This window comes from Arthrobacter sp. 3Tela_A, from assembly GCF_049311025.1.
GTDB lineage: Bacteria > Actinomycetota > Actinomycetes > Actinomycetales > Micrococcaceae > Arthrobacter_B.
The window spans coordinates 1-56,510 of record NZ_JAXIOM010000004.1; the positions used below are offsets into that span (position 1 = coordinate 1).

The following is a 56,510-nucleotide window of genomic DNA, read 5'->3' on the forward strand; positions in this document are numbered from 1 at the left end:
GCCGCCAACATGGCGGCCGGGTCCATTCAGCTTGATGCGCTAGGACGCGGGAGTCTCAGCCGGCTTGTCCTGCTTCTTCTCCGGCTTGAAGTCCACGCCGGCTTCCTTGCGCTGCTGGGCGCTGATCGGAGCCGGAGCGGAGGTCAGCGGGTCGTAGCCGCCGCCGGACTTCGGGAAGGCGATGACGTCGCGGATCGAGTCGGCGCCGGCCAGCAGGGCCACCACGCGGTCCCAGCCGAAGGCAATGCCGCCGTGCGGCGGGGCGCCGTACTTGAAACCTTCAAGCAGGAAGCCGAACTGCTCCTGGGCGGTCTCCTCGGAGATGCCCATGACCTTGAAGACGCGCTCCTGCACGTCACGGCGGTGGATACGGATGGAACCGCCGCCGATTTCGTTGCCGTTGCAGACGATGTCGTACGCGTAGGCCAGGGCGGAGCCGGGATCGGTGTCGAAGGTGTCCAGGAACTCCGGCTTCGGGGAGGTGAACGCGTGGTGCACTGCGGTCCACTCGCCTTCACCGGCGGCGACGTCGCCTGCTGCCACTGCCGCGGCTGCGGGTTCGAACATCGGGGCGTCGACGATCCAGACGAACGCCCAGTCCTTCGGATCGATCAGGCCGGTGCGGTGGCCGATTTCAACGCGGGCTGCGCCGAGCAGGGCACGGGCCTCGTTGGTCTGGCCCGCGGCGAAGAAGATGCAGTCGCCGGGCTTGGCGCCGACCTTCTCGGCCAGGTTTTCGCGCTCGAAGTCGGTGAGGTTCTTGGCGACCGGACCCGTGAGGGAACCGTCTTCCTGAACCAGCACGTAGGCAAGGCCCTTGGCACCGCGCTGCTTGGCCCATTCCTGCCAGGCATCGAGGGTGCGGCGGGCCTGCGAGGCGCCGCCGGGCATGACGACTGCGCCGACGTACGGTGCCTGGAAGACGCGGAACGTGGTGTCCTTGAAGAACTCCGTGAGCTCGGTCAGTTCCAGTCCGAAGCGCAGGTCCGGCTTGTCCGAACCGTAGCGGGCCATGGCATCGGCGTAGGTCATCCGGGCGATCGGAGTCTGGATCTCGACGCCGATCAGCTTCCAGAGTGCCTTTACGATCTGCTCGCCGAGGGCAATGATGTCGTCTTCTTCAACGAAGCTCGCTTCGATGTCCAGCTGGGTGAACTCCGGCTGGCGGTCGGCGCGGAAGTCTTCGTCGCGGTAGCAGCGGGCAATCTGGTAGTACTTCTCGAAGCCGCCCACCTGAAGCAGCTGCTTGAACAGCTGCGGGGACTGCGGCAGCGCGTACCAGGAACCGGGTGCCAGGCGTGCCGGGACCACAAAGTCGCGGGCGCCTTCGGGTGTGGAACGCGTCAGGGTCGGGGTTTCGATTTCAACGAAGCCCTCGTCGTGGAGCAGTTCGCGTGCCACACGGTTGGCTTCGGAGCGCAGGCGCATGGCGGCGGCGGGGGCCGGACGGCGAAGGTCCAGGTAGCGGTGCTTCAGGCGGGCTTCCTCGCCGACCTCAACGTGCTCGTCGATCTGGAACGGCAGCGGATCGGAGGTGTTGAGGATGACGACGTCGTCGGCAATGACCTCAACTTCGCCGGTGGCCAGGGCGGGGTTCTCGTTGCCTTCGGGGCGGCGCTCGACCTTGCCGGTGATCTGCAGGACGTACTCATTGCGCAGGCCGTGGAAGACGTCCTCTTCGCGGACAACAACCTGGGCAACGCCGGAGGCATCACGCAGGTCGAGGAAGGCAACGCCTCCGTGGTCCCGGCGGCGGGCAACCCAGCCGGCCAGGGTGACAGTCTGTCCAATATGCTCGGCCCTCAGGGAACCAAGGGCATGTGTGCGCAGCACAGCAGTCCTTTCAACTTCGATTGGTTGCGGAAACCACCTGTTTCCGCCCATTGTGAGTAGAGATCTTCTTTGAGTTTACCGGTGTTCCCCGCGCTTCCCGGCCAAGGGCTGACCGATTGGAGGCCCGTTTGTCCGGCAATGCCGCCACTGCACGCCCGCTGGGCGGGTTCGACGCGACCACTGCCGGCATCGGTTCAATCGTCGGCGCGGGCGTGTTTATTGTCTTCCCCGCTGCGGTAAGCGCCGACGGCGGCCCGCTCGCCATCCCGCTGCTGATTGCCGCCGTCGTTGCCTACGCCTGCTCGGTGGCGATTTACCAGATCAGTTCCGCGCTGAACGAAGGCCAGGCCAACTACGACGACGGCGGCACCCGGGCTGCGCGGGTGATCCTGGGTCCCACGGCGGCGTTCGTTACCGGCTGGATCTTCCTGTGTTCCCGGCTGGCGGCGTCGGCGGTGGCGGCATTGATGCTGGGCACCTATCTGGCACCGGACTACGCGGTGGCGGTGGCCGTTGCGGCTGTCGCACTGACCGCGGTGCTCAACCTGTTCGGAGCAACCCGCAGTGACTGGGTGTCCCGCTTCATCGTTGCCTTCGTTATTGCGGTGCTTGCGTTTGTTGCTGTGGTGGCGTTCAACTCCGACCTTCCCGTGGACAACCCCAAGCTAGCGACCCTGCCCGAGCCCGGTTTCGCCGGGATCCTTGAATCCTCGGCACTGCTCTACTTTGCCTTCATCGGCTACGGGTACCTGGCCTCGCTCGGACCGCACGTCCGCTCCCCCGCACGCAACATTCCACTGGCACTGCCGGCGGCCATCGCCGTCGTGCTGGGCCTGTACCTGGTGCTGGGCCAGTCGCTGCTGAGCTTCTTTGGCCCGGCAAGCCTCGCTGCCGAAACCGCTCCCATGGTGGTGCCGGTGGCAGACCTCAGCGGAGGGGTGGGTACCGGCGTTGTCCTGATTGCTGCAGCCGCGGCGGGCCTGGGGGCGCTCTCTGCACTGAACGCCGGCTGCGCCCGGATCGGTGCTGCCATGGCTGCAGAAGGTGAACTGCCGTCGGTCTTTGCCAGGAGGCGTGCACTGCTGCGCGGCCGGCCTGAAACCCCATGGGTCGGCGTGTCGGCCGGCGCCGTTCTCGTCATCACCCTGATGCTGGCGTTCCCGCTGACCACACTGCTGGGCGTTGCTGCCTTCACCGGGCTGCTGTACGCCGGCGGCACCGCGGTCATCGCGTTTACACTGCGAAAACGGCGCTGGTATACGCCGCGGGTGCTCAATGTGCTGGGTATCGCCGGCGCCCTGCTGCTGGCGCTGTCTCTTCCGCTGCTGGATATTTCGCTGGGGCTGATGGCGGTTGTGGCCGGTGCCGTGGTGCGGCTGACGTTCCGCCGGGGGCGGGGCGATACCGGCCGCGCGGGCCGGCCGGGAAATCCGGGTACTTAGTCGATTCCCTCCACCAGGAGCCAGGCCTCGATCTCCGCGAGCAGCTCAGCCTTGCGCTCAGCAGAAGCGAACGACGCCGTAATTGAGTTCTCGGCGAGCCGAGCAAGCTGGGCGGGATTGAGATCGAAGGTCTTGCGGAGGACGGCGAAATTGTCATCCACGTAGCCGCCGAAGTACGCCGGGTCGTCGGAGTTCACCGAAACGTTCAGGCCCTGTTCCAGCAGCAGCGGCAGCGGGTGGCTCTCCAGGGAGTCAACGGCCTGCAGCCGGACGTTGGACAGCGGGCAGATGGTCAGCGGAACCTGCTCGCGTTCCAGCCGCGCCACCAGCTCCGGGTCATCCATGCAGCGGATACCGTGGTCGATCCGGTCCACCAGCAGCAGGTCCAGGGCCTGCTCGATGTAGTGAGAGGGGCCTTCTTCCCCTGCGTGGGCCACCAGCTTCAGGCCGGCCGCGCGGGCCTGCTCGTAGAGCGGCACAAAGTCCTCCGGCGGATTCCCGAGCTCTGCGGAGTCCAGGCCGATGCCGATGATGGGCGCGTCCATGGCCAGCAGGTCGGCGAGGACCCGGGACGCTTCTTCCTGCGGACGGTCGCGTAGGAACGCCGCGATCAGCCCGGTGGAGATGCCGAACTCCGCCTCAGAGGTCTCCAGCACGGACGCCACTCCCCCGATGCAGGTTTCAAGTGCGACGCCGCGGGCCAGGTGGGCCTGGGGATCCACCATCATTTCAACGTGACGCACACCGGCGGCCGCCGCCCGGGTCAGGTAGGCCCGGGTCATGTCAGCGAAGTCGGCTTCGGCACGCAGCACGTCCATGTTGGCGTAGTAGAGGTCGAGGAAGGACTGCAGATCCGTGAACTCGTAGCGGGCACGAAGCTCGTCCAGGTCTGCGTAGGGCAGCTCGATGCCGTTGCGGGCAGCCAGTTCAAAGATCAGCTCCGGCTCCAGGGTTCCTTCAATGTGCAGGTGGAGTTCGGCGCAGGGCAGCTTGCTCAAGACGGTCCTCTCAAAAGTTTCGGGCGGCCGCGGCGTGCCGCGTCCTTGCTTCCAGCCTAGGATGCCCGAAGAGCTTCGAGCGTTCCGGAACGGCTCTGCTGCCGCGTGAGATTGGCTACTGAACGGCGTTTTCCGTCCCCGACAGCCACTCGATGATCTCTGCTGCCGGAAGCCTGGGTGCGTTACGCCAGCCAGTTCCGGCCCACAGATGGAGGGTATCGGCGTCGCCCGCTTTTCCGGCGGCCTGGCGCAGCTCCCGGGTGAGGTGATGGACGGCGGGATAGGCGGCAGGTGCATGGGCACCGTGCCGGACGGCGAATCCATTGCGCAGCGCCCGCGCCGGCCGCCCGGTGAACGCACGGGTCAGCACAGTCTCGGAGAACTTACCGCCGGTCAGTGCAGCCCGGTGGGTTGGCGAGGTTCCGGCTTCGTCGGCGAGCAGCAGCAGGGTCCCCACAGCGACGGCCTCGGCACCGGCTGCCAGGAGGGCCTGCACTGCTGCCGGGCTATCGACCCCGCCGGCGGCAATGATCGGGAGGCCGGCTGCTGCCCGCACGGCTTTGACCAGGTCCGCAGTCGACACGGGATCAATCCGGCGGTTCGGGTCGAAAGTGGCACTGTGTCCCCCGGCCTGCGACCCCTGGACCACCAGACCGTCGACGCCGGCAGCCTGCGCCTGGCGTGCTTCCGCGGGAGTGGTTACCGAGGCGAGGACTTTGGTTCCGGAAGCGTGCAGCGCGACGATGTCCGACGGCTCCGGCAGTCCAAAGGTCAGCGAAACGACGTCGACCGGATCCTGGATTAGCAGCGCAAGCTTTTGCCCCCAGGAGTCGTCATCGTTCATGGGCTGTTCGCTGAGTGTCAGCCCGTAGCGCTCCGCTTCCGGCTGCAGCTGCCGGGCATAGGCGCGGAAGGCGGCTGCGTCGACGGTTTCAGGGGCGGGAACAAAAAGGTTCACACCGAAGGGCAGCCCGGCGGCGCGCATCACGCTGATTTCTGCGGAGAGGGCTTCCGGCGTTTTGTAGCCGCCGGCCAGGAACGGAAATCCGCCGGCTTCGGCGACGGCGGCGGCCAGCGCCGTCGTCGTTGGCCCCCCGGCCATGGGCGCTGCGGCTATCGGCAGGCGGGAGGGCAGCATCGGCGCAGTCATCGGAGTACCTTTCGGGAGATACGGCAGGTCAGTCGCCGGAGGCCTGCTCAGGGGTGAACAGGTCTTCGATGCGGCAGTGGAAAACGGCGGCCAGCCGGAAAGCCAGCGGCAGTGATGGATCGTAGCGGCCTTTTTCAATGGAGATGATGGTCTGCCGGGAGACTCCCAGTTCGTCGGCCAGGTGCTGCTGGGACCAGCCGCGCTCTGAACGGCGGAGGGTCAGCGAGTTTTCCATCAGGCCGCGGTTTTCTTTTGCCACAGGTAGCGCACGCCGAAGTCCAGCATCGCGAAGGCCACGACGCCTCCGAGGACCAGACCTGCAGTCCCCTCGGTTCCCAGGAACGTGAGGGCCGTGCACCCCAGTCCCCCCACCAGGAGAATGTCCGTGAATGCTCCGCTGGCCGCTTTTTCGTACCAGACCGACTCAACGGAGTCTTCGGGCTTCTCGAGAGCACCGGTGATGGTCGAGCGGTCAACCAGCACCGCCCAGGCGAGGGCGGCGGTTACGGGCAGAGTGAAGGCTGCCATGATGCCGAAGGCGAGCAGCGGCCGGTCCCCGTTCCGCAGCACCATAAACAGCCAGCCGAGTGCGGCCGACACCAGCACTGCGATGGCGAGTGAGGCGGCCAGCAGCTCAGCGCTGCTTCCGCCAAACCGCGCACGGCCCCATTTGTTTTGAGCATTCTTCACGGTCACGAGTTCGCCTTTCTCCGGGTCATGTCAAGGTAACTGTACTGTCAAGCAACCTATACGTAAAGGGTCTTTGACTACTGTGTTGCATTCGACCGCCAACCAAGGAGCGGACGCTACAGTGCGGGTACACGGAGACTATGGGGGTCCACTTTGAAGACAGCCAGAACGACGGCGGTGCTCTCCGCAGCGGCCGCTGCCGCATTGCTTGCCGGGTGTGGGTCGGCCGTTCCGACGGATGAACCGGCGACCGGCGCGTCGGAATTCGAATCCATGGATGCTCTGTATGAGGCCGTCAACGAGTCCGCCGGCTGTGATCCGGATGCACCTGCCGGCCCCGACATGCTTGTTCCTCCCGGGGACGTCCTCGGCGAATCGAAGATGTGCACATCCACCGTTATGGTCGCCTGGTTCGGGGATGAGGAAACGGCGGAGACCGCCTTGAGAATGTTCTCCCCCGAATCGCACGGAGGCATCCAGCTCGATGTGGCGGCCGGCAGCAACTGGACGGTGGCTGACATTACCGACGTCGCCGTCGGTGCTTCACCTTCGGCAATCCAGGTCAACGTGGAGAAAGTGGCGGATGATCTCGGCGGTTATATGGTGGACGATAATTGGCCTGCAGGTCGTCTCGGCGGAGGCTAACCCAATCCCGTTTGGCCCACCAGCCCCGGCAGGGATTTTTACTATTCTCTTCGAGCTTGGTGCAAGCACTTGAATCGAGCCAAACGCCATTTGATAGCGTCGAATAGATGAAATGCATAATTTCACCACGCAAGGCAGCGGCCGTACTTATAGCGGGTTTCGTACTGACGGGGTGCGCAGGGCAAGGTGAGCCGGAAGGCGCGTCCGCCCCATCGGCTTCAACCGATCAAAGTCCAGGAACAACCCGGCCTCCCGTCGAGGGAACATACACAGGTACGCAGTCCATTGCTCTGGACACGAAGTCCGGGGAAGTCACACGGGTCTGGGTAAGCCTCACGTGCATCAGCCCCGGAACACTTTCCCTGCCGGACGGCGCGCAAACGGTCTGCAACGATGGCAGTGCGGAGACAACAAGCACTACGCCTCATGATCTGTCACCCGGGCAAGACACAATTGAGGTCACAACAAATGACCCCTCTGTCGAGTACAAGGTAAAAATTGCTTACGAGGGCAGGTAAATCTCGGAGCCGTTGTCGGGAATAGTCCCGGTGCCGGTTGTCCGGACCATGCGAATTTCCCGCAGATCATCCTCGATTTTCACCGACCCGTCCGGAACGAAGCCGTTCTTTCGGTAAAAGGCCTGTGCGCGGGGATTAGGGTCGGCGACCCAGAGCGCAGCAGGTGTGGTGGGTTCAATAACTGATGCCAGGAGCGCCGTCCCCACTCCCGAACCATGGAATGCCGCATAGACGTAGAGAACATACAACTGCGTTGGCTCGTGGGCTCCGTTAGGGGCAGGTCCTGACATTGCAATGCCAATTATTGTGTCTTCATGCGACGCGACGGCAACGGTGTTCTGCTCGTATCTTGGGTGCTTGAGGGCCGTATCCCAGAATCCTTCGCGCCAGTCCAGGAGCGCAGGATCGTCCAGCACGGCGTCGCTCATCAGCCCACGGTAGGTCTCGCGCCAGGTCTCCACATGGACTCTCGCCATGTCCCGCGCATCCGCAGATTCTGCGCGTCGGACCTCAAAGTTGATCGGCATGCCTACAAAGTACGCGCCAATGACGGGGCTCACCCACCCGCATCCCAGGGGGAGCTGTGTCCAGAGATCCGTTTAGCCCGCGGCCATGGCATGCTGGCAGTCCAAGTTGAACTTCCAGGTACTCGGGGGCCGTAAAGTGCAGGGCGATGAACCGAAAGTGAGCCGAAACGGCAATTTGATGTGCAAGGTGACCGGTTCCTTCTTTCGGGCCGTCGATCCCGCCTACCGCAGCGCCGCTCTGGAGGGTTCCAGATCTCCGGGCCGGTATTCACCGCCGGATACACCCACGCTTTACCTCAGCTCCTCGCGCGAAGGGGTCGCTGTGGCCATGATCGCCCATACGGACCATAGGGCTCCCCAGCTCGAAGTGCTGCAGTACGAAGTTGAAGCTGAGCGGATCGTCGACCTTCGTGATCATCAGGCCTTAGCAAGAATGGGCGTTGATCCCGCAGACGCTGCAGCGGACTGGCAGGGACTTGTTGCCGCCGGAGGTTCCCCCTCCTCGTGGAAGGTCCGCGAGGTGCTGGAGAGCTTTGGTGCCCGGGGACTGATTGATCCTTCACGCAAGCAGCCGCATCTCTGGCATCTGACGCTCTTCAGCTGGAACACGGATGACGCTCCCACCGTCAGGGAAGCCTCAGTCCTGCGATGACAAGCCGAGGGAAAACGCGTCTCAGTGCTCGCTATATCCTCGCCGACGTCGCCGGGTGACCGGGACCGCGTCCCGAGTGATCCTTGCTAGGAAGCAGGCAACTCGCTGGCAGCAAGTTCTCCGGTCAGTTCCATGCACCGCAGACGCGCCGGGGAGTAGTTGTAGGGCATCATTCCGACGGCGTCGATGAGGCTTATCCGCTCTCCCCCGCTGCCGGCGTCGTCCTCATTTTCTGCGCCAGCGGGATGCACAGCATCCCAGGAGTCAAAAAGCTCGTTGTCGCTCTGCGCCAGACCGGAATCGTTGATGGCGGCGTCGAGTTTCAGTTCGAAGGCATGCCGTTCAGCAGCGGCTTGCGCCACGCGGGGATCGTCGACGGCGACTGTGTCATCGAGTGCGTCCTCGGCGGCCTCGACGCGGTCGGATTCCTCCCGCAGACCCGGATGAGTGGCCAGGGCGATATAGCGGCCGGCATTAACGGCCGCACCGAGCGGACCAAAGAACCGCTCGATGACCAGCAGGTTTTCCAGGTCTGTCTGGCGAAGGGAGCCCGCCGGCAGGCCTTTTAGTCGGCCGGTGACGAACTCGGAGAGCAGAGCCATCCGGCCCTCCACTGTGCGCATGCGCTGCACGACGGCGGCGTGGCGGCCGTTATCGACGGCAGCAGGAGCAGCGTCAGCGAAGATGTCACGGATGTCGTCGACGGCGATGCCCGCGCCAACCATTTTGTGGATCCACAGCAACCGGATCATGTCCGCATTGCCGTATCGGCGATGGCCGTCGCCGCCCCGTTCGGGCTCAGGAAGCAGACCCAGCTCGCAGTAGCGATGGATGACATCCGGAGTGGTGCCGGCCAGCTGTGCCGCGTCACCGATCTCGACCTGACGCGGCGGAAGCGGGATAGAGGACGAATGCATGTGCGGAGGCCTTCCAGTGCAGGGCGGGACGTCGCGCCATCCATCAGCGGGACATTTGGGGCCTAAACTCTTTTCCATTTACAGGCACCCTCGTTTGATTCATAGTCTAGGCATGGAATGGGTTGGCATTCTCCCGGAAGACGTCCCCGACCCCCGTGCTGAATGCGTCGAGAACCTAAAGCTCATGCCTATTCCCGTGCTGGGGCTGATTCCCCAGCCGTCGCTGGAGGACACGGATTCCGTCAGCCTGAACTACGGCCTGGATGATCGTGGGTACAGCGAAATGACAGCGAGCATTACCTACACTCTCTGGCGAAACCCGGATGATCGCTCAGACCCGGTTAACCTCGCGGACCTTGACGAGGAGACCCGCAGAGGGATCGAGGAAATTCCGCCCTGGCCCCGGCCCCCTTGGCTGATCGAGCAGGTGGAGCGAATGCGCTATCCGCAGCTGTGGGAGGCCGTGCGGACCACTTGGCACCGCGAGCCGCGCTCATCGCTTGAAAGCCTCCTGGCTGACCACATCAACCACATCCTGATGAACCAGTACCGGCAGCAGCTTTGGCCCGGCGATAAACCCTGGGACCAGCACGCACCCGTGATAACCGGCCGCATGGTCAACGGCCAGGCGAGAACCGTCATCAACGGAGTCGACATGCCCGCTGCAGAGGTCGACACTGACCCGTTCGTGTACGGCATCGGAGCCCGCCTCGCCGGTGGCGGCGTCGTGACCGCAGTACTTCCACGCGCTGAACTCCATCGGATCCAGGTCCGGTTTACTACCCGTAGGTGACGGCCACACTCCTGCGTCAAGCTAGGGAGCATTCAACGGACAGTGGCCATGTTGTTTTCTTCAAGTTATCAACCTGCTGAAAAGCAAGCCTGCGGTTGCCCTGTTCATCAATGAACGAGCCAATCCACATTGTCAGGCATGCCCTGCCCCTTGGGCTGCCGGTCCGTCCTCGAGCGTCCACGGGCGAAGTTGGACAACCTTTCTCATTGCTGAATCGCGCACGCTGAGGGATCCTCATCCGGTCGTTGGAGTGGGAGGATGCCGGTGTGGAGCGGAACATGGTCTGGCAGAGTATCGACGTCGAGCGGGAAGCTCTCGCGGACCAGCTTGGGCAGGTAGACGAGGCGCAGTGGTCAACTCCTTTCGCTCTGCGCTGGCTTGACAGTACGCGAGGTGCTCGCGCATCTGACTGTCAGCGGAGCGGTGTCGGGGCCCCGTTGGTTCGCGGGCGTCGTGCGTGCCCGGTTCGTGGCCTGCGGTTGGAGGCTGTGGACACGGGCATCAGCCTCGGGGAAGGCAGCGTCGTCCGTGGTAGTACCGTCGCGCTCATCATGGCGATGACAGGCCGGAGCGCCTACTGTGCCGAGCTCGCTGGCCCCGGTGTCTCCGAACTTGAGGCCCGCTCAAGCTGACAACTACGGCTCCGTCAGGCACTGCGGCAGGGACGTTCAACCTGGGGCCCCGTACCGGGAACCGTGCCGTTTGGAGAGTTGGACCGAGGCGAATCGTTTCAAATGTTCACCTCCAAACCTGGGGAATGGATAGGGTGAGCCATGACTTCTGTGCAGCGTCGTCCGTCCCCGTTGCCCGCAGTGTTAGGCGCGATGACAGCCATGGCGCTATTTCTCATTCCAGGATGGCTGCCGGCAGAGTTCCGATCGCGTTGGGAATGGGTCATCGCTATCTGTCAGGGCATCGCCGCCATAGCCGCGGTGGTCTATGTCGCATGGTTCGTACGACGGCAGCGAGACGACTATTGGCGCGAACGTGAAAAGGACCCCGGACATCCCGAGCTGTGAGTGATAGCTTCCGTGACGGAGAGTCCGTGTCACGGATGCATATCGGTCCTGTGACTGTCCCGGACCGCACGGACTCGGTCAGGACCAGTAATGAATGTTAGCGGCGTCGAGGAGGACGCAGGATGGCACAAAATAGAACCGTTAGCGGCAAGTCACTCCTTTACTTCCTCGGCTTCTCGATCGTTATCGGAGTCGGGGTGGGTTTAACCCAGGGCTGGCAATACTCCTTACTCGGCCTTAGCGCCGGCCTGGGTCCAATAATTGGTGTCTACTTCGGCAATAAGAAGGCAGCAGAGGTGGACGCGTACCGCGCCGAGTGGCTGGCGAAGCGAAAGGCGCGCCGCGTGGGACGTTCGATCGAGGGCTCCACTGAGTAGGCGTCCCGTTCAGGGATCCTTCTGCGGGACAGTGCGTGGAGGAGACTGCACTGCAGTTTTGCCCACACCATGTCGATGAACACCTATAGCAGTAGGGCATCATGAGCTAATGGATCCAATCAAGATTGCGCGTTCTTACGTCGAGGAGATGCATGGCGGAGCGGAAGCATCAATCTTGGGTGGCAGCGTGGCCTCGGGATGTGTGACTTCCACATCGGATCTTGACGTCGCCATCCTCTATCGAGGTGGAGCGAACTACGCGGAGACCGTCCGGCATCAAGGATGGATCGTAGAAGCTTTCATTCACACCCCCAAGAGCTTGGCCTTCTGGTATGAGAAGGAACGGTCAATTCGTTGCGCTGTCCTAGGAGACATATGTGCTCGGGGACTATTGCTGACCGACCGCGGACCCGGCATTCAATGGCAGGAGGATGCGCGCCATTACATGCGGCAGGGCCCCCTGCCGTTGACTGACGCCGAACGGGACCTCCGTAGGTACGATCTCAGCTGTTCTTTGGACGACCTTCTGGGTTCCAACTCGCGCTCTGAAACGTTCGCCATTGCGTCAAATGTGTTCCGCCAATCCGCCGAACTACTGTTGCTCGGGCACCAGAAATGGCTGGGCAATGGCAAATGGATCGTTCGGCGCCTAGAACAGCTACCCACCGACGAGGCCGCGTTGGGTCTTTTGTCCTGGGCGGATTCACCGGACTATGACACTCAGAGGCTGGCCGGGATTGCTGAAGCAGTGCTGGAGCAAAATGGCGGCTACATCATGGAGGGCTTCTTGCGAGGTGCCCGTTAGGGGATCCCTGAGCGCGACAGCCCCGAATAGCAGTGCGGCTTCGGTGCGTCAGCTACCGATATTCACAGTTGGCGGGTTCCTGCCCAGCTAATCGTTGGTCTCCTCCATGAAGCCCAGGCGCTGACCAGCCCTGCCAGTGAACAGAATATGTAAAAGACCTCCGGTGAAATACCGATTCGACCCACGGTTGAGTCTCCCCCGAGGCTAATGAACATCCCGGAAAGAGGGAAGGCTGTCAGCGGCACAAGGATAAGGCATGCCCAAGGACGGATTTTCGTGCCGACCACGGCCAGTAGGACGGCCACGATCAATAATTCCGAGAACCAAAATGCCAGCCGAAAGTCATTGATGATGTAGGGACCGCCCCAAAATGTTCTCTGCGCCCCTCCACCTTGAAGGTAGCAAGTGATCGTCAACAAGACGCCGAGAAGCGGGGAACCAACCAAAACGAGACGACGCAACCCGAGTGTGCGGATGGGGTTTCCCAAAAGGGCAAGCAGGTTAGCGACGCCAAAAAAACAAAACACCATCGGATGAACAGGAACCAGGGGTTCCAGCAAAGTCACGGCAAGAAAGCCGATAAGACTGGCGCCGGCGGCTGCGGCATGGAGGACCTTGGCAGAAGTTTGACGACCACCGGCCAAAGCGAGGAACGCTAAGAGCGTGCACCCAAGCGCTGGGGCGGCAAAGGTGGTGAACAGCCCGAAGGGCTGATCGGTGAGGCCGTAACTATTCCAGCGGAACCATCTTCCAAGTTCTCCCAAGACCATCATGACCAACGCGAGCGTGGTGCCACTAATGACGCCCACGGCTGCGGTGTGGTTTCTCCGATGACGTGGCATGAGCGAAAGAACCTGATTCACGCGCGTCCCTACTCCGTGCCAGGCTAGGTCCGCGACTTCAGAAAACCTAGGCTTTGTTCTCCCGCCTGAGGCCGCGACGTCTAACATGACATCGAGCAGTTCATCGCCATGCGCTGCCCTCCATCGCGCTGGATAAGCGCGAATCGCGCGCCGGTACTGCCTTTCCAATGCAGTCATCTCATTCATGCCAAAGCCCCCGTGATCCGCGTCTGCAGGCTTTTACGGGCCAAGTCTGCCGCCGCTTCCATTCGATCTACTTCTCGTTTGAGGGCTGTTACCCCGTCGTCCGTCAGTGAGTAGTAGCGCCGCAACCGTCCTGTGACGATTTCCTCTCCGGCGTCTTGCACTAAGCCTTCTTCTTGAAGCCGGTCCAAGGTTGCATAAAGACTCCCCGGCTTTAGCGTCACTCGCCCCCCGGAGAGCTTCTTGGTTTCTGCCAGCAGGGAATACCCATGGTGACGGCTTCTGGCTAGCGCGGTCAGGATGAGGAACGTAGGTTGACGCATCTCAGTTTTGGTCATGTGAGCAATATATTCATGTGACATGAGTATTCGGCGCACCGGGGCCAGCGTGTCGCAGAGAAACCTGCGCCTGCAAGGTGCCTATCCCTGAGTGCGTAAGCCGGTCCCTCACCGCAGCACCACTCCCCCGAACCGCCCCGCGCCAGTCGCAGGACTCCGGAGTCGCATATACCCCGCCCGCATTGATTCGCGATGAGGGTAGCCCAAACGCTACAGCTTTTGACCGGTGAATATCCCGGCTGGCCCAGCCGCACTGCACCACAAAAACGCCCGGCCGGCACACCGCCGTCGCCCAGTAAAGCCAAACAGCGATGCGCCGGCCAGGCCGGCACGGGTTCAAACCGGCTCAGTTGCCTCCGGGCTGAAGCTCAACCTCAATGGGCGCAAAGTCCGCACCCTTGGTGTCTACGCCTTCTTCCTCCAGCTCGGCCAGCGCCTTCTCCACGTACTCGTTGGTCCAGGCCGTGGCCGGCGGCTCCTCACTGATGATCGTTGCACCGGTCTCGTTCTTGGTGCCCAGCGCGATCTCAACCGTCTGTTCCCACGCAGCCTCATCGATCAGGCCGACGCCGTTCGTGGACGGCCAGATCAGCTTGGACGTTTCATTGGTCATCCACAGCTGGTGGCTCTTGCCCAGCGTGGACCCGGCCCCGGTCACGATCTCCGCCGCTTCCTCAGGGTTGTCCTTCGCATACGCCCAGCCCTTGATGGCGGCCTTGATGAAGGCAACCGTGGTTTCCTGGTACTCCTCGTCATCCTCGAGGCGCTGCGTGTCCGCCCAAATGGCGTCCTGAAGCATTGCGGTTCCCTCTTCGTTCCAGTCGATGACGGTGAGGTCCTCCGGCTGGTACAGCTCACCCGTGTTCGGGTTCTCCGTCTCCAGCACCTGGGCGTATTCGTTGTAGGTCATGGCCTGCGCGGCGTCGATGTCCCCGGCCAGGAAGCCGTTCATGTCAAAGGCCTGCTGAATCAGTTCAATGTCATTGATCTCCACGCCGGCCTGCTGCATACCGGCAAACAGCTCCCATTCGTTGCCGTAGCCCCAGGAGCCAACCTTTTTGCCGGCGAGATCCTCGGGACCGTCAATGCCCGAATCCGCCATCGCGACCTGCAGGGTCGCGCTGCGTTCAAAGATCTGCGCCACGTTCGTGATGGCAGCGCCCTGCTCGATCGAACCGAGGACCTTGGGCACCCACGAAATCGCGTAGTCGGCGTCCCCTGAAGCCAGGACATCCTGCGGCACGATATCCGCTCCGCCTTCCAGGATTTCGACGTCGAGGCCCTCCTCCTCAAAGAAACCCTGGTCCAGCGCGGCGTAGTAACCGGCGAACTGGGCCTGCGCGAACCACTGAAGCTGCAGCTTCACCGGGGTGAGCTCGTCATCCCCTGCGGATCCGTCCCCGGAGTCGCCGCCGCAGCCGGCCAGCGCGAGGGCGGTGACTGCCAGCCCGGAGGCCAGGATGGTGAGTGGTTTTCTTCGTATGTTCATGTGCTTCCCCTCATACGGGCGTTCAGTGCGGACGGAGTGGTGCGGTGGAACATCTATGGAACGGTGCCGGACCTTCAGGAGCCGCCGGTGTGCCGGGAGAAGTACTTCTCCAGCGCAGCGGTCACCGCGTAAAACAGCAGCCCCAGCAGGACGGCGCCAAGCACGTAGGCCCAGGCCAGCGTGTAGTTGCTGCTCGACGCCGCTGAGGTCACCGATTTACCCAGCCCGCCGACCGGCCCGCCAAAGTACTCGGCAATCAGCGCCGAGACGACGGCCAGCGACGACGCGATCCGCAGGCCGGTGAACATATACGGCACAGCGCTGGGCAGGGTGACGCTGCGGGTAATCTGCCACTTCCCGGCGGCGTAGGAGCGCATCAGGTCCCGGTGCACCGGCTTCACCTGCCGGAAGCCGCGCAGCGAGTTGACGTAGACGGGGATGAAGACGGCGATGCCCGCCACGATCTGCCGGGTAGCCTGCTGATCGGCGCCGAACATTGTGTAGAGCACCGGAGCCAGCGCCACGATCGGTATGACCGAAAGCGCCACCACCAGCGGTGCCGCCAGCCGGTCCAGGGCGGGGGCGGCGGCTGACGCCACAGCGGCCGCGACACCCAGCAGGGCTCCCACTACCAGTCCGACGGCGGCGTTCACCCCGGTGACGACGGCGGCACCCAGCACATTCGCGAAGTTGCCGGCGAAAGCTTCCGCGATCGCCAGCGGCCCCGGGACAATGAACGGCTCAATCTGCAGCACCCAAACCGCACCCTGCCACAGCAGGAGTGCCGCTGCCCCCAGCAGCAGCGGCGCTCCGATGTGCCGGCCCAGTCCGGACAGACGGCCCGGATCAATTCCGGCTGCTCCCCTGGTTTCCGGCGGCACCCGCGCTGCCGGTGCCGCGGGTGGATCCTGGACGATCCCGCTCATCGGGTTTCTGCTCCCCGGACCGCTGCGGGCTCGGTCCCGTGCAGGGCCTCGCGTACTGACCGGATGGCTTCGTAGAAGGAGGCTTCCTCACGCAGTCCTGCACCGCGGGCGTGGGCTGAGCCCAGCGTGATGTCCACGGTCTCCCGGATTTCACCCGGCCGCGGCGACATCACCACCACCCTGTCCGAGAGGAACACTGCCTCCGGGATTGAATGCGTGACAAACACGACGGCGCAGCCGGTCTCGGCGCAGATGCGGACCAGTTCGTTCTGCATTCGCTCCCGTGTCATCTCATCCAGCGCCCCGAACGGCTCATCCATCAGCAGCAGCTTTGGGGACTCGGCAAGGGACCGGGCAATGGCGACCCGCTGCTGCATGCCGCCGGAGAGCTGGTCCGGGTAGTGCCCGCCGAACTCGGTGAGTCCCACCATTTCCAGCAGCTCATCGGTTCGTGTCCGACGGGCCGCCGGAGCAGCGCCGTGGGTCTGCAGGGGCAGTTCGATGTTCCCGCGCACAGTCCGCCAGGGCAGCAGGCCTGCCTGCTGGAACGCAATGCCGTAGTCCTGGTCCAGCCGTGCCCGCCGCGCGCTTTTTCCAAACACGCTGATGGTTCCGGAACTGGGCGCATCCAGGTCCGCGATCAGTCTCATCAGCGTGCTTTTGCCGCAGCCGGAGGGCCCGATCAGGGAAACGAACTCTCCTTCGGCGACGCTCAGGCTGACATCCCGAAGGGCCTGGACGGGGTTGCGCCCGGTACCGAAGACGCGGTGAACGCCGGCCACGTGAACCGCCGCAGCCTGCGCCGCTCCCCCACCCTCCGGCGTCGTACTCCTTGAATCCGTGCTGCCGTTCATGCTGCCTGCTCTCCTCTGCGGTAACGGCGCAGTACGACGCCGATCAAAGCAACGAATCCCACCGCGGCCAGGCCCAGTACCACGGCGCCGAAGATCGGTGCCCAGGGTTTGCCGGGGTCTCCCCCGGCCGCCGCCGCGAATTCAACGATCATGCGGCCAATGCCGCCGCGCAGTCCGATCGACACCTCCGCCACCACGGCACCCACCACCGCGTTGGCGGCAGCGAGCCGCAGCGCCGGCAGCAGGTAGGGCACGCTGGCCGGAAGCCGGAGGCGAAGGAAGGTCTGCCACCAGCCCAGGGCGTAGGTGTGCATAAGGTCCACGTGCGCTTTCTCCGGAGCGCTGAAGCCGCGGAGGGCGCCGATCGCCACCGGAAAGAACGCCAGATAGGCGGAAATCACGGCCACGGACATCCAGTTCTCCCAGGTGAACGGACCGAACTCCAGCTGCGACCCCCACCGCCGGACCAGCGGAGCGATCGCGATCAGGGGCACCGTCTGGCTCAGGATGATCCACGGCAGCATCGCGGAGTTCGCGCTGCGGAACCGCTGCATCACCATGGCAAGCCCCAGTCCTACCGCGACCCCGAGGAGCCAGCCCGCCCCGGCAATGCCCAGGGTGAAGCCGGCTGCCTGCAGCACTGATACCCACATGGGACCGGCACCGGCGGCTGAGGATTCGGGAGCAAACAGCCGGCCCAGCATGGTCCAGGAATGCGGCATGGCCAGGTCCGTGGTCCGGGGCAGCAGCGGCAGGCCGCCAACCCGGACTCCTTCCGCCGGGCCCACGGCCTTGTAGGCCTCCCAGGCCAGGACGGGCAGCAGCACCCCGCCGATCCCCCACGCGATCGCGGAGGGGCGCCGCCGCCGTCGTACGTCCGTTTTCATGCCTTCGCAGCCACGTGATCCCGCAGCGCAGGAATCACCGTCTCCCCGTAGACACGGAGGGTTTCCTCCTTGTTGTCATGCTGGAGGTAACCGGCGAACTGGGTCACCCCCAGGGCCTTGAGCTTTTCGAGCTTCTCCATGTGCTCTTCGGCGGTGCCCAGGATGCAGAACCGGTCCACGATTTCATCCGGCACAAAGTCGGCATGGGTGTTCCCCGCCCGCCCGTGCTCGTTGTAGTCGTAGCCCTGGCGTCCGGCAATGTAATCGGTCAGCGCCTGCGGAACGGAGGAATCGGACCCGTATTTGGACACGATGTCCGCCACGTGGTTGCCCACCATGCCGCCGAACCAGCGGCACTGGTTGCGCATGTGCTCCCGGTCCGTGCCGATGTACATGGGTGCTGCCACACAGAAGGAAATGCTGTCCGGGTCCCGGCCGGCGTCGGCGGCTGCCTGCCGGACGGTGCGGATCATCCATTCGGCGATGTCCACGTCCGCCAGCTGCAGGATAAAACCGTCCCCGACCTCACCGGCCAGTTTCAGCGCCAGAGGACCGTAGGCCGCCACCCAGACTTCCAGTTCGGAGCCTTTGCTCCACGGGAACTGCAGGGTGGCGCCGTTGTATTCAACCGGACGGGAATTGGCCAGTTCCCGGATCACGTGGACCGCCTGGCGAAGGGTTTTCAGCGTGGTGGGTGCACCGTTGGTCACCCGCACCGCTGAATCCCCGCGGCCGATCCCGCACACCGTCCGGTTCCCGTACATCTGGTTCAGCGTGGCGTAGGTCGACGCCGTCACTGTCCAGTCCCGGGTGGCCGGATTGGTGACCATGGGCCCCACCTTGATGGACCGGGTTTCGGCCAGGATCTGGCTGTAGATCACGTAGGGTTCCTGCCAGAGCAGGTGCGAGTCGAAGGTCCACACGTAGTCGAACCCGTGCTCCTCGGCTTTCTTTGCCAGTGCCACCGTCCGCTGGGCGGGAGGATCACACTGCAGAACAGCTCCAAATTCCATGTTTCCCCCTAGACCAGGTACTGGCTGGTTGCGCGGCGGACGTACTGCCCGTGGCCCTTGCTGCCCAGGTACTCGTTGTTGTTGACGACCACCCGGCCGCGGGACATCACCGTGTCCACATGCCCTTCAATCTCGTAGCCCTCCCAGGCCGAGTAGTCCATGTTCATGTGGTGGGTTTTCTCCACACCGATGGAGGTGTGTCCGTTCGGGTCGTAAATAACGACGTCGGCGTCAGCTCCCGGGGCGATCACACCCTTGGTGCCGTACATGCCGAACATCCGCGCCGGCGTCGTACTGGTGATTTCCACCCAGCGTTCGAGGCTGATCTTCCCGTCCACGACGCCCTGGTACATCAGGTCCATGCGGTGTTCCACAGAGCCGATGCCGTTGGGAATCTTCGAGAAATCCCCCACCCCCATGTCCTTCTGCCCCTTCATGCAGAACGGGCAGTGGTCGGTGGCCACCATCTGGATGTCATTGGTGCGCAGTGACTGCCACATGTGGTCCTGGTGATGTTCGTGCTTGGACCGCAGCGGCGTGGAGCAGACCCATTTGGCGCCTTCAAACCCGTCGGCGCCGAGCTGGTCCTCGAGGGAAAGGTAGAGATACTGGGGGCAGGTTTCGCCGAAGACGTTCTGCCCGTTGTCCCGCGCCGCGGCCAGCTGCTCCACCGCCTGTTTGGCTGACACATGGACCACGTAGAGCGGAGCTCCGGTGAGGTTGGCGAGCATGATGGCCCGGTGGGTGGCTTCCTCCTCCATCTGCCAGGCGCGTGCAACGCCGTGGTAGTACGGATCGGTTTTGCCCTGGGCCAGCAGTTCGGTCACCATGGCATCAATTGCCGGGCCGTTTTCGGCGTGCATCATGGTCATCAGCCCGGTCTCGGCACCGACGCGCATGGCTTTGTAGATCTGCGCGTCATCGCTGTAGAAGACGCCCGGGTAGGCCATAAAGAGCTTGTAGCTGGAGACCCCTTCGTCCGGGAGGGTTTCCATCGCCTTGAGCGAGTCGTCATTGACGTCGCCGATGATCTGGTGGAACCCGTAGTCGATGGCGCACTGCCCGGCGGCCTTCTCATGCCAGGCGGCGAGGCCGTCCATGACCCGTTCGCCGTAACGCTGGATAGCGAAGTCCACAATGGTGGTGGTTCCGCCCCAGGCAGCGGCCCGGGTGCCGGTCTCGAAGGTGTCGGAGGCTTCGGTGCCGCCGAAGGGCATTTGCATGTGGGTGTGTGCGTCGATGCCGCCGGGAATCACGTACTTGCCGGTGGCGTCCAGGACGGTGTCCACCGAGCCGGCCAGATCGTGTCCCAGCAGTGTGGAGCCGGGTGCCAGGACCGCGGCGATTTTCTCTCCGTCCACCAGGACATCCGCCGCGCGGCGGCCGGTGGCGGTGACGACGGTGCCACCGGAGATGAGTGTTGTTGCCATAAAGCGTTTCCCTGCCTTCCTCTTTGCTGTCCGGGCTTACGGTGCCGTGATGGGGTTGTAGGCGTCCGGACGGCGGTCCCGGTAGAACTGCCAGTTGTTCCGGGCGGTGCGGACCAGCTCCAGGTCGAGGTCGCGGATCATCAGTTCCTCACCGTCGCGTGCCCCTACCTCACCCACGTAGTTGCCCTGCGGGTCTGCGACGTACGAGGTGCCGTAGAAGTCCACGGCCTCCTCACCGAACTCGTTGGTTTCCTCCCCCACCCGGTTGGGGACCACCACGAAGTAACCGTTGGCAGCTGCAGCTGTGGGCTGCTCCAGCTCCCACAGCCGGTTCGAAAGCCCGGGCTTGGAAGCGTTCGGATTGAAAACCAGCTGGGCGCCGTTTAATCCCAGGACCCGCCAGCCTTCGGGGAAATGCCGGTCGTAGCAGATGGTGACCCCGACTTTGCCCACCGCGGTGTCGAATACCGGCCAGCCGAGGTTTCCCGGGCGGAAATAGAACTTCTCCCAGAACTTCTCCACGTGGGGAATGTGGTTCTTCCGGTATTTGCCCAGATACGTTCCGTCAGCGTCGATTACTGCAGCCGTGTTGTAGTAGACGCCGGGCTGCTCTTCCTCGTAGACCGGAAGGATAATCACCATATTGTGCTCCGCTGCCAGTTTGGAGAACCGTTCCGTCAGCGGTCCCGGCACAGCCTGGGCGTACTCGTAGTACTTGCTGTCCTGGACAATCCCGAAATACGGCCCGTGGAAGAGTTCCTGGAAACAGATAACCTGTGCACCTTCCGCCGCTGCCCGGCGGACAAAGTCCTCATGCTTGGCAACCATGGATTCTTCATCCCCGGTCCACGTGGTCTGGGTCAGTGCGGTTCGAACGATCGTCAAAACATCCTCCACATTCCGGCGGCTGGGCCGCTTGTTTCGCAAAAGACCGCATGGGCTTTTGATCATCTTTTGGGCTAAACATTTCTCCTGCGTTTCGGAGGCATTAAAGCTGCGGTGCAGCTCCGTTCTCCGTGCCCGCCATCCTTGGCTACGAAGACGAGTTCTGCAAGAGTGTAGAAATCGCCGCCGGTGCGCTTTCATCCCGGCCGGCGGCAACAGATCTCCGGCCGGATTGGCCGTGGATCAGCAGGCCTTGATTTGGGCCCAGGCTGCACCCGTCCCGGGGACGAGAATCTGCTCCGGGAATCTTGCCCGAATCACTTCCACCTGCGAGGTTCAATGACTCTCCGTTCTCCTGTTTCAGGCCGGTTCCTGCGCTCCGGAGCGGCAGCCGCCTGTGCCGCGCTTTTGCTGTCCGGCTGCGCAGAATCCGGTGCAGGACCCGCTAACGACGGTCCGCGGGCCTCCGCTTCAGCGTCCACTTCCGGCTTTCCGCTGGAGCTGGATAACTGCGGAACCGTTCTCTCCCTGGAAGCTCCGCCGGAGCGGGTGGTCACCATCAAGTCCACTTCCACCGAGCTGCTGCTGGCCTTGGGCCTGGGCGAGAAGATCGTCGGTACCGCGTTCTCTGACGGTCCGGTGCCCGAAGCCTGGACGGGCTCACAGGTTCCCCCGGTCCTGGCCGAGAAAGTCCCGTCACGCGAGGCAGTCCTGGCAGCGGCTCCGGATCTGGTGTTCGCCGGCTGGGAATCCAATTTCTCCGCCGACGGCGCGGGGGAACGGGCCCAGCTCGCAGAGCTGGGAGTCGCGAGTTACGTTTCGCCCGCCGCCTGCCAGGAAGACGGGTACCGGCCCGGTCCGCTGACATTCGACAATGTCTTCACCTCGATTGAGGAGGCGGGGAGGGTGTTCGGGGCGCCGGACGCAGCGGCGGAACTGGTCGCCGCGCAGCGCGCCGAGCTGGCCGACCTCACCCCTTCCGGCAAGGGCTACACCGCCCTCTGGTACAGCTCCGGCTCAGACACTCCCTATGTGGGGGCCGGCAGCGGAGCACCCGCACTGCTGATGGAAAATGCCGGTCTGGTGAATATCGCCGCCGACATCGACGCCGGCTGGAGCCCGTACTCATGGGAGGCCGTTGCCGACGCCGCCCCGGACGTCATAGTGCTGGTCGACTCTGCCTGGGGCAGCGTGGAGAAGAAAAAGGCTGTCCTGGAATCCCACCCCGTTATTTCTCAGCTCTCTGCCGTGAAGGAAGGCCGCTACCTGGTGGTGCCGTTCGCCGCGTCCGAAGCCGGAGTGCGGAACGTGGAGACCGTCCGGTCCCTGATTGAACAGCTGGCTGCCCTTGACTGAGACCAGGGCCATTCCGCGGACCGCGGCCCCGGAGACCGGACTTCCTGTCCGCCGCCCCGTCTCCCGCCGGCCCTGGCTTGTGGCCGCTGTCCTGGCCGCGGCGCGGGGCGCCGCAGGTCTCTGGGCACTGACCGTAGGACCCGCAGGGCTGGGGTTCCGGGAGGCGTGGCTGGCGCTGACGGCCCCGGGCAGCGGGTCACTGACACCGCTGCAGGAAGCGATCGTACGGGAGCTTCGGCTGCCGCGGATCCTGACAGCTGCGGCTGTCGGTGCGGGTCTGGCGGTCAGCGGCGCAGTGATCCAGGCGCTGACCCGCAACCCGCTGGCAGACCCGTACCTGCTGGGCCTCAGCTCCGGTGCCAGCCTGGGTGCCGTGACCGTGCTCCTGCTGGGTGCCGCCGTCGTTCTTCCCGTTGCGGCGTTCGCCGGCGCCATGCTGGCGATGGCCGCCACCCTCACCCTTGCCGGGGCGCTGGGGAACATCACACCCACCCGCACTGTCCTGGCCGGACTGGCTGTCTCCTCGCTGGCCGCAGCAGCCGCGTCTTTTGTGGTGTTCTGGACCGCGCAGGGTGATTCCTACCGTGAAGTGCTCGGCTGGCTGATGGGCTCCCTCGCCGGAGCCACCTGGTCCAGTACGGCGATCGCTCTTCCGGCCCTCGCCGTCGTCGGGATTCCGCTGCTGTTCTGCGGCCGGCTCCTGGACGCCTTTGCCTTCGGGGACACCGCAGCCTCAGCCCTGGGCGTGCCCGTTCCCGCCGTGCGGTGGACGCTGCTGGGTGCCACCGCGCTGCTGACCGGTGCCATGGTGTCGGTGAGCGGATCCATCGGTTTTGTAGGTCTGGTTTTGCCGCATGCCGTCCGGATGCTGGCAGGCCCGTCGAACCGGACGCTGCTTCCACTGTCCGCCCTTGCCGGTGCACTGTTCCTGGTGCTGGCCGATACTGCCGCCCGGACCGTGTTTGATCCACGCGAGATACCGGTGGGGATTGTGACCGCGCTGATCGGGGCGCCGTTCTTCATCCTGCTGCTCCTGCGACGCCGGAGCGGTGCATGAGCGCGCTGCCGGACACTCTCGTGGGTGCTGGCCTTTCTGCAGACCGGGTACGGGTGGTCCGCGGCGGCCGGGTACTGGTGGACGGGGTGGACTGCACCCTGGAACCAGGGACGTTTACCGGCCTGCTGGGCCCGAACGGTGCAGGCAAATCCACCCTGCTGCACCTGCTGGCCGGTGTGCTGGGACCCGACGGCGGAACGGTACGGTTCCGGGACCGGCCGCTTTCGCAAACCCGGGCGCGGGAACGGGCGCGGAGCATCGCCCTGGTGGAGCAGTCCCTGCCGGCTGACACGGCCCAGTCCGTCCGTGAGGTCGCGGCGCTCGGCCGTACTCCGCACCGCAGTCTGCTGGCCGGGGACAGCCGGCGTGACCTGGAGGTGGTGGAGCGCTCCCTGGCGGCTGCCGGCGTCGTTCATCTGGCAGAACGCTCTTATTCATCGCTGTCCGGTGGGGAGCAGCAGAAGGTGCAGCTGGCCCGGGCGCTGGCCCAGGAGCCCTCGGTGCTGCTGCTGGATGAACCCACGAATCACCTGGATATCTCCGCCCAGCTGGAAACGCTGCAGCTGCTGGAGAACCTGGCCGCGGACGGTACCGCTGTGGCCGCAGCCCTGCATGACATCAACCATGCGGCGGCGTCGTGTTCTCACCTGATCGTGCTGAAGGATGGGCAGGTGGCGGCGTCCGGGCCGGCGGAGTCCGTGCTGACACCGGAGCTGATCCGCGCTGTCTATGGTGTGCACGCCGTTATGCTCAAGCACCCCCTCACGGGCCGCCCGCTGGTTGCGCTGGGCCGGTAGGCCTCAGCGTCGATCCCCTGGTTCCCCTCCACTTTGGGACATCCCTGCCAGTTTGGGACTCTCCTCCGCGGCGCCGCGGCAGGAAAGTCCCAAACCCAACGGATTCTCCCAAACCGGAGCGAAATGGTGCCGCACCGAACCGGCCACCCGACCGGGCGGGGTCAGCGGGTGCTGCCCGTGCTGCGTGCCCTGCGGCGGGCCTCGGCGGCAGCGGCTGCATATCCCGCGGCGTAGCCGTCTTCATACCCCGCCGCATGGCCGTCGTCGTAGCCGGCGTTGTAACCGGTCTGTATGCCCGCACGCCGGCCGTCCTCATAGGCCTCCGCACTGCCCTGCCGGAACATGTCCTCAGCTGCCGGACGCAGCAGCGCCTTCGCACCGCCGTCGTCCTTCACTGCTCCCGTGACCAGCATGTCCAGGCCCCTCACCAGGGCTACGGGGAACCCGGTCGTCTTGCCCTTGACCAGGTCTGCAGCCGCAGCGATCTCATCAGCCACGGCCGAGACGGTGGCAGACATCGGCCGGCCGGAAGCATCGGGCGTACCGCGCAGGTCCAGCAGGACCTTCAGCCCGGCAGCACCGATCGCGGCGTCCGTCTGCCCCTGGCGCCACGGGCGGCCAAGAGTGTCAGTGATGACGACGCCGATGTCCACACCAAAGTCCCGCTTCATCCCCTGGCACAGGCTCCTGGCGGAGGCGTCCGGGTCGGCGGGCAGCAGCAGGATGGTCCCGTCCGCAGTATTGCTGGCGTCGACCCCGGCGGCGGCCGCGACGATCCCCAGCCGGTTTTCGACGATCCGGGTGATGCCGCCGGGATGTTCCCGGGTGGCCACCGCACGGACCGTTTCCTGTTCCACGGCCTCCTCACGGAGCGCAGCCTCCATAATCCGGTCCTCGGCCTTGGAAACGATCTTGGACGTTACTGCCAGAATGTCCCCGTCCCGCAGGTCCTGCCCGCAGGCAGCGCCGATGATCTTCACCAGATCGTCGCCGGACCGGATCTCGCCAATGCCCTGCACCGCGGTCACCAGCAGCGCCCCGGAGCCGGTCGGTTCTCTGTCCGTACTGGACCGAATATCCTCCAGGGTCACCGGTGCAGCTCCGGCAGGACCGAGGCACCAAAAACTTCGATCCACTCACGCTGATTCCGGCCGACGTTGTGCAGGTAGACACGGTCGAACCCGAGGTCGAGGAACCGCTGGATGTATGCCCGGTGCACGTCCGGGTCCTCAGAGATAAGCAGACGTCCTTCAAAGTCCTCGGGGCGCACCAGGCGGGCCATCTGTTCAAGTTCGAAGGGCGAGCGGATATCCGCCTTCGGGAACTTCATGCCGCCGTTGGGCCACTCGGTCATGGCGCTGGCCAGGGCCTCTTCATACGTCGGCGCCCAGCTCATATGCAGCTGCAGGACCTTGGGCATCGTGTCCGGATCCTTCCCGGCCTCGCGGGCACCGGCGTCGAACCGGGCAAAAAGACCCTCAATCTTCTCCAGCGGCGCACCCACGGTGATCAGGCCGTCGGCATGCTTTCCGGCGCGCTTGGCCGTCACCGGCCCGGCCGTTGCCACAAGGATCTCCGGAGCAACCTCCGGCATGGTCCACAGGCGGGTGGATTCCATCTTGTAGAACGTACCGCTATGCCGCACGTCCTTGCCTGCCAGCGACGCGGCGAAGAGCTTCGAAATGATCTCGATGGCCTCGAACATCCGGTTGATGCGCTCGGGAGCCTCCGGCCAGTACTGGGCCATCACGTGTTCGTTCAGTGCCTCGCCGGATCCCAGGCCCAGCCAGTGCCGGCCTGGGTACATGGCTGCCAGCGTCGCAGAGGCCTGCGCGACCATGGCCGGGTGCCAGCGGAAGGTCGGAGCAGTAACGCCGGGTCCAATGTCGCCCTTGGTCCGCTCCCCCAGGGCGGACAGGACGTTCCACACGAACGCCGACTGTCCCTGCGCCGGCACCCACGGCTGGAAATGGTCCGCCGCCATCACGCCGGAGAAGCCGTGCTCCTCGGCGTAGGCGGACAGCGCCACGGCCTCAGTGGGGTGGAACTGCTCCAGCATGGCCGCATAGCCGATCCGCAACGGGGTTTTCATGCAGCCACTATAGGGCAGCGAACATACCCAGCCGGGGAACGGCGTGTTTCAGGCGTGCTAATTCAGCCGCGCGCGGTGACCTGCGGAAGAAGGTCCTCAGCAGGCGGGGTCCACACGGCAGGATCAGCCTGGACCTGGTCGCCGGACCGGATGTCCTTGACCTCGTGGGTGCCGTCTTCGGCGGTGAACCAGACAAACGGAATGCCGCGGCGGTCCGCGTACTTGATCTGCTTGCCGAACTTCTCCGCTTTGGCTGCCACCTCGACGGCAATGCCGCGCCCGCGCAGCGCCGCGGCGACGTCCTGTGCAGCCGACCATGAGTCGTCGTCGGCCAGGGTCACCAGGACGGCGGTGGGCACCGAGCGGCTGGCCTCGGCGAATTCCTGGCTGAGGATGCGCATGACCAGGCGGGTCACGCCAATGGAGAGCCCGACGCCGGGGAAGGACCGGTTGCCCTTGGACGCCAGGGAGTCATAGCGGCCGCCGGAGCAGATGGAGCCGAGCTGTTCGTGGCCCACCAGCACTGTCTCGTAGACGGTGCCGGTGTAGTAATCCAGTCCGCGGGCGATGGACAGGTCGGCAATGACCTTGCCCGGGGCGCGGCGTGCCGCTTCGGCGATCACCTGTTCCAGTTCGTCGAGGCCGGTGTCCAGCAGTTCATTGGATACCCCGAGGGCACGGACCTGCTCCACGAAGGACACGTCTTCGGTGCGGATCGAGGCAAGCTGCAGGGCCAGGGAGGCCTGCTCCGGCGTGGCACCGAGCTCTTCCTGCAGGAGTTCGGCGACCCGTTCCGCGCCGACCTTTTCAAGCTTGTCGATGCTGCGCAGCACACCGGCGGTGTCTTCCAGACCGATGCCGCGGTAGAAACCTTCGGCCAGCTTGCGGTTGTTGACGCGGATCCGGAAATCCGGAATCGGAAGGGCTCCGAGCGCCTCGGCGATCACCAGCGCCAGCTCGACGTCGTAACGGAACGGCAGGTCGCCGTCGCCCACCACGTCAATGTCCGCCTGCGTGAACTCGCGGGCACGGCCTTCCTGGGGGCGTTCTCCGCGCCACACCTTCTGGATCTGGTAGCGGCGGAAGGGGAAGGCCAGGTGCCCGGCATTCTCCACCACGTAGCGGGCGAAGGGGACCGTGAGATCAAAGTGCAGGGCAAGCTGGTTCGGGTCCTGCTTGGCAGGGGCGTCCCCTTCCTCCGCCTGCAGCCGGCTCAGCGCATAGACTTCCTTGTCGATCTCGCCCTTGCGGAGCAGCTGGCCCACGGTTTCCACCGCACGCGTTTCGATGTTCGCGAATCCGTGAAGTTCAAAGGTGCGGCGCAGCACGTCCAGCACATGGAGTTCAACGAGGCGCTCCTGCGGTAGCCATTCAGGGAAACCGGACAGTGAGGCCTTGCGTGCCATGCGGCAGACTCCTTTGGGATCAGGCGGCCAGCTGCGCGGCGCGGGGCAGCGCTTGGCGGGCCAAAGACTGGGAAAACACACAGCGGGCGTGCCTAAACTGTGTGCCGCAACCATTTTAGCTGTTCCCGGGCTCCGGACCGCCATTACGGGTTTCGGTGCCCGCAGTTCCCGTTCCGCATTCCCTACCCCAGGAGGACGGCAGTGAGAGCCGCCAACCAAAACAACAGGACCGCCCGGCAGCTGCGGGTCCGGATGGAAGCCAGAGCGGCCTTCGAGTGGGAACTCCGCCGCCGCCGGCTCCGCGACAATGCCTTCGCCGGCGCGGCAGGAATACTGGTCCTGGCGCTGGCGGTGGCGCTGCAGGTCTTCTGGTTCTCCTCCAATCCCACGGCGGATGACCTGGAACGGCTCAGGGACCAGGCGCAGATCGAACAGAGCGCTCCAGCGCCGTCGCCGGAGCAGACTGCCCCGGCACCCGGTCCCTGATTTCTCTGACTGCCTGCGGGGATTCCGTAATAACGCTGGTAACCGGCGGGTACCCGATAATGGGTAAGGTAACGTCAGGGCTTGAAGTTCCGGGATCATTTGCCGCCGACGGCGCGGCAGACGGCACCCGGGACAGACAGCCTTCAACCCCGGTGACGAGAGATTCGTTTACCCTGAAGTAATGGCTCTGCGGGATTCGCTCAGCGGCCATCCATCGAGTGAAAGACTTTTAGCGGTGACAGACAGTCAGAAATCCGACGAAACCACCGGGAACGTTCCGGAAACCCAGCGGCCCTCAGCCCCCAGCCCTGCAGCATTTGCGGCCCGGCACCCGGTGCCCGCACCGGCAGCCCCGCGTCCGGGCGCTGCTGCTCCGGCACCCGTAGTGGCCGCTCCGGCCGCCCATACGACTCCGCTGGAGGAAGCTGCGCAGTTCGCCCGCGTCGAGGAGGACGGCCACGTCTTCCTGATCGTTGATGGCGAAGAGTTCCCCGTTGGGCAGTACCCCGATGCCACCCGCGAGGAAGCACTGGCTTACTTCGTGCGAAAGTACGACGACGCCGTCAGCCAGGTCATCCTGCTGGAACAGCGCCTCGCCGCCAAGGCACCGGCGTCGGACATGCACAAGACGCTGAAGCACCTCGCTGCCCAGGTGGCGGAGCGCAAGATGGTCGGCGATGTCAAGGCGCTGGACGCCCGCATCACGGAACTGCAGGCCGGGATCAAGGCCGCCGAAGCCGCTGAGCGCGCAGAAGCGGAAGCCGTCCGTGCCCGCGAGCTCGCTGCCCGTGAAGCGATCGTGGCAGAAGCCGAAGAGATCGCCGCCAAGGATCCGGCCACGATTCAGTGGAAGACCAGCAGCAACCGGATGAACGAGCTGTTCGAAGCGTGGAAGTCAGCGCAGAAGAACGGCCCCCGTCTGGGACGCAGCAACGAAGATGCGCTCTGGAAGCGTTTCCGCTCCGCACGTACCGTCTTCGACCGGCACCGCCGCGCGTACTTCTCCCAGCTGGACAATGAGAACGCCGAAGCCAAGCGTGCCAAGGAAGCCCTCATTGCCCGCGCCGAGGCGCTCTCCGATTCCACGGACTGGGGCAACACCGCCGCCGAATACCGCCACCTGATGGATGAGTGGAAGGCTTCCAAGCGCGCCAGCCGCAAGGACGACGACGCCCTGTGGGCCCGTTTCCGCGCTGCCCAGGACAAGTTCTTCGCCGCCCGCCAGGCTGCGAATGAAGTCATCGACGAAGAGTTCGCTGCCAACCTGGTGGTCAAGGAGGCCCTGCTGAAGGAAGCGCAGGAAATCCTTCCGGTCACGGATCTGAACGCTGCCCGCAAGGCCCTGCAGTCCATTCGGGACCGCTGGGAAGAAGCCGGCAAGGTTCCCCGCGCTGACATGGGCCGCATGGAAGCCGGCATCCGCAAGGTTGAAGAAGCCGTCAAGGCAGCCGAGGAAGAGCACTGGCAGCGCAGCAACCCGGAGACGAAGGCACGCACCAACAGCGCGCTGACGCAGCTCGAGGCCGCGATCGCCACCCTCCGCGAGGAACTCGCCGCAGCGGAGAAGGACGGCAATGCCAAGAAGATCGCCAACGCCCGTGAAGCCCTTGAGGCCCGCGAGCAGTGGCTCGAGACGCTGCGCCGTTCCGCACAGGACTTCTCCTAGGCTCTAAGCGCACAGGCCCGGGTCCCGCTTTTCCACAGGCGGGATCCGGGCCTTTCGCATTCCCGGCCCGGCAGGAAGTCTTGGGGAATGGTCCTCCCCTGTCCGGATCCCGGCGGCATCCCCGAGGTGACGTCCACCGGCGGCGCCATCTTCCATGCCGGGGGTGTGTTCACCTTCCCGGAGCTGCAGGGCATGTGCCGCGACGGCCTCCTGCGCCATGTGTACGGCTCAACGTTCCTGCGCTGGGATGTGGGGGTCTCCCCGCTGGCACGTGCCCTGGCGGCGCAGCACAGCCTGCCGCCACAGGTGCGCGGCCGCTATGCCTTCGGCTGGCTCAGCGCCGCCTGGATCTACGGCTGCGCTCCGGCACCTGGACGGCTGGCACTGCTGGCCGACTCCCGCCGGCGCAGCACGGCCCTGCCTCCGTTCAGCGGCGCAGTGCTGCATGAAGTAGCCTTGGGCCCGGCGGACCGGACCCTGCTGGGCACTGTGCCGGTGACGCATCCGCTGCGGACCGCGTACGACGTCGCACTGCACTTCCAGGCGGAGGAGTCAGTTCCGGTGCTGCTGGCCATGGCCGCCGACCCCACGCTGAACTGCCGCCCTGCCTATCTGCGCACACTGCTGCAGAGCGGCTACCGCGTCCCGGGCACCCGGCGCGCGCTGGACGCGCTGGATCAGATGGACACAGAACTGGCGGAGAGGGAGACGCCGGGAAGCTAGGGAAGCGCCTATACCCTGCGCTGATCCCCGGTGGTCCGGTAGACGTCGTAGACGCCGTCGATACGCCGCACGGCGCTGAGGATGTGGCTGAGGTACTTCGGATCGCCCATCTCAAAGACGAACTTGGACATCGCCACCCGGTCGCTGGAGGTGTTCACACTGGCCGAGAGGATGTTCACGTGGTTCTCCGACAGGACCCGGGTGACGTCGGAGAGCAGTGACTTGCGGTCCAGTGCCTCCACCTGGATTTCCACGAGGAACACCGATGACTGGGTCGGCGCCCAGTCCACCGCGACAATCCGGTCCGGCTGGTCGCGCAGTTCCTGGACGTTGCGGCAGTCAGTGCGGTGCACCGAGACGCCCGAGCCGCGGGTCACGAATCCGATGATCGGATCCGGCGGCACCGGGGTGCAGCAGCGGGCCAGTTTCACCCAGACGTCGCCGACACCGCGTACCGTAACGCCGGAGTCGGAGAACTTGGGCCGCTTGGCATTGGCTGAGGAAACCGGGGTCTCCGCCAGGTCCTCCTCGGCCCCCTGGTGTCCGCCCATAAGCGAAACCAGGTGCTCGATGACGTTTTGCGCCGAGGTGTGCCCGTCACCGACAGCGGCGTAAAGCGCCGAGATGTCCTGATGGTGCAGTTCCTGGGCCACGGCGATCAGCGCGTCGTGGGTCATCAGGCGCTGCAGCGGCAGGTTCTGCTTCCGCATGCCGCGGGTGAGCAGGTCCTTGCCCTTTTCGATCGCCTCTTCGCGGCGTTCCTTGGTGAACCACTGGCGGATCTTGTTCCGTGCCCGGGGGCTCTTGACGAACCCCTGCCAGTCCTGGCTGGGGCCTGCGCCCTCAGCCTTGGAGGTGAAGATCTCCACCCAGTCGCCGTGCTGGAGCTCGCTGTTCAGCGGAACGAGTTTGCCGTTGACCCGGGCGCCGATGGTCCGGTGGCCCACCTCAGTGTGGACGGCGTAGGCAAAGTCCACCGGCGTTGATCCGGCCGGCAGCGCCATAACCTCGCCCTTGGGCGTGAACACAAAGACTTCACGGGCGTTGATCTCGAAGCGCAGTGAATCGAGGAACTCATCCGGATCCGACGTCTCCTGCTGCCAGTCCACCAGGGAGCGCAGCCAGCCCATGTCCGAATTGTCGGGGGCGGCAGACCCGTTCTTGGCGCCGTCCTTATACTTCCAGTGCGCGGCCACACCGTATTCGGCGCGGCGGTGCATGTCATGGGTGCGGATCTGGATTTCAACCGGCTTGCCGCCGGGACCGATCACTGTGGTGTGCAGTGACTGGTACATGTTGAACTTCGGCATGGCGATGTAGTCCTTGAACCGCCCCGGCAGGGGGTTCCAGCGCGCATGCAGGGCACCAAGGGTGGCATAGCAGTCCCGGACCGAGTCCACGAGCACGCGCACACCCATCAGGTCATGAATGTCATCGAAGTCTTTGCCCCGCACGATCATCTTCTGGTAGATCGAGTAGTAGTGCTTGGGGCGGCCGGTGATGGTGGCCTTGATCTTGACGCTGTGCAGATCATCCGCGATCTGGCTGCGCACGGTGGACAGGTACTTCTCCCGCTCTGGGGTCCGGTCCCCCACCATGCGGACAATCTCGTCGTAGACCTTCGGGTGCAGTGCCGCGAAGGAGAGGTCCTCAAGTTCCCACTTGATGGTGTTCATGCCCAGCCGGTGCGCCAGCGGGGCAAAGATCTCCAGCGTCTCGCGGGCCTTCCGGGCGGAAGACTCCGGAGAAACAAAGCGCCAGGTCCTGGCATTGTGCAGGCGGTCCGCCAGCTTGATCACCAGCACCCGGATGTCCTTGGCCATGGCCACGACCATCTTGCGGACGGTTTCGGACTGGGCTGCGTCGCCGAAGGTCACCTTGTCCAGCTTGGTGACGCCGTCAACCAGCATGGCCACTTCAGGCCCGAATTCGCTGCGCAGCTCATCCAGCGAGTAGGCGGTGTCCTCCACCGTGTCGTGCAGCAGCGCAGCGGCAAGGGTGGTGCCGGTCATGCCCAGCTCGGCCAGGATGGTTGCGACGGCGACCGGATGCGTGATGTACGGGTCGCCGCTCTTGCGCTTCTGTCCGTCGTGGCAGCGTTCGGCAACCAGGTAGGCGCGCTGGATCAGGTCCAGGTCTTCGCGCGGGTTGTTGGCACGGACGGTGCGCAGCAGCGGTTCGAGCATCGGCGAGTAGGCGGTGCCGCGGCCGGCCAGCCGTGCCAGGCGGGCACGCGTTCCATGCCGGCGCACCGGGGCAGGTTTGGGCGCAGGCTTCGGGGCAGGGGTGATTTCCTGCCCGGGCCCAGGTTTAACCTGGACTGCCGCAGGCGTCTTGCTTCCCGAACCCTTCTCCGGGGAGTTCACCGTTCCCGGGGCAGAGCTGCTCTCCCGGTCTTTTCCTGCGCTTTCGGCAGGCGTCGCGCTCTCGGCCAACTGCTGCCCTTTCTTTCCAGATATCTGCCAGTCTATGCCCCCGGACAGCTGCTCTTACACCACCGGTTCCGTTCTTCCCGGGAAGGGAGTAACGGAACCGGTGATAACGGAGCGCTCTGCGGGCTACGTGGCGGCTGCAGGTGCCGCTGCCGACGGCGCCTCGTGCTCACGCCGTTCGGTGACCCGCTTGGTGTGCTTGAGGATCTCCGGTTCGCGGCGGCGCAGCCAGGCGTACAGGGGGGCCGCGACAAACAGGGTGCCCAGGGTGCCCAGGATGATGCCGATGAACAGCGCCAGGGACAGGTCCTTCAGCGTTCCGGCACCGAGCAGGTAGGCACCGATGAACAGCACCGAGGCCACGGGGAGGACGGCCACAACGGAGGTGTTGATCGAGCGCACCAGCGTCTGGTTGACGGCAAGGTTCACCTGTTCGGCGAACGTCCTCTTGGTCTGTTTCTCCAGGTTGGCCGTGTTCTCCCGGATCTTGTCGAAGACCACCACCGTGTCATAGAGAGAATAGCTCAGGACGGTCAGGAATCCGATGATGGCCGATGGCGTCACCTCGAATCCGCTGAGCGCGTACAGCCCCGCAGTAACGATCATGACCACCAGCAGCCCGGTGACCGCGGCCAGGGACATCTTCCAGGTCCGGAAGTACAGCGCCATGAGCAAGGCGGCAAGGGCCACGAAGACAATCAGGCCGATCAGGGCCTGCCGGCTGACGTCGTTGCCCCAGGTGGGACCGATGAACGTGGACGTCACCTGGTCCTCGTTGACGCCGTAGCCCTCGGCCAGCGCAGTCTTTACTTCCAGGGTCTGGTCGTCGCTGAGCTCCTCGGTCTGGATCCGCATGGTGCCCGGGGAAATGTTGGTTACGCGCGGGTCGGAGCCGGAGACAACTTCGCTCACGGCTTCCTCGCCGACGGAAACCTGGGTGTCCTCAACGCCGGAGACGGTGAATTCGGAACCGCCGCGGAAATCGATGCCCAGGTTGAATCCGCCCTTGACGACCGGAATCAGGATGGAGAGGAGGACGGCGGCAGCGGCAACCATAAACCACAGCCGGTAGCGGCCCACAAAGTTGTAGGACCGCTTTCCGGTGTAGAGCTCATTGCCGAACCTGGCGAACGCGGGAAGCTTACCCATCAGTTGCCCTCCTTCTCCGCGTCGCGGCCGGAGCCTGCCATTGAATCCTGTTTGTCCGCAGCCTCGTCCGACTTGGCGGATTTGTCCTTGCCGCCGCGTTCAGCAGCGGCCCGGCGCTCGGCGATGGTCATGCGGCGTTCAGCCTCACGGGCCGCGCCCTTGTTCTTTGCCTTCGCGGCGTTCACTGACTTTGCGGCACCGGCGGCCTTGCCGGCAGGAACCGGCGTGCCGGCGTCGTCGTCATCAGCGTCAGCCGCTGCCGGCTCACGCAGGCGCCCGGCACCGCGGTACACGGGGACGGCGCCGAGGCGGGTTGCGTCCAGGCCGGACCATTTATGGCCCTTGCCGAAGAACTTGGTCTTCGCGAGAAGCACCATCACCGGGTGGGTGAACATAAAGACCACAATCAGGTCGGCAATAGCGGTCAGGCCCAGGGTAAAGGCGAAGCCTCGGACGTTGCCCACAGCCACGAAGTACAGCACGACGGCGGCAAGCAGGTTCACTGCCTTGGAGGCCAGGACGGTGCGCTTGGCACGCTTCCAGCCGTTGTCCACCGCGGAGACCAGTCCCCTGCCGTCGCGCAGCTCGTCACGTATTCGTTCGAAGTAGACGATGAAGGAGTCGGCGGTGAGACCGATGGCCACAATCAGGCCCGCAACACCTGCCAGCGAGAGCCGGTAGTTGTGGGACCAGCCGAGGATCGCGATGGCCAGGTACGTCAGGACACCGGCGACGATCAGCGAGGTGATCGTCACGAAGCCAAGGGCCCGGTACTGGAACAGCGAGTACACCGCCACCAGGATCAGGCCGATGACGCCGGCGATCAGGCCCATGCGGAGCTGGTCAGCGCCGAGGGTTGCGGAAACCTGCTGCTCGCTCTGGATGTCGAAGCTGATCGGCAGGGCGCCGTACTTCAGCTGCTCGGAGAGCGCCTTGGCGGTCTCCTGCGTGAACTGTCCGGTGATCTGGGCATTGCCGTCAGTGATCAGGACGTTCATGGACGGAGCGGAGATGACCTGTCCGTCCAGCACAATGGCGAACTGGTTCTGCGGGGAGCCGTCACCGAAGCCGAGCAGCCGCTCGGAAACAGCGCGGAACTTTTCCGTGCCCTCCTTGTTGAAGTCCAGATTCACGGCCCATTCGTTCAGGGACTGGCCCTGGCCGCCCTGTGCCATGCCAAAGCTGGCATCTTCGAGCATTGAACCGGGAACTTCCACCGGTCCGAGGATGTACTTGCCGGCAGTTCCCGGTTCACAGGCCACCATCGGTTCATCTGCCGGAGCAGGTTCGACCGAAGCTTCCAGCGCCGCGGGATCCAGGCAGTTCGTGGATTCGAACTCCTTGTACAGCTCCGGGGTCACCCAGTTCATGTCCGAACCGTTTTCCGGTTCAGCGCTCGGCTGAGGCAATGCCTCGTCCGGCGTCGGCGTTTCCGCCGCGGGCGCCTGGCCCGGTCCGCCCATGATGACGGAACGGAACTCCATGGCCGCAGAAGCCTGGATCAGCGCCCGGGTCTCGGCCGTAGGCGTGCCCGGAAGCGACACGACGACGTTGCGGCCGGACTGCGTGGTGATCTCCGCTTCGGAGACACCGCTGCCGTCCACGCGCTGGCGGATGATCTCCACAGCCTGGTCCAGCTGCTCCTGGCTGATCTGCGAATCACCGCCCTGCACCTTGGGCGCAAGGATCATCTGGGTGCCGCCCTCAAGGTCAAGGGCAAGCTTGGGAGTCCAGCTGGCGTTGCTCCACATGGAGCCGCCGCCGAGCAAAAGGGCCAGGGCAGCAAAAAGGACGCCCAGCCAAATGAGCGTCTTTTTTGCTGCCGGGCCGGAGCCGGTTCGAGGCATAGAGGTTTTCCTTAGGGCGTGATCGCCGGAGACAGGTGGATCCGGCGGGCCTGCGTCAGTGGTACTGCCTGCAGGTCCTCGGAGAGTCTAGTTGTCTTTCTTGTTCTCGCGGTCGAGGCGCTTGAGCGTTTCGTCCGGGGTCTCATCCTGCGGTGCGTCGGCAGCATCGTCGCGCGGACGTTCCTGCGCGATTTCACCGGTGAGCGAAGAAGCATCATCCGGAACGACGGCGTCCTCGGTTTCAGTTTCCTCAGGCTGGACGGTGACAACCTTCGTCAGGGCCTGCAGGTGGATGGTGGCCGTGTTGCCGGGGGAAAGTTCCAGGACAGCCTTGTTCTCTTCCTGGTCCACGGAGACGATCGTGCCGAAGAGACCGAACTGGGTCATGACCTCGGTGCCGGGAACCATCTGGGACCGCTGCTCCTGGACAGTCTTCTGGGTCTTCTTCTGCTTGCGGAACATCATAAAGATGAACAGGCCAAGCAGGATCGGCAGCAGGAGGTTCGACAGGGCGAAACCGCCCTGAGAGCCTGTATCGGTGGTCGTCTGGGCCAAGACATTCAAGAACACGAAGGGTTCCGTTTCTGTTGCGGTATGTATCGGTATGCCGGAATCAGCGCACCGGCGGAGCGGACGTCAAATCAGTCTAAGGGGAAAACGGTCCACCGGCCGCTTAAGTTTCCCGCCTGCTTTTTCATTGTGCAGGCATCGAGCTGCGATTGCATCCCGGGCCGGAGCGGCTCAGGAGAGTTCCGGCTCCCCGGGCCCGGGCGCCGCCTCACCGGTAAACAGCGACTCGGGGATGAGCTGGGCAGCGGCGTCGGGCATCCGCAGGCCCAGGTGTTCCCAGGCTGCGCGGGTGGCTATGCGGCCGCGGGGCGTGCGGCCCAGCAGGCCTTCACGGACCAGATAGGGTTCGGCCACGGTCTCAACGGTTTCAGGTTCTTCGCCGACGGCGATGGCAAGGGTGGACAGGCCCACCGGTCCCCCGCCGAATTTGGTGACCAGGGCGTGCAGCACGGACCGGTCCAGCCGGTCCAGGCCTCGCTCGTCCACTTCGTACATATCCAGTGCGGCTCCTGCGGAGCGGGCATCGATCTGGTCGATGCCGTGGACCAGCGCCCAGTCCCGGACCCGGCGCAGCAGGCGGTTGGCGATACGGGGGGTCCCGCGGGAGCGGCCCGCGACCTCGGCGAATCCGGCGGAGTTGACCTTCATATCCATCAGCATGGCCGAGCGGCGCAGCACCAGTTCGAGCTCAGCAGTGGAGTAGAACTCAAGGTGCCCGGTGAAGCCGAACCGGTCGCGGAGCGGTCCCGGGAGCAGCCCGGCGCGGGTGGTGGCGCCCACGAGGGTGAAGGGCGGCAGGTCCAGCGGAATGGCCGTGGCGCCGGCGCCCTTGCCCACCACAATGTCCACGCGGAAGTCCTCCATGGCCATGTAGAGCATTTCCTCCGCGGGCCGGGACATCCGGTGGATCTCGTCGAGGAACAGCACCTCTCCTTCGGTCAGGGAGGAGAGGATGGCAGCCAGGTCTCCGGCGTGCTGAATCGCCGGACCGGAGCTGATGCGCAGCGGGGCGTTCATCTCCGCGGCGATGATCATGGACAGCGTGGTCTTGCCCAGGCCGGGAGGGCCGGAGAGCAGCACGTGATCGGCGCTGCGGCCGCGCAGGCGGGAAGCTTCAAGGACGAGGGACAGCTGTTCGCGGACCCTTTTCTGCCCCACAAAATCATCAAGGTTCTTCGGCCGCAGCGCAGCTTCGATCGCTTTGTCGTCCGGATCAGGGGCCGCTGTTGTCAGCGCTTCGGAGGCTGCCACGCTAGCCTGCCCGCTGCGGGGACCGGGCACGGGCGCCGTCCTGGCCCAGGCGGCGCAGGGTCAGGCGCAGGATTTCGGCCACGTTGCCGGCGGCCGCCGCTTCGGGATGTTCGGCCGCCGTCGCTTCAACCGCAGCCGTGGCGTCCTTTTCCGACCAGCCCAGCCCAGTCATGGCGGACATGACCTGGTCGTTCCAGGCGGGCACACCCGCCGGTGCTTCCTCGGTGCCGAGCGGAACCAGTTTGTCCGCCAGTTCCAGCACAATCCGCCGGGCGCCCTTCGGGCCGATCCCGGGAACCTTACTGAACGCCTTGTCGTCTCCTGTGGAGGCAGCGATCCGTACGGCTTCGGGTGTGTGGACAGCCAGCACCGCAAGAGCGATGCGCGGACCAACACCGCTGACGCCCAGCAGCGTCTCGAAGACTTCCCGCTCCCCCGGCTCGGCGAATCCGAACAGGGTCATGGAGTCCTCGCGCACGATGAGCGCCGTGTGAAGCAGCGCTTCGGCTCCGGTCCGCAGGGACATCAGGGTCTGCGGAGTTGCCTGGACGGCCATGCCGATGCCGTTGACGTCAATGACGGCGGAGGCAGTGCCGACGTAGGTTACGACGCCGCGTAGGGAGGCGATCATGGGGAAACTCCGTGCGTTGATCCGGGAACGAAATAGAACATATCTACGAACAGCCTACTGTCCCGGCCCCGGTTTGCCGGAACTTTAGTAGCGGGCGCGTTTCGCTTTGGCTTCTGCTTCAGCCCACAGCCGTTGTGCCGGAGTGAGTCCCGAAGCGGCCGGTCCCCCGCCGGAGGACGCCGATCCCTGAGTCGCAGCCTGTCCGGGTCCCACGGCCCCGCGCCGCCAGGCGTGGGCGATGGCCAGCGCGAGGGCGTCGGCGGCGTCGGCCGGGCGCGGCATCTCGGTGAGCCGCAGGATCTTGGTGACCATCCGGCCCACTGCTTCCTTGTTGGCTGATCCTGAACCCGTAACGGCGGCCTTGACCTCCGTGGGGGTGTGCAGCGCAACCGGAATCCCCCGGCGGGCGGCGGCGGCAATAACGACGCCGGAGGCCTGGGCTGTGCCCATGACGGTGCTGACATTGAGCTGGCTGAAGACCCGCTCCACGGCAAGGACGTCCGGCGTATGCGTATCCAGCCAGAGCTCTATCGCCTCGGAAATGGCCAGCAGCCGGGCGTCGAGGGCAGTGCCGGCTTCCGTGCCGGCAACCCCCACAGCCCCCATGGTGGCGCGGCGGTTGCCCTCGACGTCGACTACGCCCAGCCCGCAGCGGGTCAGTCCCGGGTCAACACCCAGGACCCGGAGAGGCACGCGGTGCTCAGTCTTCTTCGAGCTGCGCGAAAACGTCCGCGGAGATGTCGGCGTTGGAGTACACGTTCTGGACGTCGTCCAGTTCTTCCAGCGCGTCCACGAGCTTCATGAACTTCCGGGCGGCGTCGGCTTCCAGGTCCACCAGCATGGAGGAAATGAACTCGACTTCGTCGGTCTCGTACTCGATGCCGGCTTCCTCAAGGGCTGCCACCACGGCACGCAGGTCCGAGGGGTCGCAGTGAATCTCGAAGTTGTCGCCTGATTCCTTGACCTCGTCAGCACCGGCGTCCAGCACGACCATCAGCAGGTCGTCTTCGGTCAGATCCTTCTTGGGCAGGGAGACAACGCCCTTGCGGTTGAACATGTAGGAAACGGAGCCGGGGTCCGCAACCGAGCCGCCGTTGCGGGTGATGGCCAGGCGGACTTCGGAGGCGGCACGGTTCTTGTTGTCCGTGAGGCACTCGATCAGCACAGCGGATCCCTGGGGTCCGCGGGCCTCGTACATGATTTCGGTGTAGTCAACGACTTCGCCGGTCAGGCCGGCGCCGCGCTTGATGGCGCGGTTGATGTTGTCGATGGGAACAGAAGTCTTTTTTGCCTTCTGTACAGCGAGTTCAAGACCGGGGTTACCGGCCATGTCCGCACCGCCGGCACGCGCTGCAACTTCAATGTTCTTGATCAGCTTGGCAAAGGACTTGGCACGCTTGGCATCAATTACGGCCTTTTTGTGCTTGGTAGTTGCCCATTTCGAGTGGCCCGACATGCTTACGCGTCTCCTCTGATCATCTGGATAAATAGTTCGTGGATGCGGCGCTCCCCCGTTACCTCCGGATGGAACGAGGTGGCCAGCAGTTTTCCCGAACGCACTGCCACAATTCTAGCGACTGAATCTTCTGCACCATTTCCAGCACCTGATCCGCCGTCTCCGGCCGGGACCTGCGCCAGGACCTGCACGGTGGAGCCTACCTTCTCCACCCACGGTGCGCGGATAAAAACGGCGTGCACATTTTCGGCTTCCGCCGCCGGGTCCTGGCTTGGCAGGGATTGAAGTCCGTCAAACGGAAGACTGATTTCAAAAGACTCACGCTGCCGGCCAAATGCGTTGCGGCGCACCACAATGTCCAGCCCGCCCAGGGTCTGCTGCGGAACACCCGCAGCATCCAGTGCCGGGTCGGTGATCCGGTCCGCCAACAGGATCATGCCGGCGCAGGAGCCGTAGACCGGGAACCCGGCGGCAATCTTTGTGCGCAGCGGTTCGGCGATTCCGTAAAGGCGCATCAGCTTGTCGATCGTGGTGGATTCCCCGCCGGGCAGCACCAGACCGTCCAGTGCATCGAGTTCGGATGCACGGCGGACCAGCGTTGTGCGGGCACCTGCCGCTTCGAGCGCCTGTACGTGTTCGCGGACTCCGCCCTGAAGAGCCAGCACTCCCACCAGCGGTGATGCGGCGTCCCGCGGCGTGATTTCGGTCATTGGATTATTCTAGGTTGCCCGCAGCTTCCCGGACCGGTTCGTGACGGTGGGATATATTCGGTATCCATGAGTTCTTTCTCCATTCTGGTCGGCAAACTGGTCCGCAGCGCCTCCCGGCTGCGCGGCGGAGGGTCCGCCCTTCCCGGCCTGGTGGTGGAGAAGATCGACCCGGATTTCATCCGCCGCACGCTCTCCACCCTGCCCCTCGGCGTCGCCGTCGTCTCCGGCACCAACGGCAAGACCACCACCACCAAGATGGTTGTTGAACTGCTGGAGGGCCAGGGCCTGAAGGTTTTCACCAACCGGACCGGCAGCAATTTCACCCGAGGTGTGGCCGCTGCCCTGCTTGGCGAAGTGAACCTGCGCGGCCGCCTGGATGCGGACATCGCCGTCCTGGAGCTGGACGAAGCCCACGCTGTGCACTTCGTGAAGCTCATCCAGCCGCGCTATGCCCTGCTGCTTAACGTCCTGCGCGACCAGCTGGACCGCTTTGGCGAAATCGACAAGACCACCCGGCTGTTGGAACAGATCGCGAAGGCGACCACTGAAACCGTGGTGCTGAACCGCGAGGATCCGCGGGTGGCTTCCATCGCTGAATCGCTCTCAGGCCCGAAGGTTTCGTACTTCGGCCTGGACGCGTCGCTGCGCAGCACGTTCCCCAACGACGACGAGATGCGCGGCTCGCGCTCCGAGGCGATCGCGGCTGCCCAGCCCGCCGACGTCGTTCTTACCCGGGTTGCCGAAACTGAGGCTGACTTCCTCGTTGACGGCACATCCACCACCACCGGGCTGAAACTGCGGGGTGTGTACAACGTCTTTAACGCTGCGGCCGCCCTGACCTTCGCCCGCCAGATCCTGGGCTCCAAGGCGGACCGGACCGCACTGTTCGAATCGCTGTCCAACGTGGAGCCTGCCTTTGGCCGCGGTGAGTCCCTGACCGTCAACGGTGCGCCGCTGGAACTGGTGCTGGTGAAGAACCCTTCCGGGTTCCGCCTGGGCCTGAAGTCCTTCGCCGCGCACGGCTACGCGACCATGATCGCGATCAATGACAACTACGCCGACGGCCGGGACATGTCCTGGCTCTGGGACGTGGACTTTGAAACGCTGTCCGGCGGAGTGGACATGGTCACCGGTGTCCGCGCCTATGACATGGCCCTGCGGCTGAAGTACGACGACGTTCCGGTACGTGAGGTCATTCCGGACATCCCCGACGCTTTGGCGAAGTTCATTGCCGGTGCCGGCACCCAGCCCATGCGCATCTTCTGCACCTACACCGCCATGCTTGCCGTGCGGCGCGAACTCTCCAAGATCACGAAGGTTGAGGTGGTCTCATGAGCCGGGACATCCACATTGTTCAGCTCTATCCGCGGGACATGAACATCTACGGCGACTGGGGCAACGTCCTGGTCCTGAAGCAGCGCCTGAAGTGGCAGGGGTACAACCCGGTTGTTACCGAGTACAACCCGGGCGATGTGTTCCCCTCCGACGCGGACCTGATCGTGGGCGGCGGCGGCCAGGACAGCGGGCAGGTGGTGATCCAGCAGGATCTGCAGGCTCTGGCCCCGGCGCTGCGTGCCCTGGCCGACGAGGGATTGCCGATGCTCGTGATCTGCGGGCTGTACCAGCTCTTTGGCCGGTTCTTCAAGACGCACGACGGGGTCCTCATTCCGGGCATCGGCGTCCTGGACATTGAAACCCATGGCGGCCCGGACCGCCTGATCGGCAACGTGCTCTCCGTGAGCGAAGAGTTCGGGGAGATCCACGGCTACGAGAACCACAGCGGCCAGACCTTCCTGGGTCCGGACGCGAAGCCGCTGGCTGTCGTCCGCAAGGGCGAGGGCAATAACACCAAGGACGACACCGAAGGCGCCCGGTACAAGAACGTTGTGGCCAGCTACCTGCACGGTTCACTGCTTCCCAAGAACCCGGCCATTGCCGACTTCCTGATCGAACAGGCCGTCACCCGCCGCTATGGTTCCTTCGATCCCGTTCCCGACGCGGATGCGGACCTTGCCGAACTTGCCCGTCTCTCCGAGCTGGCCCGTTCCCACGCTGCCAACCGTCCCCGGTAGTTTTTCTGCGCTGCGTTTTCGGCGCCGCTTCTCCGAGGCTTCCGGGCCTGTTGGCCCGGTTCCGGCCCAGCATTCCCAGCTTCCGTTACCCCTGTGGCCGATGTGACCCCACCAGCCGCCACCGGTCACAAACCGTGGGAAGCGCGGGCCCCGATTCCCAGCCCGGCAGACAGCGGGACCGCAGGACGGGCCGGGTTAGGCGGCTTTAATACTCCAAGCGAGCTCTGCGAGCGAAGGAGTTTCGTTGCCGCCGTTCCGGCCCGCCCGGCGGGCCCGGCGACTGGCCCCAGCGGGAGGGAAGGGCAAGCAGAAACTACCGAAGAACCCGATACCGCAGATGCACTCCGTCACCGAACGACGCGTCCTCAACCAGTTCCAGATTCACCCGCTGATCCAGCCCGGTGAACAGTGAAATACCCGCACCAAGCAGTATCGGCACAACGTGCAGCTGGATTTCGTCCACCAGCCCCCGCTGCAGGCACTGCCGGGAGATCCGCCCGCCGAGCAGGCTCACTGCCTTCTCCCCGGCGTCGGCTTTGGCTCTCTCGACGGCTCCGGCAATATCATCCACGACGAACGTATAGGTCACCCCATCCTTCACCATGGGTTCCTGCGCCTCGTGCGTCATCAGATAAACCGGTACTCCCGGCAGGCCGCCGTACGGCTCCTCGCCGTCCTCGATTGTCCGGGACCGGTTGGCACCACCGACGACGGCGCCAACCTCACCCACAACGCGGTTCACCAGCTCCGCGTCTTCGTCGGTCGCGTCGACGTCGAACATCCAGTCCACGCCGCCTTCCGGATCTGCCATGTACCCGTCCAGCGTCAACGTCGCATGAATCAGCACTTTTGCCATGATGAACTCCCTGCACCCTGCCGGACCTCCAGTGGACATCGGCTGTGCTGGCCGTTCTACCGCGCAACCGGCCGCTGCGTCCACCCCCTTACGCACAGTCAACTAGGAATACTCACGGAGGTGACGTCACACTCCCGGCGGACGGGCCGGGTCAGGCGCTTGCATGCCCGGCCCAAATGTACCCCCCGGTCGGGCCGCGGGGCCCGGCCCAAACGAACCCGGCGGTCGGGCCGGGTTAGGCGGCTTTAATACTCCGAGCGAGCTCTGCGAGCGAAGGAGTTTCGTTGCCGCCGTTCCGGCCCGCCCGCCGGACCCGCCGGACCCGCTCGCCGGGGCCAACCGCCGGACCCGCCCGGCGGAGGCCAAGCGGGCCCAAGAGTCAACGCGCCGAAACGTCCTCCGACACCAGCCACTCGTGCGCTCCGTCCTCACCGGCTCCCATGGACTCCACCACGGAGATAGTCCGCTGCCGCACCTCCGCCTGCTGTGCCTCTGAAGCGCACGCTCCCTGCGGCAGGTCGGCGGCAACCGAGCACCAGCGGTAGGGATCCCGCACAATCACGGACGGCGCCCAGGCGAGGTCGCTGACCCGCCACTCTGCGCCGTCGTTCTCCTGAACGAACTGTGCCCGGACAATCAGTCCTTCATTGTTCACCGCATACCAGGGCGAGAGCTCGGTGACCGCGTTGCCGAGTCCGTAGACAATCCACGTGCCGTTGTAGTTCTCGATCGGCAGCACCGAGTGGGTGTGGTGCCCGTAGATCATGTCGAACTGGCCGCTGTCCGCCAGGGCATGGGCGGTTTCGATCTGCTGGGAGTTCGGCATCGACGCGTACTCTTCACCGGCGTGGACGGCTCCGATCACAATGTCTGCACCCTGTTCCCGGGCAGCCTGTGCCCGGGCAATCATGTCCCCGGCGTCGAGCATGTCCACCTGCCACGGGTACTCCGCCTCGAGTCCGTTCAGCCCGTAGGTTGCCTGGATAACGCCGATCCGCGCACCCGAGGTGTCCAGAATGAGCGGGATTTCGGAGTCGGCCTCGCTGGCGTAGGACCCGGTGTGCTTCAGGCCCAGCGAGTCCAGCACCGCCAGGGTACGGTTCAGCCCCTCGGTTCCGGCGTCGATGGTGTGGTTGCTGGCTGTGGTGCAGGCCTGGTAGCCGACGGCGGCAGCAGCGGTCAGGATCTGCGGGGGCACGTTGAACATCGGGTAGCCCGCATAGGGCCCGTCCGTCTCCGCGACCGGGGTTTCCATGTGGCAGACGGCCAGGTCAGAGCCGGACACGTATGGGCGCATTCCCTCCAGCAGGGGCTCGAAGTCCAGGGGCTGCTTTCCGGTCGCCGCGGCGTCAGCGCGGGCCTGGTCCCAGAGCTGGGGATGGACCAGCAGGTCTCCAGCAAGCATCACCGTCGAGCAGCGGAGGCCCGGGCACTCCGGGCCGGTCCCCGGCGTTGCGGTCGGTTCGGGCGTGGGCTCCACCGACGGGGCAGCGGACGACGCCGCAGCGGAAGGAGATTCCCGGGCCTCTTCGGAAGCAGCGGAGCAGGACGCCAGCGCCAGGGAGGACACCAGGGCCAGGGCTGCGAAGAGCTTTCCGCGGCGAGTTGTGAGTGGGCGGTGTCCGTTCATCGTTCCCCCGAGTGCGTTTGAAGTAGGCCGTGTGCAGGCACAATCTGCGCCGGGATGAGCATACGCGGCCCGTCGGCTGGTTGCGCAGGCAAGCCTGTGAAAGTGTTTATTCACATGAGCAACGCCCTACTTTCGCCGAGCATTCTTCCGTACGGCCTACCGGATTTCGCAGCAATTACCACCGCCGATCTTCTCCCGGCCTTCAAAGCCGGGATGGAGGAGCAGCAGGCTGAAATCCAAGCCATCACCTCCAATCCGGAGCCCGCCGGCTTCGAGAATACGATCGCTGCACTCGAGGCCTCCGGGCAGCTGCTGGCCAGGACCGTTTCAGTATTCTCCAACGCGGTGATGTCCCACGCGACGGAGGAAATCCAGACCCTTGAGCAGGAAGTCAGCCCGCTGCTCTCGGCGCACCAGGACAGCATCTATCAGGATTCAGCGCTCTTTGAGCGCGTGAACTCCGTGCCGGAGGAAGGCCTGGACGAGGAGCCGGCCCGCCTGCTCGCTGAGTACCGGCGCCGGTTTATCCGGGCCGGCGCTGCGCTCGACGACGCCGGCAAGGCACGGATGCGCGAACTGAACACCCGCCTGTCAGAGCTCGGCACAGCGTTCTCCCAGCGGCTGCTCGCCGACACCAACGACTCGGCCCTGGAGCTCGATGATGAAGCCGAGCTCGACGGCCTCGCAGCGGACGACATCGCCGCCGCGGCCGCCGCGGCCCGGGCAGCGGAATCCAGCGCCAAGTACCTGCTCACGCTCATCCTCCCCACCCCGCAGCCCGCCCTGGCGAAGCTGAAAAACCGTAACGTCCGGCGTCGGCTCTTTGAAGCGTCCGTCCAGCGCGGTTTCCGGGACAACAAGAACTCCACCCTTGCCATTGCAGCAGAGATTGCCGCCCTGCGTGCGGAACGTGCGGCGCTGCTCGGATACGAGAACCACGCTGCCTACGCTGTGGAGGACCAGACGGCACCCACCACCGCCGCTGTGGAGGAGATGCTGGCTCGGCTGGTGCCGCCGGCAGTCCGCAATGCCGGCGCCGAAGCCGAGAAGCTCCGTGCCGCTGCCGCGCGCGACGGTGTCGAGGACTTCCAGCCCTGGGACTGGGCGTACTACTCCGAGCAGATCCGGCGTGAAGAGTACGCCGTTGACCTGGAAGCACTGCGTCCCTGGTTCGAGCTCGAAAGGGTCCTGCACGACGGCGTGTTCTTCGCCGCCAACCGGCTCTACGGCATCACCTTCACCGAGCGGAAGGACCTCACCGGCTACCACCCCGACGTCCGGGTCTGGGAAGTTCAGGACGAAGACGGGACCGGACTCGGACTGTTCCTGGGCGACTACTTCACCCGGGACACCAAGAGCGGCGGCGCCTGGATGAATGAGCTCGTCACCCAGTCCCGGCTGCTCGGCCACCAGCCGGTGGTCGTGAACAACCTGAACATCTCCAGGCCCGCAGACGGCGAACCCGCCCTGCTGACCTTCGACGAGGTTGTGACCGCCTTCCACGAGTTTGGCCACGCCCTGCACGGACTGTTTTCCGACGTCGGCTTCCCCCGCTTTGCCGGCACGGCAGTTCCGCGCGACTTCGTGGAATATCCCTCCCAGGTCAACGAAATGTGGATGCTTACCGATGAGGTCGCAGCCAACTTCGCGCGGCACTACCAGACCGGTGAACCGCTTCCGGCAGGCCTGCTGGACAAGGTCCGGGCCGCGTCCCTGTGGGGTGAGGGCTTCCGGACCACCGAATACCTCGGCGCTACCCTGCTGGACTGGGCCTGGCACGTGCTTCCGCCCGGACAGGACCCGGTATCCGATCCGGAGGCCTTTGAACACAAGGCGCTGCTGGACGCAGGAATCGATCCCGCCCTGGTTCCTCCGCGGTACCGCACCGGTTACTTTAAGCACATCTTCCCCGGAGGCTACTCCGCCGGCTACTACTCCTACATCTGGAGCGAAGTGCTCGACGCCGACACCGTTCAGTGGTTCACGGAGAACGGCGGGCTGACCCGGGCCAATGGCCAGGCGTTCCGCAGCAAGCTGCTCTCCCGGGGCTACGCAGAGGACCCGCTGCAGTCCTTCCGCAACCTGCGCGGACGCGATGCGGACCTCGCTCCCCTGCTCGAACGCCGGGGCCTGTCCTGAAAACCATGCCCACCATTTCCTCCTGCCAGCGCCTGCAGCACGCCTGGTTCTCTGCCCTCGCCTCTGCGACCGGCGGCCGTTCGTTCGGCACCCACGAGTCGCGGTGGGTCTGGCTCCCGGCCCGCCGGCAGCTTCTGCTGATGTTTCCGGAGGAGATCTCACCGGCAGGAATCCGGCCCGGGCTTGCCGAGGGCTCGCGGCTTGGAGCGTCGTCGGTCACGGCATGGCTCGGCGGGTCCGTGGAACACGCGCCGCTGGAAACGTTCGGGTTCCGCCGCGGACCGCAGACCTGCTGGATGACAGCACCCGTGCGCGCCCCGCAGGCCTGGTCCGCCGACGGCGCCGCCGTTGAGGTCCAGCCCCCCGAGGTCACCGGTGCCGACGCCGAGGAACTGCAGGTTGGACATTCCCAGCCCCGGCAGGCCTGGCATATCGCCGCCCGGGACTCTGCCCGGATGACCGGCCGGGCCTACGCCTTCTACCCCTCAGGCGTCGCGGGGCTGTCCAACGTGGCCGGGATCTTCTCCCTCGCAGTGGGATCCTCCAGCCGCCGCAGGGGCTTCGGAACCGCTCTGCTCAGTGCCGGGGCAGCCGCTGCTGAGGCGGCAGGCGCCGAGCACCTGGTGGTGAATGCAACCGCCGCCGGACAGGATCTTTGTTCAGCCCGCGGCTTCTCGCTGGTTGGGCGCGGGCGGACTTACTCGATGGCGCTGGGCTAGGAAACGAAAAACGCACCGGTCCCGGAATAATCCCGGGACCGGTGCGCTGCTTTGGTTAAGTCCTACCAGCCGCGCTCGGCGAGGCGGTGCGGCTGCGGAATCTCGTCCACGTTGATGCCGACCATGGCTTCGCCCAGACCGCGGGAGGCCTTGGCAATCTCATCCGGATCGTCGTGGAAGGTGGTGGCCTTGACGATCGCTGCGGCGCGCTGGGCCGGATTGCCGGACTTGAAAATGCCCGAGCCGACGAAGACGCCGTCGGCACCCAGCTGCATCATCATCGCGGCATCCGCCGGGGTGGCAATGCCTCCGGCCGTGAAGAGCACCACGGGGAGCTTGCCGGCGGAAGCGACTTCCTTCACCAGTTCGTACGGGGCCTGCAGTTCCTTGGCCGCCACGTAGAGCTCATCCTCGGGCAGTGAGGAAAGCCGGGCAATTTCGGTACGGATCTGGCGCATGTGCATGGTGGCGTTTGAAACGTCGCCGGTGCCTGCTTCGCCCTTGGAACGGATCATGGCCGCGCCCTCGTTGATCCGGCGCAGTGCTTCACCCAGGTTGGTGGCACCGCAGACAAACGGAACGGTGAACTTCCACTTGTCGATGTGGTTGGCGTAGTCAGCGGGGGTAAGCACCTCGGACTCGTCGATGTAGTCGACGCCGAGGGACTGCAGCACCTGCGCCTCAACGAAGTGCCCAATCCGGGCCTTGGCCATCACGGGGATCGAAACCGCGTCGATGATGCTGTCGATCATGTCCGGATCGCTCATCCGCGACACGCCGCCCTGCGCGCGGATATCTGCCGGAACGCGTTCCAGCGCCATGACGGCAACAGCGCCGGCGTCTTCGGCAATCCGGGCCTGTTCGGCAGTGACGACGTCCATGATGACGCCGCCCTTGAGCATTTCAGCCATGCCGCGCTTCACGCGGCTGCCACCAGTTGCGGCGGTGGGCTGGGACGGAGAATCTGTAGGCATGGCGGAGCTCTCTGGTAGTTCGGCAGGAAAGCCAATCGTAAGCCCGCATACCGTTCACCGCGGGGTTGCGCTACGTATCTTTACCCAGGTCCTGGTCCAGGTCCTCGCCAACGACGCCGGCGGCGGCGGACTGGCGCCGCACCGTACCCATACGCTGGGCAATCGTGACGCAGCTGGCCAGGCACAGCGCGATGAGCACCACCAGCAGCACCGGCTCCGGTATCCCCAGCCCAACCAGGCCGGTGGCGGTCAGAAGGAAGACCAGGCGCTCGGCGCGCTCGGCCAGTCCCACGTTGGCGTTGAAGCCAAGCGACTCGGCCTTGGCCCGGATGTAGGAGACCAGCATGCCCAGTACGAGGCAGATGAGGGCTGCGATTCCTATCGCGTCATTGCCGCCCCCGGTGAAGAACCAGATGCTCACGCCGGCGAACAGCGCGCCGTCGGCAAACCGGTCCAGGGTTGAGTCCAGGAAGGCACCCCATTTTCCTTTGCGTTCCTGCTGGCGGGCCATAATGCCGTCAATCACGTCGGAGAACACAAAGAGCACTATGAAAATCGTGCCCCAGAACAGCTGGCCCAGCGGATAAAAGACCAGGCCACCGATCATGACACCCAGGGTGCCGATAATCGTCACCGCGTCGGGTGAGACCCGGTGCCGGATCAGCCAGGAAGCAAGCGGAGTGAAAAGCGCGGTAAAGAAACCGCGGGCATATTTGTTGAGCACGTGTTAAGCCTCATCCGTTCCGCTGTCAGGGAACGGTTTGCTGGAAGAAGTTTCGGAGGCAGGCCAGGCATCGGCAACCATTTGCCGTACTTCGCCCAGGGTCTGCGTGATGGCCTTGGTGTGGGCGATGATCGGAAGGAAATTCCCGTCACCGCTCCAGCGCGGCACGATGTGCTGGTGCAGGTGCGCAGCAATCCCGGCACCGCCGGCCACACCCTGGTTCATCCCGAGGTTGAAGCCCGCCGGTGCGGAGACTTTCCGCAGCACGCGCATGGCTGTCTGGGTCAGGGCAGCGATTTCCGCTGTCTCCTCGGTGTCGACGTCGGTGTAGTCCGGAACGTGCCGGTACGGGCAGACCAGCAGGTGGCCGGCGTTGTAGGGAAACAGGTTCAGGATCACAAAGGCGTGCCGGCCGCGGTGGACAATCAGGGCCTCCTCATCCGAGTGGGACGGGGCGGTGCAGAACGGGCAGTTGTCCTTGGAGGAGACCTGGTCCTGCCCGCCCTTGATGTAGGCCAGCCGGTGGGGAGTCCAGAGTCGCTGGAACGCGTCCGGCACTCCGGCGAGTTCGAAATTGTCCGTCACATCGCCGTCGTGCGGATACTGTTCCTGGCTTTCCATCTGGACTCCCCCGTACCGCTACTTGTCCCGGTTCCGGACAGCTTCGACGATCCGCTTCACGGCTTCCTCCACCGGCACGCCGTTGTCCTGGCTGCCGTCACGGAAGCGGAAGGAGACTGCCCCGGCCTCAGCGTCCTCGCCGCCGGCGATCAGGACGAAAGGAATCTTTTCCTTCGAGGCGGTGCGGATCTTCTTCGGGAAGCGGTCCGTTCCGGCGTCGACCTCGGCGCGGATTCCCGCGGCCTTCAGCTTGTCCACGACGTCGTACATGTAGTCGTTGAATGCCTCGGCAACGGGGATGCCCACTACCTGGACCGGAGCCAGCCAGGCCGGGAACGCACCGGCGTAGTGCTCGGTGAGCACGGCCATAAAGCGCTCAACCGAACCGAACAGGGCACGGTGGATCATGACCGGGCGCTGGCGGGTGCCGTCGGCTGCCTGGTATTCGAGCTCGAAACGCTCGGGCAGGTTGAAGTCCAGCTGGATGGTGGACATCTGCCAGGTGCGGCCGATGGCGTCGCGGGCCTGCACGGAGATCTTCGGACCGTAGAAGGCTGCTCCCCCGGGATCCGGAACCAGGTCCAGGCCGGAGGCTTCAGCTACCTCGGCCAGGGTGCGGGTGGCTTCTTCCCAGACCTCATCGGAACCGACGTACTTTTCCGGGTCCTTGGTGGAGAGCTCCAGGTAGAAGTCATCCAGGCCGTAGTCCTTGAGCAGGTCCAGCACGAAGTTCAGCGTGTTGGTCAGCTCGTCCTTCATCTGCTCGCGGGTGCAGTAGATGTGGGCATCGTCCTGGGTCATGCCGCGCACGCGCGTCAGGCCGTGGATGACGCCGGACTTCTCGTAGCGGTAGACCGAACCGAATTCGAAGAGCCGCAGCGGCAGTTCGCGGTAGGACCGTCCGCGGGAGCGGAAGATCAGGTTGTGCATGGGGCAGTTCATCGGCTTCAGGTAGTAGTCCTGGCCGGGCTTGGTGACCTCGCCGGTCTCCGGGTCGGTGACTTCGTCAACGTGCATGGGAGGGAACATGCCGTCCCGGTACCAGTCCAGGTGGCCGGAAACCTCGTACAGGTCGCCCTTGGTGATGTGCGGGGTGTAGACGAACTCGTAGCCGGCTTCGGTGTGGCGCTGGCGGGAGTAGTCCTCCATGGCCTTGCGGATGATGCCGCCCTTGGGGTGGAACACCGGCAGGCCGGAACCGAGTTCGTCCGGGAAGGAGAACAGGTCCAGTTCGGTGCCGAGCTTGCGGTGGTCGCGCCGCTCTGCCTCGGCCAGGCGCTCCTGGTAGGCCTTGAGGTCATCCTTGGTGGGCCAGGCGGTGCCGTAGATGCGCTGCAGCTGCTGGTTGGCCTGGTTGCCCAGCCAGTAGGCGGCGGCGGAGCGGGTCAGCGCGAAGGCGTTGGAGATCAGCTTGGTGTTGGGCAGGTGCGGGCCGCGGCACAGATCGCACCAGACGGTGTCCCCGGACTTGCGGTCAACGTTGTCGTAGATGGTGATCTCGCCGGCGCCGACTTCAATGTTCGCGCCTTCGCCGGCTTCCTCGGCGCCGTCCTTCTTGCCGAGCAGCTCGAGCTTGTACGGCTCGTTGGCCATCGCTTCGCGGGCTTCTTCTTCGCTGACCACGCGGCGGACGAACTTCTGGTTCGAGTTGACGATCTTCTGCATCATCTTCTCGAGTGTCTTCAGATCCTCGGGGGTGAAGGGCTCGGCGACGTCGAAGTCGAAGTAGAAGCCGTCCTTGATGTACGGGCCAATGCCCAGCTTGGCGTCGGGGCGCAGCTGCTGGACGGCCTGGGCCATCACGTGGGCGGTGGAGTGGCGCAGGACGTTAAGGCCGTCTTCGGAATCGATGGTTACGGCTTCGATGCTCTGCCCCGGAGCCAGCGGGGTGTCGAGGTCCTTCAGGACTCCGTCGACACGCATGACCACGACTTCGCGGCGCTCAAAGAAGAGCTGAGCACCGGTGGTGCCAGTATCCACCGTGGTCTCTTCGCCGTCGACGATGAGGGTGAACTGTTCCGGCACTGACACGTTGTCTCCTTGATTCGTTTGTACTGGCGCTTGAGCACGGGTTTGCCCGTGCAGCTATGGTGCGCGCCCTTACGATGTTATCCGCTGTTCTTCAGCCCGACCAACCGGCCGCGCGGCCGGTTCGCCGGGCTGCCGGCACCCGGACCGGGACCGTTTCCCGCTGTCCGCGGCGGTGGCAGGGAGGCGGTGTCCGTGAGGTCCCAGGCCTGGAGCGCCTGCAGGCTCATGCCCCGGGGGCCGGTGCGCCGGGTCAGTCCGCGGATCAGCATCAGCTCGGTGCCGAAGAGCAGCGGACCGGTTTTTTCCTGCGCCTCGGTGAAGAAAGTGCAGTCCACGCAGCCGGTACCGTCGTCCAGGCTGATAAAGACCACCCGCCGTCCTCCGCGCATCGGCGGGGTCTGGGTGGCCACCCGGATACCGGCCACCAGAACCTCGGACCCGTTGCGCAGCCCCAGCAGCGATTCGGCCTTGGTCACCCCCAGGGCAGCGAGCAGCGGCTCGTAGCTGTCCACCAGGTGCGCGCTGACGTCGACGGCGAGCAGGTCCAGTTCAGTGCGGACCCGCTCCGGCAGCGTGGGTTCAGGCAGCTGCGGCACAAGGTTGGCCAGTTCGGTGTCGCCCAGCGGAAGCGCCAGCTGGCCCGGGATTGGATCGTATTTCCGGGTCCCGGATTTGCCGGACGTTTCAGCCAGGTGCTGCAGCAGGTCTGCCCGGGTGCCGCGGGAACCGGTCTCGCGGGACAGCGAGTCGAAAGCGCCCAGCTGGGCCAGCCGCTGGATAGACGGCCGGGAGAGTCTGGCGCGGGCCCGCAGGTCCGCCAGGGAGTCGAACGGCTGCCCGGCGGCGATCCGCCGGACTTCCGCTGCCGAGAGCCCGTAGATGCCGGCGAAGCTGAGCCGGATCCCGAATCTCCCGGGACGCGCCTTGCGCCCGGGTGCCTCGGGGACGGCCGGAACCCATTCCACCCGGTACTGCTCGCCGCTGCGGTTGATGTCCAGCGGCAGAATGGGAATGCCCATCCTGCGTGCTTCAGCCACCAGCAGCCGGCGCGGGTACATGCCGGGATCGTGTTCGAAGATTCCGGCAAGGAACGCTTCGGGGTGGTGGGTCTTCAGCCACGCCGACTGGTAGGTGGGCACTGCGAACGCGGCACCGTGGGCCTTGCAGAAACCGAAACTGCCGAAGGCCTTCAGCGTCCCCCAGACGTTCTCTATGGTTTGCTCGTCGTAGCCGCGCTTTTCTGCAGCCTGCCGGAAGAAATCCTCCACCCCCTGTTCGGCTGCGGGGTTGCCCAGCAGCCGGCGCAGCTCATCGGCCTTGGCCAGCCCGCAGCCGGTAAAGACGTCGAAGGTCCGCAGCACCTGTTCATGGAAGACCGTCACACCGTGGGTTTCCGCCAGTACCGGGCGCAGCGATTCGTGCGGGTACACCGCCGGAGCCCAGCCGTGGCGGTGCTCCAGGAACGGCCGGACCATGTCCGACTTCATGGGCCCGGGCCGGAACAGGGAAATGTCGATAATCAGGTCGTTGAAGTCCCGCGGAGCCATCTTGCCCACCAGCTCCCGCTGCCCGGGTGACTCGATCTGGAAACAGCCCAGGGTGTGGGTGCTGCGGATCAGTTCAAAGGTCGGCTCATCATCCAGCGGAACGGCGTCCAGGTCGATCCGCCCGTCTTCGGCGATCCACTCCGGACGGGGTTCTGTTTCCCGGACGTGTTTTCCGGCTTTGGCGACGTCGTCTCCGCCGGAATGCACCCGGACCACCTCGTTCAGCGCGAAGGCCATGGCGGACTGCATCCGCACGCCCAGTACGTCGAGCTTGAGCATGCCCATGGGATCCATGTCGTGCTTGTCGAACTGGGACATGGGCAGGCCCAGGCCGCTGGGCTGCACCGGTGTGCGGTCCAGCAGGGAGGTGTCCCCCAGGATCACCCCGCACGGGTGCATGGAGATGTGCCGGGGCAGCCGGTCCAGCCGTTCGGTCAGGTCCACCAGCAGATCCAGCTGCCGGTTCTGCTGCACGGCTTCGGCAACGCCGCGCAGTTCGGGTTTCTCTGCGAGCGCCTCACGGAAGTGGCTCGCCGAGAACCGCCACAGCGCCTTCGCCACGGCGCCGACCTCCTCTTCGGGCATCCCCAGGGCCAGTCCGGCGTCACGTACGGCGCCGCGTGCCCGGTAACCGTTCTGCATACTCATCAGGGTGACCCGCTGCTCTCCGAAGCGTTCGAAGATCCGGTGGTACACGTTGTGCCGTTCGGCGCTTTCAACGTCAATGTCGATGTCCGGGAGCGTGGAGCGGTCCCGGGAGAGGAAGCGTTCAAAGATCAGGTCGTGTGCCAGCGGGTTCACGTGGCTGATGCCGAGCAGGTAGTTCACCAGCGAGGAGGCGCCTGATCCGCGTGCCGCTGCCCGTACCCCCATGTCCCGGATCATGTTGGAGACTTCGGCGACGGTCAGGAAGTACGCCGCAAAGCCGAGCCGTTCGATGATCCCCAGCTCGTGTTCGAGCCGGTTGCGCATGGCGGCCTCTGCTGAACCGCCCAGGTGCCCGAAGCGCCTGCCGATTCCCGCTTCACAGCGTCTGCGCAGTTCCAGGGCAGGTTCGGCGTCGATCCCGATGACCCCGGCTTCCGGGACCACCGGCTGCTTCCATCCCATGTCTGCCGCCGGGTCGATCCGGCAGGCATCTGCGAGCGCCTCGGTTCCGGCGAGCAGCTTTAGCGCCCCTGAACGTCCGAAGCCGGCTTCCTCGCTGATCTCCGCCGCGAGCGCTGCCATCTGCTTTCCCGGCTTCAGCCAGCCCTGGCCGTTGGGCTGCAGGTCCTGCAGCTGTGCCATCGAGGTCAGGGCACGTGCGGCGTCGAGCACATCCGCGGTGGCAGCTCCGTCTTCGTCCACGTAGCGCACCGCGTTGGTCAGCACCGCGGGAATGTGCATTTCATCGGAGAGCCGGAACATGCGCACGGCATGGGCCAGGCTGAGGTTGGTGCCGGGGGAACTGAGGTGCGTAACAACCTCCACGGCGAGCGCCGCACGCGGCATAACTGAGAGCCAGCGCCGAAACAGGGTACGGGCGACGGCGTAGCTGCGGCTGCGCATGGCCCGCCCGACGTCGGTGTACGGTCCCACGAGCACGGTTAGGACGGGTTCCCCGTCACTGCCCAGCACACGCGCGGCAAGCTGTTCCAGGGTGACGCCGGGCGGGCGGCCTGCGCGCCCCCGGGAAGGCGAGGTTCCTGCGTGCGCGTCGGAGATGAGCCGGCACAGCGCGTGGTAGCCCGCTCCCCCGTTGTGCCCATGGGCCAGAATGACCGCACGGCCGGTCACTTCTGCTTCTTTGCCTTCCCCGTCCAGCAGCGCCAGGTCCACACCGATGATCGGATCGATGCCGGCATCCATGCAGGCGCGCAGGTGCTTGACCGTGCCGTACAGGCCGTCGCGGTCGGTGCAGGCGAGCGCGTCCGCGCCGTCCGCTGCGGCAGCCTGGGCCAGTTCTTCCGGCCAGGAGGTGCCGTAGTGGGCGGAAAAGGCCGTGGCAGCGTGAAGGTGGGTAAAGCTCATGACACGGCACTAAGCGCTTTCCCGCAGGGCGTCATGAATCCGGATCAGCCGCCAGGTGTTGGAGGCAGCCTGCCGGGAAATATCCAGCGTGCGCAGCGCAGAGTGCGGGTTCAGGCGCGCCTGGACCCGCCAGATCTCCGAATCCACCAGCCCCGGGCCGTGTCCGCGTTCTGCCCGGGGTTCCTCTTCCCACCAGCGTCGCCGTTCATACCAGCGCACGGGATTGGCTGCCACCTTGTAGGTCCTGCCCTGCCAGATAAGACGCAGTGGTATGCCCGCCGGCGAGCACACCACCTCAATTGCTTCACTGAAAAGTCCCAT

The 56,510-nt window shown here is 65.0% G+C and carries 52 protein-coding genes; 16 read left to right on the top strand and 36 right to left on the bottom strand.

Going from position 1 to position 56,510, the window contains the following annotated elements; all coding sequences use genetic code 11:
* Nucleotides 1-39: 39 nt before the first annotated feature.
* Nucleotides 40-1,833, bottom strand: coding sequence for an aspartate--tRNA ligase (aspS, locus tag TVC13_RS02250; protein WP_325788890.1), 1,794 nt, complete (start codon nt 1,831-1,833; stop codon nt 40-42).
* A gap of 128 nt (nt 1,834-1,961) precedes the next feature.
* On the opposite strand from aspS, the gene TVC13_RS02255 reads away from it, so the two are divergent.
* A complete protein-coding gene (locus tag TVC13_RS02255; RefSeq protein WP_422399622.1) occupies nt 1,962-3,275 on the top strand; it encodes an APC family permease in 1,314 nt (437 codons plus the stop codon).
* On the opposite strand, the gene TVC13_RS02260 is transcribed toward TVC13_RS02255, so the two are convergent.
* From TVC13_RS02260 to TVC13_RS02275, 4 genes are all read right to left on the bottom strand, one after another.
* Complete coding sequence (locus tag TVC13_RS02260) at nt 3,272-4,273, bottom strand: adenosine deaminase (protein ID WP_422399623.1); 1,002 nt, start codon at nt 4,271-4,273, stop codon at nt 3,272-3,274. The genes TVC13_RS02255 and TVC13_RS02260 overlap by 4 nt on opposite strands.
* Nucleotides 4,274-4,388: 115 nt before the next feature.
* The gene (locus TVC13_RS02265; RefSeq protein ID WP_422399624.1) at nt 4,389-5,423 is read right to left on the bottom strand and encodes a nitronate monooxygenase; all 1,035 of its coding nucleotides are present in this window, start codon (nt 5,421-5,423) and stop codon (nt 4,389-4,391) included.
* A 28-nt stretch (nt 5,424-5,451) separates the two neighbouring features.
* A complete protein-coding gene (locus tag TVC13_RS02270) occupies nt 5,452-5,658 on the bottom strand; it encodes a helix-turn-helix transcriptional regulator (RefSeq protein WP_422399625.1) in 207 nt (68 codons plus the stop codon).
* Entirely contained in the window at nt 5,658-6,119 is a 462-nt protein-coding gene (locus TVC13_RS02275) for a hypothetical protein (RefSeq protein WP_422399626.1), read from the bottom strand. The genes TVC13_RS02270 and TVC13_RS02275 overlap by 1 nt, the downstream gene beginning before the upstream one ends.
* Nucleotides 6,120-6,266: 147 nt before the next feature.
* Here TVC13_RS02275 and TVC13_RS02280 point away from each other — a divergent pair, with 147 nt between their 5' ends.
* A complete protein-coding gene (locus TVC13_RS02280) occupies nt 6,267-6,758 on the top strand; it encodes a hypothetical protein (protein WP_422399627.1) in 492 nt (163 codons plus the stop codon).
* A gap of 502 nt (nt 6,759-7,260) precedes the next feature.
* Here TVC13_RS02280 and TVC13_RS02285 read toward each other — a convergent pair.
* Nucleotides 7,261-7,836, bottom strand: coding sequence for a GNAT family N-acetyltransferase (locus tag TVC13_RS02285; protein ID WP_422399628.1), 576 nt, complete (start codon nt 7,834-7,836; stop codon nt 7,261-7,263).
* Between the two features lie 145 nt (nt 7,837-7,981).
* On the opposite strand from TVC13_RS02285, the gene TVC13_RS02290 reads away from it, so the two are divergent.
* On the top strand, nt 7,982-8,455 hold the full coding sequence (locus TVC13_RS02290) for an RES domain-containing protein (protein ID WP_422399629.1): 474 nt from the start codon (nt 7,982-7,984) through the stop codon (nt 8,453-8,455).
* Between the two features lie 86 nt (nt 8,456-8,541).
* Here the strand turns inward: TVC13_RS02290 and TVC13_RS02295 are convergent, their stop codons facing one another.
* Complete coding sequence (locus TVC13_RS02295) at nt 8,542-9,372, bottom strand: MerR family transcriptional regulator (RefSeq protein ID WP_422399630.1); 831 nt, start codon at nt 9,370-9,372, stop codon at nt 8,542-8,544.
* A 112-nt stretch (nt 9,373-9,484) separates the two neighbouring features.
* Between TVC13_RS02295 and TVC13_RS02300 the strand changes: the two genes are divergently transcribed.
* From TVC13_RS02300 to TVC13_RS02310, 3 genes are all read left to right on the top strand, one after another.
* Nucleotides 9,485-10,165, top strand: a complete 681-nt coding sequence (locus TVC13_RS02300) for a hypothetical protein (RefSeq protein ID WP_422399631.1) — start codon at nt 9,485-9,487, stop codon at nt 10,163-10,165.
* 773 nt (nt 10,166-10,938) lie between these two features.
* Nucleotides 10,939-11,184: a hypothetical protein gene (locus TVC13_RS02305; protein WP_422399632.1), complete on the top strand. Its 246-nt coding sequence runs from the start codon at nt 10,939-10,941 to the stop codon at nt 11,182-11,184.
* Between the two features lie 486 nt (nt 11,185-11,670).
* Nucleotides 11,671-12,366, top strand: a complete 696-nt coding sequence (locus TVC13_RS02310; RefSeq protein ID WP_422399633.1) for a nucleotidyltransferase domain-containing protein — start codon at nt 11,671-11,673, stop codon at nt 12,364-12,366.
* 62 nt (nt 12,367-12,428) lie between these two features.
* On the opposite strand, the gene TVC13_RS02315 is transcribed toward TVC13_RS02310, so the two are convergent.
* From TVC13_RS02315 to TVC13_RS02355, 9 genes are all read right to left on the bottom strand, one after another.
* The gene (locus tag TVC13_RS02315) at nt 12,429-13,229 is read right to left on the bottom strand and encodes a hypothetical protein (RefSeq protein ID WP_422399634.1); all 801 of its coding nucleotides are present in this window, start codon (nt 13,227-13,229) and stop codon (nt 12,429-12,431) included.
* 182 nt (nt 13,230-13,411) lie between these two features.
* Nucleotides 13,412-13,750 carry a PadR family transcriptional regulator gene (locus tag TVC13_RS02320; protein WP_422399635.1) on the bottom strand — a complete coding sequence of 113 codons (339 nt, stop codon included), beginning with the start codon at nt 13,748-13,750 and terminating at the stop codon, nt 13,412-13,414.
* A gap of 346 nt (nt 13,751-14,096) precedes the next feature.
* Nucleotides 14,097-15,239: an ABC transporter substrate-binding protein gene (locus TVC13_RS02325; protein WP_422399636.1), complete on the bottom strand. Its 1,143-nt coding sequence runs from the start codon at nt 15,237-15,239 to the stop codon at nt 14,097-14,099.
* Nucleotides 15,240-15,313: 74 nt separating this feature from the next.
* On the bottom strand, nt 15,314-16,165 hold the full coding sequence (locus TVC13_RS02330; protein ID WP_422399637.1) for an ABC transporter permease: 852 nt from the start codon (nt 16,163-16,165) through the stop codon (nt 15,314-15,316).
* Nucleotides 16,162-17,019, bottom strand: a complete 858-nt coding sequence (locus TVC13_RS02335) for an ABC transporter ATP-binding protein (RefSeq protein ID WP_422399638.1) — start codon at nt 17,017-17,019, stop codon at nt 16,162-16,164. The genes TVC13_RS02330 and TVC13_RS02335 overlap by 4 nt, the downstream gene beginning before the upstream one ends.
* Complete coding sequence (locus tag TVC13_RS02340) at nt 17,016-17,906, bottom strand: ABC transporter permease (protein ID WP_422399639.1); 891 nt, start codon at nt 17,904-17,906, stop codon at nt 17,016-17,018. The genes TVC13_RS02335 and TVC13_RS02340 overlap by 4 nt, the downstream gene beginning before the upstream one ends.
* Entirely contained in the window at nt 17,903-18,919 is a 1,017-nt protein-coding gene (locus TVC13_RS02345) for a TIGR03842 family LLM class F420-dependent oxidoreductase (protein WP_422399640.1), read from the bottom strand. The genes TVC13_RS02340 and TVC13_RS02345 overlap by 4 nt, the downstream gene beginning before the upstream one ends.
* Nucleotides 18,920-18,927: 8 nt before the next feature.
* A complete protein-coding gene (hydA, locus tag TVC13_RS02350) occupies nt 18,928-20,349 on the bottom strand; it encodes a dihydropyrimidinase (protein ID WP_422399641.1) in 1,422 nt (473 codons plus the stop codon).
* A 36-nt stretch (nt 20,350-20,385) separates the two neighbouring features.
* Complete coding sequence (locus TVC13_RS02355) at nt 20,386-21,234, bottom strand: nitrilase-related carbon-nitrogen hydrolase (protein WP_325788858.1); 849 nt, start codon at nt 21,232-21,234, stop codon at nt 20,386-20,388.
* Nucleotides 21,235-21,573: 339 nt separating this feature from the next.
* Here TVC13_RS02355 and TVC13_RS02360 point away from each other — a divergent pair, with 339 nt between their 5' ends.
* Genes TVC13_RS02360 through TVC13_RS02370 form a run of 3 tightly spaced genes read left to right on the top strand, consistent with a single transcriptional unit; the run spans nt 21,574 to nt 24,444 of the window.
* Nucleotides 21,574-22,590: a putative F420-0 ABC transporter substrate-binding protein gene (locus TVC13_RS02360; RefSeq protein ID WP_422399642.1), complete on the top strand. Its 1,017-nt coding sequence runs from the start codon at nt 21,574-21,576 to the stop codon at nt 22,588-22,590.
* Complete coding sequence (locus TVC13_RS02365) at nt 22,583-23,647, top strand: putative F420-0 ABC transporter permease subunit (protein ID WP_422399643.1); 1,065 nt, start codon at nt 22,583-22,585, stop codon at nt 23,645-23,647. Before TVC13_RS02360 ends, TVC13_RS02365 begins: the two co-directional genes overlap by 8 nt.
* On the top strand, nt 23,644-24,444 hold the full coding sequence (locus TVC13_RS02370; protein ID WP_422399644.1) for an ABC transporter ATP-binding protein: 801 nt from the start codon (nt 23,644-23,646) through the stop codon (nt 24,442-24,444). The genes TVC13_RS02365 and TVC13_RS02370 overlap by 4 nt, the downstream gene beginning before the upstream one ends.
* A gap of 161 nt (nt 24,445-24,605) precedes the next feature.
* Here the strand turns inward: TVC13_RS02370 and TVC13_RS02375 are convergent, their stop codons facing one another.
* The 3 genes from TVC13_RS02375 to hisS form a co-directional block, all read right to left on the bottom strand.
* The gene (locus tag TVC13_RS02375; RefSeq protein ID WP_422399736.1) at nt 24,606-25,529 is read right to left on the bottom strand and encodes a coenzyme F420-0:L-glutamate ligase; all 924 of its coding nucleotides are present in this window, start codon (nt 25,527-25,529) and stop codon (nt 24,606-24,608) included.
* Nucleotides 25,530-25,531: 2 nt separating this feature from the next.
* Nucleotides 25,532-26,536: a TIGR03557 family F420-dependent LLM class oxidoreductase gene (locus TVC13_RS02380; RefSeq protein ID WP_422399645.1), complete on the bottom strand. Its 1,005-nt coding sequence runs from the start codon at nt 26,534-26,536 to the stop codon at nt 25,532-25,534.
* A 62-nt stretch (nt 26,537-26,598) separates the two neighbouring features.
* Complete coding sequence (gene hisS, locus TVC13_RS02385; protein ID WP_422399646.1) at nt 26,599-27,942, bottom strand: histidine--tRNA ligase; 1,344 nt, start codon at nt 27,940-27,942, stop codon at nt 26,599-26,601.
* Nucleotides 27,943-28,143: 201 nt separating this feature from the next.
* Between hisS and TVC13_RS02390 the strand changes: the two genes are divergently transcribed.
* From TVC13_RS02390 to TVC13_RS02400, 3 genes are all read left to right on the top strand, one after another.
* Nucleotides 28,144-28,428: a hypothetical protein gene (locus TVC13_RS02390; protein WP_422399647.1), complete on the top strand. Its 285-nt coding sequence runs from the start codon at nt 28,144-28,146 to the stop codon at nt 28,426-28,428.
* A gap of 181 nt (nt 28,429-28,609) precedes the next feature.
* Nucleotides 28,610-30,094 (top strand): DUF349 domain-containing protein, encoded by a 1,485-nt coding sequence (locus tag TVC13_RS02395; RefSeq protein ID WP_422399648.1) that lies wholly within the window; start codon nt 28,610-28,612, stop codon nt 30,092-30,094.
* 87 nt (nt 30,095-30,181) lie between these two features.
* Complete coding sequence (locus TVC13_RS02400) at nt 30,182-30,817, top strand: hypothetical protein (RefSeq protein WP_422399649.1); 636 nt, start codon at nt 30,182-30,184, stop codon at nt 30,815-30,817.
* 8 nt (nt 30,818-30,825) lie between these two features.
* On the opposite strand, the gene TVC13_RS02405 is transcribed toward TVC13_RS02400, so the two are convergent.
* The 9 genes from TVC13_RS02405 to pdxT all read right to left on the bottom strand — a co-directional run bounded on the left by TVC13_RS02405 (nt 30,826) and on the right by pdxT (nt 40,863).
* A complete protein-coding gene (locus tag TVC13_RS02405; RefSeq protein ID WP_422399650.1) occupies nt 30,826-33,252 on the bottom strand; it encodes a RelA/SpoT family protein in 2,427 nt (808 codons plus the stop codon).
* A gap of 123 nt (nt 33,253-33,375) precedes the next feature.
* Nucleotides 33,376-34,398, bottom strand: a complete 1,023-nt coding sequence (secF, locus tag TVC13_RS02410; RefSeq protein WP_422399651.1) for a protein translocase subunit SecF — start codon at nt 34,396-34,398, stop codon at nt 33,376-33,378.
* Nucleotides 34,398-36,245, bottom strand: a complete 1,848-nt coding sequence (gene secD / locus TVC13_RS02415; RefSeq protein WP_422399652.1) for a protein translocase subunit SecD — start codon at nt 36,243-36,245, stop codon at nt 34,398-34,400. The genes secF and secD overlap by 1 nt, the downstream gene beginning before the upstream one ends.
* Before the next feature lie 87 nt (nt 36,246-36,332).
* Nucleotides 36,333-36,815, bottom strand: a complete 483-nt coding sequence (gene yajC, locus TVC13_RS02420; RefSeq protein WP_422399653.1) for a preprotein translocase subunit YajC — start codon at nt 36,813-36,815, stop codon at nt 36,333-36,335.
* A 171-nt stretch (nt 36,816-36,986) separates the two neighbouring features.
* Nucleotides 36,987-38,048, bottom strand: coding sequence for a Holliday junction branch migration DNA helicase RuvB (ruvB, locus tag TVC13_RS02425; protein ID WP_422399737.1), 1,062 nt, complete (start codon nt 38,046-38,048; stop codon nt 36,987-36,989).
* Nucleotides 38,049-38,067: 19 nt separating this feature from the next.
* Nucleotides 38,068-38,697, bottom strand: a complete 630-nt coding sequence (gene ruvA / locus TVC13_RS02430) for a Holliday junction branch migration protein RuvA (RefSeq protein ID WP_422399654.1) — start codon at nt 38,695-38,697, stop codon at nt 38,068-38,070.
* Between the two features lie 84 nt (nt 38,698-38,781).
* On the bottom strand, nt 38,782-39,390 hold the full coding sequence (gene ruvC, locus TVC13_RS02435) for a crossover junction endodeoxyribonuclease RuvC (RefSeq protein ID WP_422399655.1): 609 nt from the start codon (nt 39,388-39,390) through the stop codon (nt 38,782-38,784).
* Between the two features lie 7 nt (nt 39,391-39,397).
* Nucleotides 39,398-40,153 carry a YebC/PmpR family DNA-binding transcriptional regulator gene (locus TVC13_RS02440; RefSeq protein WP_152227690.1) on the bottom strand — a complete coding sequence of 252 codons (756 nt, stop codon included), beginning with the start codon at nt 40,151-40,153 and terminating at the stop codon, nt 39,398-39,400.
* Between the two features lie 2 nt (nt 40,154-40,155).
* Nucleotides 40,156-40,863, bottom strand: a complete 708-nt coding sequence (gene pdxT / locus TVC13_RS02445; protein ID WP_422399656.1) for a pyridoxal 5'-phosphate synthase glutaminase subunit PdxT — start codon at nt 40,861-40,863, stop codon at nt 40,156-40,158.
* A 66-nt stretch (nt 40,864-40,929) separates the two neighbouring features.
* Between pdxT and TVC13_RS02450 the strand changes: the two genes are divergently transcribed.
* Together TVC13_RS02450 and TVC13_RS02455 are read left to right on the top strand one after the other, a co-directional pair.
* Nucleotides 40,930-42,198 (top strand): MurT ligase domain-containing protein, encoded by a 1,269-nt coding sequence (locus tag TVC13_RS02450; protein ID WP_422399657.1) that lies wholly within the window; start codon nt 40,930-40,932, stop codon nt 42,196-42,198.
* Entirely contained in the window at nt 42,195-42,935 is a 741-nt protein-coding gene (locus tag TVC13_RS02455; RefSeq protein WP_422399658.1) for a type 1 glutamine amidotransferase, read from the top strand. Before TVC13_RS02450 ends, TVC13_RS02455 begins: the two co-directional genes overlap by 4 nt.
* Nucleotides 42,936-43,248: 313 nt before the next feature.
* On the opposite strand, the gene TVC13_RS02460 is transcribed toward TVC13_RS02455, so the two are convergent.
* Nucleotides 43,249-43,791 carry a dihydrofolate reductase family protein gene (locus tag TVC13_RS02460; RefSeq protein WP_422399659.1) on the bottom strand — a complete coding sequence of 181 codons (543 nt, stop codon included), beginning with the start codon at nt 43,789-43,791 and terminating at the stop codon, nt 43,249-43,251.
* Between the two features lie 379 nt (nt 43,792-44,170).
* Nucleotides 44,171-45,421 (bottom strand): CapA family protein, encoded by a 1,251-nt coding sequence (locus TVC13_RS02465; protein ID WP_422399660.1) that lies wholly within the window; start codon nt 45,419-45,421, stop codon nt 44,171-44,173.
* 114 nt (nt 45,422-45,535) lie between these two features.
* On the opposite strand from TVC13_RS02465, the gene TVC13_RS02470 reads away from it, so the two are divergent.
* Nucleotides 45,536-47,560 carry a M3 family metallopeptidase gene (locus TVC13_RS02470; RefSeq protein ID WP_422399661.1) on the top strand — a complete coding sequence of 675 codons (2,025 nt, stop codon included), beginning with the start codon at nt 45,536-45,538 and terminating at the stop codon, nt 47,558-47,560.
* Between the two features lie 5 nt (nt 47,561-47,565).
* On the top strand, nt 47,566-48,279 hold the full coding sequence (locus tag TVC13_RS02475) for a GNAT family N-acetyltransferase (protein ID WP_422399662.1): 714 nt from the start codon (nt 47,566-47,568) through the stop codon (nt 48,277-48,279).
* Nucleotides 48,280-48,341: 62 nt separating this feature from the next.
* Here TVC13_RS02475 and pdxS read toward each other — a convergent pair whose 3' ends face one another.
* The 6 genes from pdxS to TVC13_RS02505 form a co-directional block, all read right to left on the bottom strand.
* Nucleotides 48,342-49,253 carry a pyridoxal 5'-phosphate synthase lyase subunit PdxS gene (gene pdxS, locus TVC13_RS02480; protein ID WP_422399663.1) on the bottom strand — a complete coding sequence of 304 codons (912 nt, stop codon included), beginning with the start codon at nt 49,251-49,253 and terminating at the stop codon, nt 48,342-48,344.
* Between the two features lie 70 nt (nt 49,254-49,323).
* Nucleotides 49,324-49,977, bottom strand: a complete 654-nt coding sequence (gene pgsA, locus TVC13_RS02485) for a phosphatidylinositol phosphate synthase (protein WP_422399664.1) — start codon at nt 49,975-49,977, stop codon at nt 49,324-49,326.
* 3 nt (nt 49,978-49,980) lie between these two features.
* Nucleotides 49,981-50,598, bottom strand: a complete 618-nt coding sequence (locus tag TVC13_RS02490) for an HIT family protein (protein ID WP_422399665.1) — start codon at nt 50,596-50,598, stop codon at nt 49,981-49,983.
* Between the two features lie 18 nt (nt 50,599-50,616).
* Nucleotides 50,617-52,629, bottom strand: coding sequence for a threonine--tRNA ligase (gene thrS / locus TVC13_RS02495; RefSeq protein WP_422399666.1), 2,013 nt, complete (start codon nt 52,627-52,629; stop codon nt 50,617-50,619).
* A 77-nt stretch (nt 52,630-52,706) separates the two neighbouring features.
* Nucleotides 52,707-56,189 (bottom strand): DNA polymerase III subunit alpha, encoded by a 3,483-nt coding sequence (locus TVC13_RS02500; protein WP_422399667.1) that lies wholly within the window; start codon nt 56,187-56,189, stop codon nt 52,707-52,709.
* A gap of 9 nt (nt 56,190-56,198) precedes the next feature.
* Nucleotides 56,199-56,510, bottom strand: coding sequence for a DUF6504 family protein (locus tag TVC13_RS02505; RefSeq protein ID WP_422399668.1), 312 nt, complete (start codon nt 56,508-56,510; stop codon nt 56,199-56,201).

What these genes read in the sequence shown, in the direction of transcription:
- hydA (WP_422399641.1), bottom strand. Translation starts at nt 20,349, where the DNA reads ATGGCAACAACACTCATCTCCGGTGGCACCGTCGTCACCGCCACCGGC.
- secD (WP_422399652.1), bottom strand. Translation starts at nt 36,245, where the DNA reads ATGCCTCGAACCGGCTCCGGCCCGGCAGCAAAAAAGACGCTCATTTGG.
- TVC13_RS02325 (WP_422399636.1), bottom strand. Translation starts at nt 15,239, where the DNA reads ATGAACATACGAAGAAAACCACTCACCATCCTGGCCTCCGGGCTGGCA.
- TVC13_RS02335 (WP_422399638.1), bottom strand. Translation starts at nt 17,019, where the DNA reads ATGAACGGCAGCACGGATTCAAGGAGTACGACGCCGGAGGGTGGGGGA.
- TVC13_RS02380 (WP_422399645.1), bottom strand. Translation starts at nt 26,536, where the DNA reads ATGAAAACCCCGTTGCGGATCGGCTATGCGGCCATGCTGGAGCAGTTC.
- secF (WP_422399651.1), bottom strand. Translation starts at nt 34,398, where the DNA reads ATGGGTAAGCTTCCCGCGTTCGCCAGGTTCGGCAATGAGCTCTACACC.
- TVC13_RS02305 (WP_422399632.1), top strand. Translation starts at nt 10,939, where the DNA reads ATGACTTCTGTGCAGCGTCGTCCGTCCCCGTTGCCCGCAGTGTTAGGC.
- TVC13_RS02360 (WP_422399642.1), top strand. Translation starts at nt 21,574, where the DNA reads ATGACTCTCCGTTCTCCTGTTTCAGGCCGGTTCCTGCGCTCCGGAGCG.
- TVC13_RS02500 (WP_422399667.1), bottom strand. Translation starts at nt 56,189, where the DNA reads ATGAGCTTTACCCACCTTCACGCTGCCACGGCCTTTTCCGCCCACTAC.
- TVC13_RS02370 (WP_422399644.1), top strand. Translation starts at nt 23,644, where the DNA reads ATGAGCGCGCTGCCGGACACTCTCGTGGGTGCTGGCCTTTCTGCAGAC.
- TVC13_RS02270 (WP_422399625.1), bottom strand. Translation starts at nt 5,658, where the DNA reads ATGGAAAACTCGCTGACCCTCCGCCGTTCAGAGCGCGGCTGGTCCCAG.
- TVC13_RS02265 (WP_422399624.1), bottom strand. Translation starts at nt 5,423, where the DNA reads ATGACTGCGCCGATGCTGCCCTCCCGCCTGCCGATAGCCGCAGCGCCC.
- TVC13_RS02345 (WP_422399640.1), bottom strand. Translation starts at nt 18,919, where the DNA reads ATGGAATTTGGAGCTGTTCTGCAGTGTGATCCTCCCGCCCAGCGGACG.
- pdxS (WP_422399663.1), bottom strand. Translation starts at nt 49,253, where the DNA reads ATGCCTACAGATTCTCCGTCCCAGCCCACCGCCGCAACTGGTGGCAGC.
- TVC13_RS02395 (WP_422399648.1), top strand. Translation starts at nt 28,610, where the DNA reads ATGGCTCTGCGGGATTCGCTCAGCGGCCATCCATCGAGTGAAAGACTT.
- TVC13_RS02330 (WP_422399637.1), bottom strand. Translation starts at nt 16,165, where the DNA reads ATGAGCGGGATCGTCCAGGATCCACCCGCGGCACCGGCAGCGCGGGTG.
- TVC13_RS02460 (WP_422399659.1), bottom strand. Translation starts at nt 43,791, where the DNA reads ATGGCAAAAGTGCTGATTCATGCGACGTTGACGCTGGACGGGTACATG.
- TVC13_RS02340 (WP_422399639.1), bottom strand. Translation starts at nt 17,906, where the DNA reads ATGAAAACGGACGTACGACGGCGGCGGCGCCCCTCCGCGATCGCGTGG.
- TVC13_RS02320 (WP_422399635.1), bottom strand. Translation starts at nt 13,750, where the DNA reads ATGACCAAAACTGAGATGCGTCAACCTACGTTCCTCATCCTGACCGCG.
- TVC13_RS02465 (WP_422399660.1), bottom strand. Translation starts at nt 45,421, where the DNA reads ATGAACGGACACCGCCCACTCACAACTCGCCGCGGAAAGCTCTTCGCA.
- TVC13_RS02310 (WP_422399633.1), top strand. Translation starts at nt 11,671, where the DNA reads ATGGATCCAATCAAGATTGCGCGTTCTTACGTCGAGGAGATGCATGGC.
- hisS (WP_422399646.1), bottom strand. Translation starts at nt 27,942, where the DNA reads ATGGCACGCAAGGCCTCACTGTCCGGTTTCCCTGAATGGCTACCGCAG.
- TVC13_RS02455 (WP_422399658.1), top strand. Translation starts at nt 42,195, where the DNA reads ATGAGCCGGGACATCCACATTGTTCAGCTCTATCCGCGGGACATGAAC.
- TVC13_RS02450 (WP_422399657.1), top strand. Translation starts at nt 40,930, where the DNA reads ATGAGTTCTTTCTCCATTCTGGTCGGCAAACTGGTCCGCAGCGCCTCC.
- ruvA (WP_422399654.1), bottom strand. Translation starts at nt 38,697, where the DNA reads ATGATCGCCTCCCTACGCGGCGTCGTAACCTACGTCGGCACTGCCTCC.
- TVC13_RS02490 (WP_422399665.1), bottom strand. Translation starts at nt 50,598, where the DNA reads ATGGAAAGCCAGGAACAGTATCCGCACGACGGCGATGTGACGGACAAT.
- TVC13_RS02440 (WP_152227690.1), bottom strand. Translation starts at nt 40,153, where the DNA reads ATGTCGGGCCACTCGAAATGGGCAACTACCAAGCACAAAAAGGCCGTA.
- TVC13_RS02470 (WP_422399661.1), top strand. Translation starts at nt 45,536, where the DNA reads ATGAGCAACGCCCTACTTTCGCCGAGCATTCTTCCGTACGGCCTACCG.
- TVC13_RS02505 (WP_422399668.1), bottom strand. Translation starts at nt 56,510, where the DNA reads ATGGGACTTTTCAGTGAAGCAATTGAGGTGGTGTGCTCGCCGGCGGGC.
- TVC13_RS02400 (WP_422399649.1), top strand. Translation starts at nt 30,182, where the DNA reads ATGGTCCTCCCCTGTCCGGATCCCGGCGGCATCCCCGAGGTGACGTCC.
- TVC13_RS02475 (WP_422399662.1), top strand. Translation starts at nt 47,566, where the DNA reads ATGCCCACCATTTCCTCCTGCCAGCGCCTGCAGCACGCCTGGTTCTCT.
- TVC13_RS02295 (WP_422399630.1), bottom strand. Translation starts at nt 9,372, where the DNA reads ATGCATTCGTCCTCTATCCCGCTTCCGCCGCGTCAGGTCGAGATCGGT.
- TVC13_RS02300 (WP_422399631.1), top strand. Translation starts at nt 9,485, where the DNA reads ATGGAATGGGTTGGCATTCTCCCGGAAGACGTCCCCGACCCCCGTGCT.
- pdxT (WP_422399656.1), bottom strand. Translation starts at nt 40,863, where the DNA reads ATGACCGAAATCACGCCGCGGGACGCCGCATCACCGCTGGTGGGAGTG.
- TVC13_RS02290 (WP_422399629.1), top strand. Translation starts at nt 7,982, where the DNA reads ATGTGCAAGGTGACCGGTTCCTTCTTTCGGGCCGTCGATCCCGCCTAC.